Origin of the sequence: Xanthomonas sp. D-109 (assembly GCF_017746095.1) — a bacterium.
Lineage (GTDB): Bacteria > Pseudomonadota > Gammaproteobacteria > Xanthomonadales > Xanthomonadaceae > Xanthomonas_A > Xanthomonas_A sacchari.
On record NZ_JAGHWV010000008.1, the window covers coordinates 1 to 57,671 of the forward strand.

Annotated in this window: 47 protein-coding genes and 1 tRNA gene (1 of these 48 running past the window's edge); 36 read left to right on the plus strand and 12 right to left on the minus strand. The window is 70.1% G+C overall.

All coding sequences use genetic code 11. The features are described 5' to 3' along the window. From J7357_RS08170 to J7357_RS08185, 4 genes are all read left to right on the plus strand, one after another. Window positions 1-652: DNA polymerase III subunit gamma/tau C-terminal domain-containing protein (locus tag J7357_RS08170; protein ID WP_280515345.1), on the plus strand; the 652-nt coding region annotated here is incomplete at its 5' end. A gap of 6 nt (window positions 653-658) precedes the next feature. Next, on the plus strand, window positions 659-979 hold the full coding sequence (locus J7357_RS08175) for a YbaB/EbfC family nucleoid-associated protein (protein ID WP_017909282.1): 321 nt from the start codon (window positions 659-661) through the stop codon (window positions 977-979). 212 nt (window positions 980-1,191) lie between these two features. Continuing rightward, window positions 1,192-1,806, plus strand: a complete 615-nt coding sequence (gene recR / locus J7357_RS08180; protein ID WP_019802203.1) for a recombination mediator RecR — start codon at window positions 1,192-1,194, stop codon at window positions 1,804-1,806. A gap of 75 nt (window positions 1,807-1,881) precedes the next feature. Further along, complete coding sequence (locus J7357_RS08185) at window positions 1,882-2,229, plus strand: histidine triad nucleotide-binding protein (RefSeq protein ID WP_010342491.1); 348 nt, start codon at window positions 1,882-1,884, stop codon at window positions 2,227-2,229. An 84-nt stretch (window positions 2,230-2,313) separates the two neighbouring features. On the opposite strand, the gene J7357_RS08190 is transcribed toward J7357_RS08185, so the two are convergent. Genes J7357_RS08190 through J7357_RS08205 form a run of 4 tightly spaced genes read right to left on the minus strand, consistent with a single transcriptional unit; the run spans window position 2,314 to window position 6,686 of the window. Further along, window positions 2,314-2,832, minus strand: coding sequence for a Slp family lipoprotein (locus J7357_RS08190; RefSeq protein ID WP_150410546.1), 519 nt, complete (start codon window positions 2,830-2,832; stop codon window positions 2,314-2,316). Beyond that, window positions 2,829-4,778: a DUF3488 and transglutaminase-like domain-containing protein gene (locus tag J7357_RS08195; protein ID WP_209245746.1), complete on the minus strand. Its 1,950-nt coding sequence runs from the start codon at window positions 4,776-4,778 to the stop codon at window positions 2,829-2,831. Before J7357_RS08195 ends, J7357_RS08190 begins: the two co-directional genes overlap by 4 nt. Continuing rightward, a complete protein-coding gene (locus J7357_RS08200) occupies window positions 4,771-5,727 on the minus strand; it encodes a DUF58 domain-containing protein (RefSeq protein WP_041499967.1) in 957 nt (318 codons plus the stop codon). The genes J7357_RS08195 and J7357_RS08200 overlap by 8 nt, the downstream gene beginning before the upstream one ends. A gap of 5 nt (window positions 5,728-5,732) precedes the next feature. Next, a complete protein-coding gene (locus tag J7357_RS08205; protein WP_010342485.1) occupies window positions 5,733-6,686 on the minus strand; it encodes a MoxR family ATPase in 954 nt (317 codons plus the stop codon). A 36-nt stretch (window positions 6,687-6,722) separates the two neighbouring features. On the opposite strand from J7357_RS08205, the gene J7357_RS08210 reads away from it, so the two are divergent. Genes J7357_RS08210 through J7357_RS08220 form a run of 3 tightly spaced genes read left to right on the plus strand, consistent with a single transcriptional unit; the run spans window position 6,723 to window position 11,446 of the window. Further along, window positions 6,723-8,567, plus strand: coding sequence for a glycosyltransferase family 39 protein (locus J7357_RS08210; RefSeq protein WP_209245747.1), 1,845 nt, complete (start codon window positions 6,723-6,725; stop codon window positions 8,565-8,567). A gap of 48 nt (window positions 8,568-8,615) precedes the next feature. Next, the gene (locus J7357_RS08215; RefSeq protein WP_209245748.1) at window positions 8,616-9,602 is read left to right on the plus strand and encodes a glycosyltransferase family 2 protein; all 987 of its coding nucleotides are present in this window, start codon (window positions 8,616-8,618) and stop codon (window positions 9,600-9,602) included. Then, window positions 9,599-11,446 (plus strand): glycosyltransferase 87 family protein, encoded by a 1,848-nt coding sequence (locus J7357_RS08220; RefSeq protein WP_209245749.1) that lies wholly within the window; start codon window positions 9,599-9,601, stop codon window positions 11,444-11,446. The genes J7357_RS08215 and J7357_RS08220 overlap by 4 nt, the downstream gene beginning before the upstream one ends. A gap of 1 nt (window position 11,447) precedes the next feature. Here J7357_RS08220 and J7357_RS08225 read toward each other — a convergent pair whose 3' ends face one another. Then, complete coding sequence (locus J7357_RS08225) at window positions 11,448-12,020, minus strand: Maf family nucleotide pyrophosphatase (RefSeq protein ID WP_209245750.1); 573 nt, start codon at window positions 12,018-12,020, stop codon at window positions 11,448-11,450. Between the two features lie 131 nt (window positions 12,021-12,151). Between J7357_RS08225 and J7357_RS08230 the strand changes: the two genes are divergently transcribed. The 15 genes from J7357_RS08230 (at window position 12,152) to J7357_RS08300 (ending at window position 25,405) form a co-directional block, all read left to right on the plus strand. Then, window positions 12,152-12,661 (plus strand): YceD family protein, encoded by a 510-nt coding sequence (locus J7357_RS08230; RefSeq protein WP_010342480.1) that lies wholly within the window; start codon window positions 12,152-12,154, stop codon window positions 12,659-12,661. Window positions 12,662-12,762: 101 nt separating this feature from the next. Further along, window positions 12,763-12,957: a 50S ribosomal protein L32 gene (rpmF, locus tag J7357_RS08235; protein ID WP_010342479.1), complete on the plus strand. Its 195-nt coding sequence runs from the start codon at window positions 12,763-12,765 to the stop codon at window positions 12,955-12,957. A 97-nt stretch (window positions 12,958-13,054) separates the two neighbouring features. Further along, complete coding sequence (locus tag J7357_RS08240) at window positions 13,055-14,038, plus strand: beta-ketoacyl-ACP synthase III (protein WP_209245751.1); 984 nt, start codon at window positions 13,055-13,057, stop codon at window positions 14,036-14,038. A 557-nt stretch (window positions 14,039-14,595) separates the two neighbouring features. After that, window positions 14,596-15,540: an ACP S-malonyltransferase gene (gene fabD, locus J7357_RS08245; protein ID WP_152238462.1), complete on the plus strand. Its 945-nt coding sequence runs from the start codon at window positions 14,596-14,598 to the stop codon at window positions 15,538-15,540. A gap of 91 nt (window positions 15,541-15,631) precedes the next feature. Then, window positions 15,632-16,375: a 3-oxoacyl-ACP reductase FabG gene (fabG, locus tag J7357_RS08250; protein WP_209245752.1), complete on the plus strand. Its 744-nt coding sequence runs from the start codon at window positions 15,632-15,634 to the stop codon at window positions 16,373-16,375. 205 nt (window positions 16,376-16,580) lie between these two features. Next, entirely contained in the window at window positions 16,581-16,820 is a 240-nt protein-coding gene (gene acpP / locus J7357_RS08255; protein ID WP_010342475.1) for an acyl carrier protein, read from the plus strand. 129 nt (window positions 16,821-16,949) lie between these two features. Next, window positions 16,950-18,185, plus strand: coding sequence for a beta-ketoacyl-ACP synthase II (gene fabF, locus J7357_RS08260; protein ID WP_209245753.1), 1,236 nt, complete (start codon window positions 16,950-16,952; stop codon window positions 18,183-18,185). Window positions 18,186-18,368: 183 nt separating this feature from the next. Further along, entirely contained in the window at window positions 18,369-19,718 is a 1,350-nt protein-coding gene (locus J7357_RS08265) for an aminodeoxychorismate synthase component I (RefSeq protein ID WP_209245754.1), read from the plus strand. A gap of 74 nt (window positions 19,719-19,792) precedes the next feature. Beyond that, complete coding sequence (gene mltG, locus J7357_RS08270) at window positions 19,793-20,854, plus strand: endolytic transglycosylase MltG (RefSeq protein WP_209245755.1); 1,062 nt, start codon at window positions 19,793-19,795, stop codon at window positions 20,852-20,854. Next, window positions 20,851-21,522, plus strand: a complete 672-nt coding sequence (gene tmk / locus J7357_RS08275; RefSeq protein ID WP_017917512.1) for a dTMP kinase — start codon at window positions 20,851-20,853, stop codon at window positions 21,520-21,522. The genes mltG and tmk overlap by 4 nt, the downstream gene beginning before the upstream one ends. Next, window positions 21,519-22,481: a DNA polymerase III subunit delta' gene (locus tag J7357_RS08280; protein WP_209245756.1), complete on the plus strand. Its 963-nt coding sequence runs from the start codon at window positions 21,519-21,521 to the stop codon at window positions 22,479-22,481. The genes tmk and J7357_RS08280 overlap by 4 nt, the downstream gene beginning before the upstream one ends. Continuing rightward, window positions 22,478-22,831, plus strand: a complete 354-nt coding sequence (locus J7357_RS08285; RefSeq protein ID WP_010342469.1) for a PilZ domain-containing protein — start codon at window positions 22,478-22,480, stop codon at window positions 22,829-22,831. Before J7357_RS08280 ends, J7357_RS08285 begins: the two co-directional genes overlap by 4 nt. 87 nt (window positions 22,832-22,918) lie before the next feature. After that, a tRNA-Val gene (locus J7357_RS08290) sits at window positions 22,919-22,993 on the plus strand. A gap of 221 nt (window positions 22,994-23,214) precedes the next feature. Beyond that, window positions 23,215-24,342, plus strand: a complete 1,128-nt coding sequence (locus J7357_RS08295; protein WP_209245757.1) for a serine hydrolase domain-containing protein — start codon at window positions 23,215-23,217, stop codon at window positions 24,340-24,342. A gap of 292 nt (window positions 24,343-24,634) precedes the next feature. Further along, window positions 24,635-25,405: a DNA-formamidopyrimidine glycosylase family protein gene (locus J7357_RS08300; RefSeq protein ID WP_209245758.1), complete on the plus strand. Its 771-nt coding sequence runs from the start codon at window positions 24,635-24,637 to the stop codon at window positions 25,403-25,405. A 179-nt stretch (window positions 25,406-25,584) separates the two neighbouring features. Here the strand turns inward: J7357_RS08300 and J7357_RS08305 are convergent, their stop codons facing one another. Beyond that, a complete protein-coding gene (locus J7357_RS08305) occupies window positions 25,585-26,310 on the minus strand; it encodes a helix-turn-helix transcriptional regulator (protein ID WP_209245759.1) in 726 nt (241 codons plus the stop codon). Between the two features lie 121 nt (window positions 26,311-26,431). On the opposite strand from J7357_RS08305, the gene J7357_RS08310 reads away from it, so the two are divergent. Then, window positions 26,432-26,881 carry a nuclear transport factor 2 family protein gene (locus tag J7357_RS08310; RefSeq protein ID WP_209245760.1) on the plus strand — a complete coding sequence of 150 codons (450 nt, stop codon included), beginning with the start codon at window positions 26,432-26,434 and terminating at the stop codon, window positions 26,879-26,881. A 77-nt stretch (window positions 26,882-26,958) separates the two neighbouring features. On the opposite strand, the gene J7357_RS08315 is transcribed toward J7357_RS08310, so the two are convergent. From J7357_RS08315 to J7357_RS08335, 5 genes are all read right to left on the minus strand, one after another. Continuing rightward, entirely contained in the window at window positions 26,959-30,171 is a 3,213-nt protein-coding gene (locus tag J7357_RS08315; protein WP_244667373.1) for an error-prone DNA polymerase, read from the minus strand. Then, window positions 30,168-31,592: a DNA polymerase Y family protein gene (locus tag J7357_RS08320; protein ID WP_209245761.1), complete on the minus strand. Its 1,425-nt coding sequence runs from the start codon at window positions 31,590-31,592 to the stop codon at window positions 30,168-30,170. The genes J7357_RS08315 and J7357_RS08320 overlap by 4 nt, the downstream gene beginning before the upstream one ends. Window positions 31,593-31,602: 10 nt before the next feature. Next, the gene (gene imuA / locus J7357_RS08325; RefSeq protein ID WP_209245762.1) at window positions 31,603-32,223 is read right to left on the minus strand and encodes a translesion DNA synthesis-associated protein ImuA; all 621 of its coding nucleotides are present in this window, start codon (window positions 32,221-32,223) and stop codon (window positions 31,603-31,605) included. Beyond that, entirely contained in the window at window positions 32,223-32,831 is a 609-nt protein-coding gene (gene lexA / locus J7357_RS08330) for a transcriptional repressor LexA (RefSeq protein WP_209245763.1), read from the minus strand. The genes imuA and lexA overlap by 1 nt, the downstream gene beginning before the upstream one ends. 75 nt (window positions 32,832-32,906) lie before the next feature. Then, window positions 32,907-34,148: a citrate synthase family protein gene (locus tag J7357_RS08335; RefSeq protein WP_209245764.1), complete on the minus strand. Its 1,242-nt coding sequence runs from the start codon at window positions 34,146-34,148 to the stop codon at window positions 32,907-32,909. Window positions 34,149-34,267: 119 nt separating this feature from the next. Between J7357_RS08335 and prpB the strand changes: the two genes are divergently transcribed. The 6 genes from prpB to prpF all read left to right on the plus strand — a co-directional run bounded on the left by prpB (window position 34,268) and on the right by prpF (window position 41,590). Continuing rightward, window positions 34,268-35,155 carry a methylisocitrate lyase gene (prpB, locus tag J7357_RS08340; RefSeq protein ID WP_209245765.1) on the plus strand — a complete coding sequence of 296 codons (888 nt, stop codon included), beginning with the start codon at window positions 34,268-34,270 and terminating at the stop codon, window positions 35,153-35,155. Window positions 35,156-35,186: 31 nt separating this feature from the next. Next, window positions 35,187-35,789 carry a DUF1003 domain-containing protein gene (locus tag J7357_RS08345; protein WP_209245766.1) on the plus strand — a complete coding sequence of 201 codons (603 nt, stop codon included), beginning with the start codon at window positions 35,187-35,189 and terminating at the stop codon, window positions 35,787-35,789. A gap of 40 nt (window positions 35,790-35,829) precedes the next feature. Next, a complete protein-coding gene (gene prpC, locus J7357_RS08350; RefSeq protein ID WP_209245767.1) occupies window positions 35,830-36,993 on the plus strand; it encodes a 2-methylcitrate synthase in 1,164 nt (387 codons plus the stop codon). Window positions 36,994-37,208: 215 nt separating this feature from the next. Continuing rightward, a complete protein-coding gene (gene acnD / locus J7357_RS08355) occupies window positions 37,209-39,824 on the plus strand; it encodes a Fe/S-dependent 2-methylisocitrate dehydratase AcnD (RefSeq protein WP_209245768.1) in 2,616 nt (871 codons plus the stop codon). Between the two features lie 30 nt (window positions 39,825-39,854). Next, window positions 39,855-40,358: an SRPBCC family protein gene (locus tag J7357_RS08360; protein ID WP_209245769.1), complete on the plus strand. Its 504-nt coding sequence runs from the start codon at window positions 39,855-39,857 to the stop codon at window positions 40,356-40,358. 38 nt (window positions 40,359-40,396) lie between these two features. Continuing rightward, on the plus strand, window positions 40,397-41,590 hold the full coding sequence (gene prpF, locus J7357_RS08365; RefSeq protein WP_209245770.1) for a 2-methylaconitate cis-trans isomerase PrpF: 1,194 nt from the start codon (window positions 40,397-40,399) through the stop codon (window positions 41,588-41,590). Window positions 41,591-41,648: 58 nt separating this feature from the next. Here the strand turns inward: prpF and J7357_RS08370 are convergent, their stop codons facing one another. Continuing rightward, window positions 41,649-42,170 carry a hypothetical protein gene (locus J7357_RS08370; RefSeq protein ID WP_209245771.1) on the minus strand — a complete coding sequence of 174 codons (522 nt, stop codon included), beginning with the start codon at window positions 42,168-42,170 and terminating at the stop codon, window positions 41,649-41,651. 624 nt (window positions 42,171-42,794) lie between these two features. Here J7357_RS08370 and J7357_RS08375 point away from each other — a divergent pair. The 7 genes from J7357_RS08375 to J7357_RS08405 all read left to right on the plus strand — a co-directional run. Continuing rightward, entirely contained in the window at window positions 42,795-45,014 is a 2,220-nt protein-coding gene (locus J7357_RS08375; RefSeq protein WP_209245772.1) for a TonB-dependent receptor, read from the plus strand. Between the two features lie 76 nt (window positions 45,015-45,090). Next, entirely contained in the window at window positions 45,091-46,080 is a 990-nt protein-coding gene (locus tag J7357_RS08380; protein ID WP_209245951.1) for a nucleoside hydrolase, read from the plus strand. 501 nt (window positions 46,081-46,581) lie between these two features. After that, entirely contained in the window at window positions 46,582-51,471 is a 4,890-nt protein-coding gene (locus J7357_RS08385; RefSeq protein ID WP_209245952.1) for an alpha-2-macroglobulin, read from the plus strand. Between the two features lie 288 nt (window positions 51,472-51,759). Continuing rightward, complete coding sequence (locus tag J7357_RS08390; protein WP_209245773.1) at window positions 51,760-52,416, plus strand: HAD family phosphatase; 657 nt, start codon at window positions 51,760-51,762, stop codon at window positions 52,414-52,416. Window positions 52,417-52,673: 257 nt separating this feature from the next. Then, entirely contained in the window at window positions 52,674-55,592 is a 2,919-nt protein-coding gene (locus tag J7357_RS08395; RefSeq protein ID WP_209245774.1) for a TonB-dependent receptor, read from the plus strand. A gap of 19 nt (window positions 55,593-55,611) precedes the next feature. Next, on the plus strand, window positions 55,612-56,553 hold the full coding sequence (locus tag J7357_RS08400; protein WP_209245775.1) for a glycerophosphodiester phosphodiesterase family protein: 942 nt from the start codon (window positions 55,612-55,614) through the stop codon (window positions 56,551-56,553). A gap of 147 nt (window positions 56,554-56,700) precedes the next feature. After that, a protein-coding gene (locus tag J7357_RS08405; RefSeq protein WP_209245776.1) for an efflux RND transporter periplasmic adaptor subunit crosses the window boundary here: on the plus strand, window positions 56,701-57,671 show its 5' portion. The gene runs 280 nt beyond the window's last position; 971 of the gene's 1,251 nt are visible here — the first part of the coding sequence; it begins with the start codon at window positions 56,701-56,703; its stop codon lies beyond the right edge, outside the window.

Below are 57,671 nucleotides of genomic sequence, written 5' to 3' on the forward strand. Positions count from 1 at the left end.
TCGTCCATCCCGTCGGTCTGCCGTTGCCGCGCCGGCGCCGATTCCCGCTGCGCCCGTGGCGGCTGCGCCCACCGCCGCAGCGGCCCCGCTGGATCCGCCCTGGGATCCGCCAGCAGCACGCCAGGCGCCGTCCGCGCCCGTCGCGACGCCGGCGCCAGCGGTGGTCCCGGTCGCCGCCGCCGAACCGGAAATGGCGATGGTGCCGCCGCTGGCACCGCCGCCACGTACCCACGCCCCTGTGTCCGACACGCCGCGTGCGCTGCACAGTGCCGAGGACTGGCTGGAGCTGGTCGCCGATTGCGGCCTGAACGGCCCGTCGCGGCAGCTCGCCGCCAATGCCGCCTTCGTCAGCCATGCCGAGGGCGTGCTGCGGCTGTCGCTGTCGCCGGGCTTCGAATACCTGCAGTCCGAGCGCTCGCTCGGCGAACTGGCCGCGGCCCTGGCCGATGCGCTGGGCCAGCGGCCGAAGATCGTCATCGAAAGCGGCATCGCGGTCGATGCGGAAACCCTGCATGAGCGCTCGCACCGGCAACGCGGCGAGCGTCAGAACGCGGCCGAGGCCGCGTTCATGAACGACCCGGCGGTGCAGACGCTGATCCAGCAGCAAGGCGCGCGGGTCGTCCCCGATTCCATCCGTCCCTACGATGAGTGAACCACGATGCGCGGCAATATCGCCCAACTGATGCAACAGGCGCAGAAGATGCAGGAAAACCTGCAGCGCGCCCAGGAAGAACTGGCCAAGCTGGAAGTCACCGGCAGCGCCGGCGGCGGCATGGTCAACGTGACCCTGACCGGCGCCAAGGAGTGCCGCAAGGTGCGGATCGATCCGAGCATCCTCGCCGACCAGGAAATGGCCGAGGACCTGATCGCCGCCGCCTTCAACGATGCGTCCAACAAGATCGATGCCGAGTCCAAGGCGCGCATGGGCGCGGCCACCGCCGGCATGCCGATCCCCCCGGGCATGAAGCTGCCGTTCTGAGGGGCCGGGATTCGGGATTGGGGATTCGCGGTTTTTCGCGAGTGCGCTGCCTCTCCTGCTTCGGTGAATTCCTCCGCGTAGGAGCGGCTTCAGCCGCGAGGGGCATTATCGGTAACGCCCCTCGCGGCTGAAGCCGCTCCTACAAGAACATCGCGTGGCAGCGATGTCTCTTTTACGAATCCCCAATCCCCACTCCCGAATCCCCAACCACAATGAGCTCGCCGCTGCTCGAACAACTGATCGATGCGTTCCGCGTGTTGCCTGGCGTCGGCCAGAAGACCGCGCAGCGCATGGCCTACCACGTGCTCGAGCGCGAGCGCGAAGGCGGGCAGCGCCTGGCCGAGCGGTTGCACGAGGCGATCGAGCGCATCGGCCATTGCGCGCAGTGCCGTGATTTCAGCGAAACCGAGGTCTGCGCGATCTGCGCCAGTCCCGCCCGCGACCGCCAGCAGCTGTGTGCGGTGGAATCGCCGGCCGACCGCCTGGCGATCGAGCACGCCACCGGCTACCGCGGGCTGTACTTCATCCTGCAGGGCCGGCTGTCGCCGCTGGACGGCATCGGCCCGCGCGAACTGGGCCTGGACCGGCTGGGCGCGCGGCTGGCGCAGGGCGAGGTGGCCGAGTTGATCATCGCCACCAACTCCACGGTCGAGGGCGAGGCCACCGCGCATTACCTGGCGCAGTTGGCGCGCCAGCACGGCGTGCGGCCGAGCCGGCTGGCGCAGGGCCTGCCGCTCGGCGGCGAGCTGGAGTACGTGGATCGCGGCACGCTGTCGCACGCCTTCGGCAGCCGCAGCGAAGTGCCGCGCGCCGGCGCCGGCGAGTAAGCGCCGCACGCGGCTGCGGCGCGACGCCGAATTGGGCTATAACGGCGGCCCCTTCTTTCGTTCCGGGCGCGCTTCATGGACACCATCTTCGGCAAGATCATCCGTCGCGAAATTCCGGCCAGCATCGTCTACGAGGACGATGCCGTGCTCGGCTTCAAGGACATCGCGCCGCAGGCGCCGGTGCATGTGCTCTTCATCCCCAAGCAGGTGGAGATTCCGACCCTGGACGACCTGGCGCCGGAGCAGGCGACCCTGGTCGGCCGGCTGGTGCTGGCTGCGGCCAGCTATGCGCGCGAACAGGGCCTGGCCCAGGACGGCTACCGGGTGGTGATCAACTGCCGCGAGCACGCCGGGCAGACCGTGTTCCATCTGCACCTGCATCTGCTCGCCGGTGCGCCGCTGGGACGCTTCGGCACGCCCTGAGTCGCGCGGCCGGCGCCAACCGGCAGGTATAAAAAAACGCCGCTGGGATCAGCGGCGTCTTTCGTTGCGGCAGAAACGCAGGGCTTACCACCAGCCCCAGCGCGGGCCCCACGGACCCCACGGGCCGCCCCAGGGGCCGTACGGGTAGGCGGGCACCACTTCGACCTGGCGCACCACCGGCCACAGGTAGACCACGTCCGCGTCCATCTTCGGCAGGCGGTAGTCGTAGTCGCCGATGCGGGTGTTGTCGTAGCCGGACACGTGGCCGATGAAGGTCACCTCGCGGCCGGGCTCGAACACCGCCGGATCGTAGAAGCCGGCGCGGCAGGCGATGAAGCGGCCATCGCTGGCGTCGGCGGCATCGCTGTCCGGGCGGCCGCTGGCATTGAGCGGACGCGACAGCATCTGGAAGCAGGTCTGGCCCTGGCCGGGCGTGGTCTTGATGATCTTGCCGCCCCAGCGCACCGGTGCGCCGGCCTGCTGGCCGGCGACCGAGTCGCGCGGGCTGACGGGCGCGAACTGGCCCTGCAGCGGCTTGGGGGCGGTGGCGCAGGCGCCGAGCGCCAACGCAGCGATCACGGGGAACAGCAGGCGAATCTTCATCGGGATGCTCCAGTGGGCGGACGGTGCCTGCGCAGGTCGCGCAACAATGAAGCGCTGTCCGAATCAGCGCCAGCGTAGCGCGCATCGGCGAAACGCCGGCTGAGCGGAATCAGGCTCGCATCGCCGGTTTCCCGCTCTACGCGCGCTGCCCAGGCCAGTGCCGGTTCGTGCGGGTCGCGGCCCAGCCCGCGCCGGGCGTAGCGTCGGCCCAGCGCCCGCCAGGCCCGTAGCAGCGGATCGCGTACGCGCTCGCCGCGGGCCAGCCACCAGGCCATCGCACCCAGCAGCACCGCGGCGATTCCGGCGAACAGCGCCACCAGTTGCCCGGGTTCCAGGCGGGCGATGCCGAACTGGCTGAGCAGACGCTGCTGGCGGCTGGCATCGAACGACAGCACCAGGTCGTTCCAGCCGCGCCGCGCCCAGTCGGCGAGGTCGCGCCAGCGCCAGTCGCCGGCGCCGCCCTGCGCGCCGGCGCCGCCATCGAGCCGGTCCTCCAGGGTGTCGTAGATGCGCTCCGGCGCCACCGCCGCGGTCGGGTCCACCCGCACCCAGCCGCGTTGCGGCAGCCACACCTCGGCCCAGGCGTGCGCATCCATGCGCCGCACCACCCAGTAGTCGCCGAAGGTGTTGCGGGTGCCGCCGGCATAGCCGGTGACCACGCGCGCGGGAATGCCGGCGCCGCGCATCAGCACCACGAACGCCGAACTGAAGTGCTGGCAGAACCCGGCCTTCTGCTGGAACAGGAACTCGTCCACGCCGTCGCGGCCGGGTGGCGGCGTCTCCAGGGTGTAGGCGAAGTCGCGGCGGATCCATTGCAGGGCGCGGGCGACGATCGCCGCATCGTCGGCACCGGCCTGCTGCCGCCACTGCCGGGCCAGCGCCAGGGTGCGCGGGTTGTAGCCCGGCGGCAGCGCCAGCGCGCGCTGCCGTTGCGCCGGCGCGAGATCGGGCTCGACCCGCTGCGGCAGTGCCGACCGCAGCCGCCAGCGGGTCAGGGCGCTGAGCGGGCGCTCGGTCTGCAGCACGGCGTCGGCCGTCAGCCGAGTGCCGGGCGGCGCCTGCCGCGGCAGGTCCAGGGCGACCAGTTGCCGGCGGTCGGTCGGTTCCACCTCGAGCTGGTAGTCCCAGCCGCCGGGTGCGAGCTGGATCGTCGGTGCCGGCGCGAAGGCGTTGTCGCGCGGCGCACGCCAGGTCTGGCCATCGAAATCCCACAGCACCGGGCCGCGCCAGTAGCGCTGCGCCGGCGCCGGCACCGGGCCGAAGAACTGCACGCGCAACGCCGGGGTGTCGTCGGCCAACAGGTCCAGCCACTGCCCCGGACTCATCGTGTCCGACAGGCCGGGCCGGCCCAGCGCACGTTCCGGCACGCCCCACAGCGGCGAACCCAGGCGCGGGAACAGCCAGAACGCGGCCAGCGCCAGCGGCAGGCCCAGCGCCAGCAGGCGGCCGACGCCGCGCAGTTGCCCGCGCAACGGACGACGCGCGCTGTGCCCTTCCTGGTCGGCCAGGCGCTGCATGCACAGCAACGCCGCGATCGCCGCGGCCAGCCCCAGCGCCATCGTCACCGGCCCCTGGTCGAGCAGGAAGGCGGCGAACGGCGCGAACAGGGCGAAGCCGAGCAGGCTGCGCGCATCGCGCAGGCTCTTCAGTTCCGAGGGCTTGATCGCCAGCATCGCCGCCAGCAACGCGCAGCCGGTATCGCGGCCGAAGCGCAGGCCGACCTGCCAGTACAGCGCTGCGAGCATGACGGCGACCAGGACCAGGCGCAGCAGCGCCGGCAGCGGCCGCCATGCCGAACTGGCGCCGATCAGCAGGGCGGACAGCGCGATCAGCCCGGCCAGGGTGCCGGGCAACTGCAGCAGCAGCGGCAGCAAGGCCAGCAGCGCCGCGCCCAGTGCCCAGGCGCGGCTGGCGGCATGCAGCGTCGGCGAGCGCGGCTCAGCCATGCGGCAGCAGCGCCAGCGCGCGCAGGCACAGATGCCGGTGCTGCGGCCCGCGGCCCGGCCCCAGCGCCGGCTGCCCCGGTAGCAGCAGGCGGTAGCGACGGCCGTCGCGCTCGGCTTCCTCGACCCAGCGCGCCAGCCGCGCGATGCGGCGTTCGTGCGGCAACGCCGGCAGCGTGCGCCAGTCCAGCACCACGTCCACGCCGATCGGGCGTTCGTACTCGCGCACCAGCAGGGTGTCGCGGCGCGCCGAGTGCTTCCAGGCGATCGCCCGCGGCGCGTCGCCGGCCCGGTAGGGACGCAGTTGGTGCAGTTCCTCGCCGAGCGCGTGCAGGCGGGTCTGGGTCGGTGTGCCGGCGCCGGCCGGCAGCGGCGGGCCGTCGGCTTCCGGTTGCGGGTAGACCAGTAGCGGGGTGTCCGGCCAGAACCAGGCCCAGGCGCGCAGCAGGCCCAGCGGTTGGGTGGTGGAGACCTGGATGCGTTGCAGGTCGAGCCAGCCGCGGCGCTCGGTGGGCACCTCCAGGTCGGCCTCGTTGCGATCGTCGCGGTGCAGGTCGAGGTAGGTGTGCGCGGCGCCGTGGCGCACGCGCAGGCCGCGGCGGCGGCGGCCGTCGGCGGTGGCCAATGCCAGCCGCAGGCGCAGCGGTTGCCCGGCCGCGACTGGCTCGGCCGACAGCGCCTCCAGGCGCAGTCCGGACAACTGCAGATGGGCGACGATGGCGCTGGCCATCGCCGCCGCGCCGAGCAGCATCGCCAGCAGCAGCGCGGGATTGTTGTTGTAGTTCAGCGCGCCGAGCAGCATCGCCGCCAGCAGCAGCGCCAGGAAGCCGCCGAACGGCGTGGGCAGGATGTAGATGCGGCGCCGGTCCAGATGCACCGGCAGCGCTTCCGGCGCGCGCGGCGCGGCCAACTGCGCCAGTCGCTGCCGCCAGTCGCGCCGCCCGCCCGGCATCGGTGTCAGTCCACCGCGACGCTGTGCAGGATCGCCTTGGCCAGGGCCTGGCCGGACGCCGATTCCTGCTCGGCCACCAGGCGGTGCTCGGCCACGGCTACGAACAGCGCCTGCACGTCCTCGGGCAGCACATGGCCACGGCCGAGCAGCAGCGCATGCGCCTTGGCCGCGCGCAGCAGCGCGATGCCGGCGCGCGGCGACAGGCCCACGCGTACGCCCGGATGCTGGCGGCTGCGCGCCAGCAGCGCCTGCACGTAGCCGACCAGCGCCTCGCTGGCATGGATCTGCTCCACGCCCTGCCGCAGCGTGGCCATGTCGGCCTCGCCGAGCAGCGGCTGCGCCTGCGCGATCAGGTCGCGGCGGTCGCTGCCGCTGAGCAGCGCGCGTTCGGCCTCGGCGTTGGGATAGCCCAGGGCCAGCCGCAGCAGGAAGCGGTCCAGTTGCGAGTCGGGCAGCGGGAAGGTGCCCGACAGGTCCACCGGGTTCTGGGTGGCGATCACGAAGAACGGCGAGGGCAGCGGATGGGTGGTGCCGTCGAGGGTGACCTGCTGTTCGGCCATCGCTTCCAGCAGCGCGCTCTGCGTGCGCGGCGGCGCGCGATTGATCTCGTCGGCGAGCAGCACGTGGGTGAACACCGGGCCGGGATGGAACTGGAACTGGCGCGACTGCGCGTCGTACACCGACACGCCGAGCACATCGGCCGGCAGCAGATCGGAGGTGAACTGCACGCGCTGGAAGCCCAGCCCCAGGCTCGCGGCCAGCGCATGCGCCAGCGTGGTCTTGCCCAGGCCGGGCAGGTCCTCGATCAACAGATGTCCGCCGGACAGCAGGGCGACAAACGCCATGCGCACCTGTTGCGGCTTGCCCAGGACCAGCGCGTTGACCTGCTGCTGGGCGCGCGTGAGCGCCTCGCGCAACGTATCGGTTAGCATTTCCGGCAAGCGGGGCGGACTAGGCATCGCATTCTCGCAACGGTTTCAGGGAGTTTACGGGCAATGCAAGGGGAACAACGTGCACGCAGCGTCTTCATCGTGCTGTGGACGCTCGTCACTGCCGCCAAACTGCTGGTCGCCGCGCGCCTGCCGTTGTTCGTGGACGAGGCATTCTATTGGCAGGAAGGCCAGCACCTGGCGCTGGCCTACTCTGACCTGCCGGGGCTGACCGCGTGGCTGGCGCGGCTGGGCGTGGCGCTCGGCGGCGACCACCTGCTGGCGCTGCGCGCGCCGTTCCTGCTGCTGGGTGCGGCCGTGCCGTGGCTGATCGCACGCATCGCCACGCGCTGGTTCGGCGCAGTGGCGGGCTGGCGCGCCGGCAGCCTGGCCTTGCTGATGCCGCTGTCCGGCACCCTGGGCATCCTGGCGCTGCCTGACGTGCCGATGGCGCTGGCGACGATCCTGTGCATCGACGCCACCGCGCGGCTGCTGCGCCAGACCGAGGCGCTGAGCGCGGTGGAGCTGGCGCTGGGCCTGGTCATCGGCGCGCTGAGCCATTACCGCTTCGTCGGCGTGATCGGCGTCGGCGCGATCGCGCTGCTGCTGATCCCGCAGGGCCGGCGCATGCTGCGCGATCCGCAGGTATGGGTCGCGCTGGCGCTGGGCATGGTCGCCTGGCTGCCGCTGCTGGCCTGGAACGCGGACAACGGCGAGGCCGGTCTCAAGTTCCAGTTGGTCGACCGCCATCCCTGGAGCTTCCAGCCCGCCGGCATCGCCTTCCTGCTGATCCAGTTGCTGCTGGTCACGCCGCTGCTGGCGGTGGCGATGACCAAGGTGGCGCTGATGGCCACGCGCGGCGGCAGCAGCGGCACGCGCGTGCAGTGGCGGTATTTCGGCCTGCTCGGTGGGGTATCCACGCTGGGCATCTTCCTGCTCGGGTTCTTCACCGACGCCGAGCGGGTCAGCTTCCACTGGCCGCTGCCGGGCTATCTGGCGCTGCTGATCGCCACGCCGGTCATCCTCAACGGCTGGAGCAAGCCGCTGCGCCGCGCCACCTGGCTGCTGGCCGGGCTGGGCCTGGTCGGTGCGTTCGGCTACTACCTGGCGGTGTCGGTGCCGGCGGTGCGCGAACACACCGCCGGCGACAAGTACTACCCGCGCAACTTCGCCGGCTGGCGGCCGCTGGCCGGCGCGGTGCGTCGCGAACTGGCGAGCATGCCGCCCGGCACCAAGGTGCTGGCGGACAACTTCAAGGTCGGTGCCGAACTCGGCTTCGAATTGCGCGATCCGAATATCCAGGTGCTGCCGCATCCGTTGAACGACAAGCACGGACGCAGCGCGCAACTGCAGCAGTGGGGCCTGCTCAGCGACGGCCACCGCGACGGTCCGCGGCTGCTGGTGCTCTCACCCAGCGACATGAAGTACCGGCTGCTGCTGCAGCGCTACCACGCGGTGTGCGACCTGGTCGGTCCGCTGCCGCCGCCGCGGGTGGTGTCCAGCGACCACGGCAGCCAGCGCTTCCTGCTGTTCGCGCTGCCGGCGCAGCGCGCGAGCGGGCCTTGCACCACGCCGGCGATGGCCTGGTTCAATACGCCGGACGTGGACGCCAGCGTCGGGCGCCGCTTCGACGTGTCCGGCTGGGCGTTCAAGGACGGGGTGGGAATCGACCGGATCGAGGTACTGCTCGACGGCAAGGTCGCGGCGCAGGCGCACTACGGCGACTTCTACGACGTCACGAAGTTTTGGAAGATCTCTACCGATCCCAACCATCCGAACATCGGCTTCCGCGCCACCCTCGATGCCAGCGGCCTGGCCCCGGGCACGCACTGGCTGGGCCTGCGCCTGCACGGCCGCGACGGCAGCGTCGAGGATTGGTGGGAACAGCCGATCGTGCTGCGCCCGCACTGAGCTAGGATGGCGCGCCTTTCCGCCGCCGCGCAGGACCGCACGCCGCCCATGTCCAGTTTCCCCTCCGATCGCCCCGCGGCCGCGCCGCGGATCGCGGTGCTGGTGCCGTGCCACAACGAAGCGGCCACCATCGGCCAGGTGGTGGCCGATTTCGCCACGCATCTGCCCGGCGCGCAGGTCCACGTGTTCGACAACAACTCCAGCGACGCCACCATTGCCCGGGCGCGGGCGGCCGGCGCGGTGGTGCGCGAGGTCGCGCTGCAGGGCAAGGGCAACGTGGTGCGGCGCCTGTTCGCCGACATCGAGGCCGACGTCTACGTGCTGGTCGACGGCGATGCGACCTACGATGCGGCGATGGCGCCGGCGCTGGTCGAGCGGCTGCTGCGCGACGGGCTGGACATGGTGGTGGGTGCGCGCCGCAGCGACGCGGCGGCCGCCTACCGCGCCGGCCATCGCACCGGCAACGTGCTGCTGACACGCTGCGTGGGCTTCCTGTTCGGGCGCAGCTTCGACGACATGCTGTCCGGCTACCGGGTGTTCTCGCGGCGCTACGTGAAGTCGTTTCCCGCGCATGCCGCCGGCTTCGAGACCGAGACCGAACTGGCGGTGCACGCGCTGCAACTGCGCATGCCGGTGGCGGAGGTGGACACGGCCTACGGCGCGCGTCCGGAAGGATCGCAGAGCAAGCTGCGCACCTGGCACGACGGCACCCGCATCCTCTTGACCATCCTGCGCCTGTTCAAGGCCGAGCGACCGTTGCTGTTCTTCTCGCTGGGTTTTGGCGCCTGCGTACTGCTGGCGCTGGGGCTGGCGGTGCCGTTGTTGCAGACCTACCTGCAGACCGGCCTTGTCCCGCGTTTCCCCACCGCGATCCTGTGTTCGGCGCTGGTCCTGCTCGGCGTGCTGCTGCTGGCCTGCGGGTTGATCCTGGATACGGTCACGCGCGGCCGCATCGAGGCCAAGCGCCTGGCCTACCTGGCGATCCCGGCCTGGCCGGTGGACGCGCAGGGCGCGCAGCGGAGCGACGCCGCATGAGCACGACCTTTGCTGCGGCGGCAATGCCGCGCCCGACCCGCCGCCAGCGCCTGCTGGCCGCACTGGATCGCCGCTTCGCTTTCCACAGCCGCGGCAACGTGATCGCGGCCGGCGTGGCGGTCGCGGTGCTGGGCGGCCTGCTGTCGCTGTGGCTGGGCCAGGACGCCAACTGGGACCTGCGCAACTACCACCTGTACAACGGCTACGCCGTCCTGCACGGCCGCCTCGGCATCGACCTGGCGCCGGCGCAGATGCAGAGCTACTTCAATCCGCTGCTGGACGTGCTGCATTACGCGCTGTTCGTCGGCTTGCCTGCCCCGCTGGCCGGGTTCGCGATGGGCGTGCTGCACGCGCTGGCGTTCCTGCTGCTGGCCGGCATCGTCTGGCAGGTGCTGGATCCGCGGCTGGACCGTGCGCGGCTGGTGCCGTGGCTGGCGCTGGCCGGGCTGTGCAGCGCCGCGTTCCTGTCCGAGTTCGCCGGCACCATGGGCGACAACACCAGCGCGCTGCCAGTGCTTGGCGCGCTGCTCGCCGCGCTGCACGCGCAACGCCGCCAGCAGGCCGCGGGACAGGGCGTGGCACTGGGCTGGTGGGCGCTGGCCGGCGCCCTGCTCGGGCTGGCGATGGCCTGCAAGCTGACCAATGCGCTGTTCGCGCTGGCCCTGGGCGTGGCCGCGCTGGTCGCCGGCGGGCGCCCGCGGCAGCGGATCGGCGGTGCCGCGGTGCTGACCGCGGTGACGGTGCTCAGCTTCGCACTGCTGGCCGGGCCGTGGCTGCTGCGGGTCTGGCAGACCTTCGGCAATCCGCTGTTCCCGCAATTTAACAGTCACTTCCTGGCGCCGCTGGCGCAGCCGGTGGCGGTCAGCGACACGCGCTGGTTGCCGAAGACGCTGTGGGAGTGGCTGACCTGGCCGCTGCAGTTTTCGTTGGCGCCGAACCGGGTCAGCGAGGTGCGCCTGCGGCAACTGGTGTGGCCGCTGCTGTACCTGCTGGGCCTGGTGGCGCTGCTGCGCTGGGCGCTGCGGCGTCCGCGCGCCTGCGCGCCGGCGGAGGTGGTCGCGCCGGCGTGGCGTGCGGTGCTGGTGTTCGTGGTGGTGGCCTTCCTCGCCTGGCAGGCGGCCTTCAGCATCCAGCGCTACCTGGTGGTGCCGGAGCTGCTGGCGCCGCTGCTGCTGTGGGTGGGGTTGCGGCGGCTGTTGCCGGCGCGCATCGCCGCGCCGGCGGCGCGTTGGACCCTGATCGCCTGTGCGGCCTTTGCGCTGTACGGCTGGGGCGAGTGGGGGCACGAGCGCTGGGCGCGCGAGGCGTTCCGGGTGCAGGCGCCGCCGATGCCGCAGCCGGAGCGCAGCCTGGTGCTGCTGGTCGGCGATGCGCCGGAGTCCTGGCGCATCCCGTTCCTGCCCGCGCAGGCGGCGTACGCGTCGGTCGCCTCCAATTTCCCGGAAACGCCGGCCTACGCCGCGCGGGTGCGCGAGATGCTGGCGGCGCGCGGGCAGGGCTACGCGATGTTGCCGGCGGAAGTGGATCGCAATGTCGAGCGCCTGCAGCGGCTCAATGCGGTGGCCGCGCGCCTGGGCCTGGATCGCGGCCCCGACTGCGCACTGATGCGGCGGCTGGCGCATCGCCCGGTGCGCGCGGGCGTGAACGTCGATGCCGGTCGCTGCCGCTGGGTGCTGCTGCCGGAACGGGCCGTGGATGTCGCCGCCGCGGATCGCCAGACCCAGGCGCTGGCGGCGCAGCAACTGGCGCGCTACGGCCTTGCGCTGCAGCCGGGGTCCTGCCAGCTCTATGCGTCCTGGGTCGGCCAGGCGCGCTTCCCGTACCAGTGGTGCCGGCTGCAATGAGCTAGGGCAGGGTGTAGCCGGCCTCGCGCAGCAACTCGGACAGCGCGATCAACGGCAGGCCGATCAGCGCGGTCGGATCCTGGGTCTGGATCGCGCGGAACAGGCTGATGCCCAGGCCTTCGCACTTGAAGCTGCCGGCGCAGTCCAGCGGCTGTTCGGCAGCGACGTAGCGGGCGATGGCGTCGGCCTGCAGGTCGCGGAACCGGACCTCGGTGAGGTCGCAGGCGTGCAGGGTGCGCGCGCCGCGCTGCAGGCACACTGCGGTATGGAAGCGCACGCTGCGCCCGGACATGGCCGCCAGTTGCGCCTGCGCCGCGGCCACCTCGCCGGGCTTGCCCAGCGGTTGGCCGTCCAGTTCGGCGACCTGGTCCGAGCCGATCACCCAGGCTTCCCCGGCGCTGGCCGCGACCGCCGCGGCCTTGGCCGCCGCCAGCCGCTGCGCCAGCGCCAGCGGCGCTTCGCCGGGTAGTGGGGTCTCGTCGACCTGCGGGCGGGCGCAGTCGAAGGGCAGGCGCAGCCGCTGCAGCAGTTCGCGGCGGTAGGCGGAAGTGGAAGCCAGGATCAGCGGTGGCATCGGCGGTGGGCAGGACGGCGGCGGGCCGGGGCCGGCAGTCTGCGGCGGCCGGCGCAGGCCGGCAAGGCGTCCATGTCGGGGCATGGGGCGGTTTGACAGCGGCGCCGGTAGTCCTTAACATTCTGCGGCTTATGTCCGCGAACGTGCCCGAACTGTTGGATGCCTGGCGGATGGTCGCAGCGCGCAGGGTCTTCGAAGACCGCCTGCCGCTCTCGGCGATGACCCGTCTGCAAGGCAGCCTGGCCGACACCGAAGGCGAATGCCGCTACACGCTGGAATTCGGCCGCGACGCTGTACTGCAAGTGTCCTATGTCGAACTGAAGATCGAAACCGAGCTGCCGCTGATCTGTCAGCGCAGCCTGCAGCGCTTCCTGCTGCCGGTGTCGAGCGTGCAGCGGCTGGGGCTGATCCGCAGCGAGGAAGAAGAAGCCGCGCTGCCGCCGGATCACGAGGCCTTGCTGGTGCCGGAAGACGGCATGCTGCGGCCGGCCGATCTGGTCGAGGACGAGCTGGTGCTGGCGGTGCCGCTGGTGCCGGTGGCGCCCGGAAGCGAGGCGGTCGATCGCGACTGGCCGGCGACCGAGGAAGAAACGAGCAAGGTCAACCCGTTCGCGGCGTTGGCGGCGCTGAAGAAACAGTAGCGGTCGGTCCGCCTGCCGCTGCCTGAGGTTGTTGCCGGACGCGCGCGTCCTGCGCGACGTAATGACGACAGATGTAAACGAACCGAGTTTGGAGCAATCCCATGGCTGTGCAGAAATCCCGTGTCACCCCGTCCCGCCGCGGCCAGCGCCGTTCGCATGACGCCCTCAGCGCCAAGCAGCTGTCGACCGATCCGACCAGCGGCGAGATCCACCTGCGCCACCACGTCACCGCCGACGGTTACTACCGTGGCAAGAAGGTGATCGCCACCAAGACCGCGCAGGTCGAAGAAGATTGATCCGTGCCCGTCCACCGCGCTGCGGCGGACGGAGTCACCCATCTTCACAGGCCGCGCCGCACCGGGGCGGCCTGCGTAACAGGCAACAGGAACCAGCATGAGCAAGCGGATCTATTCCAGGATCGCGGGCACCGGCAGCTATTTGCCTGAAAAAGTGTTGACCAACGACGATCTGTCGCACATGGTCGACACCAGCGACGAATGGATCCGCAGCCGTACCGGCATCCGCGAGCGGCACATCGCCGCCCCCGGCCAGACCGCCGGCGATCTGGGTTACGAGGCCGCGCTGAAGGCGATCGAGGCCGCCGGCATCGATGCCGCCGAACTCGACATGATCGTGGTCGGCACCACCACGCCGGACCTGATCTTTCCGTCCACCGCCTGCCTGATCCAGGCCCGCCTCGGCGTGGTCGGTTGCCCGGCGATGGACGTCAACGCCGCCTGTTCCGGCTTCGTCTACGCGCTCAGCGTGGCCGACAAGTTCATCCGCAGCGGCGACGCCAAGAACGTGCTGGTGATCGGCACCGAAACCCTCAGCCGCATCGTCGACTGGACCGAGCGCACCACTTGCGTGCTGTTTGGCGATGGCGCCGGCGCGGTGGTCCTGCGCGCCGACGAAGACACGGGCATCCTCAGCACCCATCTGCATGCCGACGGCAGCAAGAAGGAACTGCTGTGGAATCCGGTCGGCATCGCCACCGGGCTGGGCGACGGCACCGGCGATCCGGCCGCCGGCGGCATCCAGATGAAGGGCAGCGAGGTGTTCAAGTACGCGGTCAAGGCGCTGGACGCCGTGGTCGACGAGACTCTCGAGGCCAATGGCCTGGACAAGCACGACCTGGACTGGCTGATCCCGCACCAGGCCAACCTGCGCATCATCGAAGCCACCGCCAAGCGCCTGGAACTGCCGATGGAGCAGGTGGTGGTGACGGTGGACATCCACGGCAACACCTCCTCCGCCTCGGTGCCGATGGCGCTGGACGTGGCGGTGCGTTCGGGCCGCGTGCAGCGCGGCCAGTTGCTGCTGCTGGAAGCCTTCGGCGGCGGCTTCACCTGGGGCTCGGCGCTGCTGCGCTACTGAGCCTGTTTCCGCGCCCGGCGCCGTTGGCGGCGTCGCGGCGCGCGATCTCGATCCGATGCCGGGCGCCGTGCGTCGTCTCCACGACGCGCTGTGATGCGCTGGCCGAACCCAATTCTCATGACGCCAGCGCGTCCGGCGCGTGCATCGCGGTGCGTGGTCGCGCGCGGCCTGTGCCGCGATGCGTCCGCGCCTGCCTTCCTTTCGCAAACATCACGCCGCGCGCGAAAAGCGCGATTCGCCCAGCGTGGTCGCCTGTGGGTGCGCGCTTTTTGCGCTGTCGCCTGGGCGTCCAGCCGCGCCCATCGAACATGCCCCTCGTTCCGCCTCTCCGCGGTTGCGCGCTGCCAGCGCCCTTGCCCGCGCGCGCGATCGCAACGCCTTGCGCCCGCGTGCGCCCCGCGCTTCACGTGTGCTGTCGGCCTGACACCGGGCGCCGCCGAGCGAGGCGCGAGCGGCGGCATGCGATGGGCCTGCCGCTATTTCACATACGCCCGGGTACAGACGCCCGGCCGGTTTCGCCCGTATCATCGCCGCTCGATTTTCGCAGGGCCAACCGCGTGACCGATTCCACACTCGCCTTCGTCTTCCCCGGCCAGGGTTCGCAATCGCTGGGCATGCTGGCCGAACTGGCCGAATTGCATCCGCAACTGCGCGACAGCTTCGCCGAAGCCTCCGATGGCGCCGGCGTGGACCTGTGGGCGCTGAGCCAGGGCGGCCCGGAAGAGATGCTCAACCGCACCGAGTACACCCAGCCGGCGCTGCTGGCCGCGAGCGTGGCGCTGTGGCGGCTGTGGCTGGCCGAGGGCGGGGCGCGTCCGGCGCAACTGGCCGGGCACAGCCTGGGCGAATACAGCGCGCTGGTCGCTGCCGGCGCCCTGTCGCTGCACGACGGCGCGCACTTGGTGCGGCTGCGCGGGCAATTGATGCAGGACGCCGCGCCGGCCGGCGTGGGCGCGATGGCCGCCGTGCTCGGCGCCGAGGACGCGCTGGTCGAAGAGGTCTGCGCGCAGGCCGCCGGCAGCCAGGTGGTGGTGCCCGCCAACTACAACTCGCCGGGGCAGGTGGTGATCGGCGGCGATGCCGCGGCGGTCGACCGTGCGCTGGCGCTGCTGGCCGAGCGCGGCGTGCGCAAGGCGGTGAAGCTGGCGGTCAGCGTGCCGTCGCACACCCCGCTGATGCGCGAGGCGGCCAACCGCCTGGCCGAGGCGATGCGCGGGCTGGCCTGGCAGGCGCCGCAACTGCCGGTGGTGCAGAACGCCGATGCGCAGGTGCACGAGGGTGTCGAGGCGATCCGCCAGGCGCTGGTCGAGCAGTTGTACCTGCCGGTGCGCTGGACCGGCTGCGTGCAGGCGCTGGCCGCCGGTGGCGCCACCCGCCTGGCCGAGTGCGGCCCGGGCAAGGTGCTGACCGGGCTGGTCAAGCGCATCGACAAGTCGCTCGACGGCCGTGCCCTGGGCACGCCTGCCGAGTTCGCCGGCGCGCGCGAGGCCTGGGCCTCCTGATCGCCGGCCGCCGCGCGGTGCGTGTCGCGCACGCGCCGGCCTCCTTCTCCTTCCCCGGCGCCATGCGCCGTCCGTCTCCAAGGAAACCCAGATGAGCAAGCCATTGCAGGGCGAGATCGCGCTGGTCACCGGCGCCAGCCGCGGGATCGGCGCGGCCATCGCCGACGAATTGGCCGCACAGGGCGCCACCGTCATCGGCACCGCCACCTCCGACGCCGGCGCGCAGGCGATCGGCGCGCGCCTGGCCGCCCACGGCGGCCACGGCCGTGCGCTGGACGTCACCGACGGCGCCGCGGTCGATGCGCTGATCGAGGCGATCGCCAAGGAATTCGGCCCAGTCTCGATCCTGGTCAACAACGCCGGCATCACCCGCGACAACCTGCTGATGCGGATGAAGGATGACGACTGGCAGGCGATCATCGACACCAACCTGACCAGCGTGTTCCGCACCTCCAAGGCGGTGCTGCGCGGGATGATGAAGGCGCGCAAGGGCCGCATCGTCAACATCGCTTCGGTGGTCGGCGTGACCGGCAATCCGGGCCAGGCCAACTACGCCGCGGCCAAGGCCGGCATCATCGCCTTCTCCAAGTCGATGGCCAAGGAAATCGGCTCGCGCGGCATCACTGTCAACGTGGTCGCGCCGGGCTTCATCGATACCGACATGACCAAGGCGCTGCCGGAAGCGCAACGTACCGCGCTGCTGGAGCAGATCGCGCTCGGTCAGCTCGGCCAGCCCTTCGACATCGCCAACGCGGTGGCGTTCCTGGCCGGGCCCGGCGCCGGCTACATCACCGGCGAAACCCTGCACGTGAACGGCGGGATGTACATGCCGTGAGCCTGCGGCGCAACGGACGCGCCTAAGTGGCTGATCGGCCGGCATTTGTGCAGCGCTGCAAGGGCCAGTCGGTTTCCACTACACTATCCAACGCGGCCATCGCAGCCCGATGGCGTTTTGTGAGTCCCTCACAGGAGCACCGCACATCCGTGTGCGGGGATCCTAAAACTCGAACCACCACTACTCCATCTGGAGCGATATCCCAATGAGCACCATCGAAGAACGCGTCAAGAAAATCGTCGTCGAACAGCTCGGCGTCAAGGAAGAAGAAGTCACCAACAACGCATCGTTCGTCGATGACCTGGGTGCCGACTCGCTGGACACCGTCGAGCTGGTGATGGCCCTGGAAGAAGAGTTCGAGTGCGAGATCCCGGACGAAGAAGCGGAGAAGATCACCTCGGTGCAGCAGGCCATCGACTACGTCAAGGCGCACGTCAAGAGCTGAGGCTGCGTTCGCGATCGCCATCGGCGCCTGCGTGGGCCCGATGCGCGTGACAATCCCATGGGGCCGCGCATGCGGCCCTGTGTTTTTACAGCGTCAAGGCCGCGCATATCGCGGTGAGGAGATTTCGCAATGAGCCGTCGTGTCGTCGTAACCGGCATGGGCCTGGTGTCGCCGTTGGGCAATGACCTGGCCAGCAGTTGGGAAGGGATCGTCAACGGACGCTCCGGCATCGGCCCGATCACCCAGATCGATGCGTCTCAGTTCACCACCAAGATCGCCGGCGAGATCAAGGATTTCGATCCGACCAAGTTCATCTCGTCCAAGGACGCGCGCAAGATGGACTCGTTCATCCATTACGGCGTCGGCGCCTCGTTCATGGCGCTGGACGATTCCGGCCTGGAGATCACCGAGGCCAATGCCGAACGCATCGGCGCGATCCTCGGCTCCGGTATCGGCGGCCTGCTCGGCATCGAGGAGCAGACCATCAAATTCCACGAGGGCGGCGCGCGCAAGATCTCGCCGTTCTACGTGCCCAGCACCATCATCAACATGCTCCCCGGCCAGGTCAGCATGCTCAAGGGGTTGAAGGGACCGACCTTCTCCGCGGTGTCGGCCTGCGCCACTTCCAACCATTCCATCGGCACCGCGATGCGCATGATCCAGTACGGCGACGCCGACGTGATGCTGGCCGGCGGCGCCGAGCGTGGCTCTTCGCCGACTTCGGTGGGCGGCTTCTGCTCGATGAAGGCGATGTCCACCCGCAACGACGACCCCGCCGCCGCCTCGCGGCCGTGGGACAAGGACCGCGACGGCTTCGTGCTCGGCGACGGCGCCGGCGTGCTGGTGCTGGAAGAGTACGAACACGCCAAGGCACGCGGCGCGCGCATCTACGCCGAGCTGGTCGGTTTCGGCGCCAGCTCCGACGCCTACCACATGACCTCGCCCAGCGAGGACGGCGAAGGCGCCGCGCGCAGCATGGTGGCGGCCATGAAGGACGCCAGGCTCAACCCCGAACAGATCGACTATCTCAACGCCCACGGCACCTCCACGCCTCCGGGCGATCTGGCCGAGACCATGGCGATGAAGCGCGCGCTCGGCGAGCATGCCTACAAGCTGATGATCAGCTCGACCAAGTCGATGACCGGCCACCTGCTCGGCGCCGCCGGCGGTGCCGAGGCGATCTTCTCGGTGATGGCGATCCACGCCGGCATCATCCCGCCGACCATCAACCTGCACGAACCGGGCGAAGGCTGCGACCTGGACTACGTGCCGAACGTGGCGCGCGAGAAGAAGATCGATGTGGCGATGTCCAATGGGTTCGGCTTTGGTGGGACCAACGGGACGTTGGTGTTCAAGCGGGTCTGAGGGCCGGGATTCGGGAATAGGGAATCGGGAATCGTCACAGCCGGCGCCTCACTCCCGTCGCGCGCGTCCATCTATCGAGCGGCGCGCGTGAGGTCCGCGCGCGTTGCTGCGGTCTCGCTTGGAGCTTGTCTGGCGATGCCTTCCGTTTCCTGACGTTTCTTTCATTCTTCCAGCGGATCTTCGATGCTGCGTACCGTTCCCTTGCCGGCCGAGGTCGATCTGCTGGCGCTGCATCGCCTGGCGCCGCAGCGGTATCCGGTGTTGCTGGAATCGGCGGCGTCGGGGACGGCGCAGGGCCGCTGGGATCTGCTGCTGGTCGCCGACGGGCAGGGCCTGCGGCTGGATCGCGACGGGGTCACCCGTGCGTTGGATGGCACGGCGGTCGCCGGCGATTTCCTCGATGCGCTGGACGCGCACTGGCAGGCCGAGCGCTGCGAACGCGACGAGCCGCGCTGGCCGTTTCGTGGCGGCTGGGCGTTGCTGCTGGACTACGAACTGGCCGCGCAGGTGGAGCCGGTGCTGCAGTTGCCGCCCTCCGCCGCGGCCACGCCCGCGGCGCTGGCCTTGCGTTGCCCCGCCGCGTTGCTGCGCGATCACGTCACCGGCGACTGCGTGGCGTTGGCCGAGCCCGCGCATGCGGCGTTGCTGGAGGCCGTGCTCGCCGATCTGCAGGCGCTGCCCGCGGCCGCACCGGCGCCGGCGTGGCAGGCGCCGCTGGCGATTGAGGAAGACCCGCCGCAGCGCTTCGTCGACGGCGTGCGCCGCATCCTCGATTACCTGCGCGCCGGCGACGTGTTCCAGGTCAATCTGTCGCGGCGCTGGTCGGCGCGCTTCGCCGCGCCGCTGGCGCCGGCGGCGCTGTACGCGCAGCTGCGTCGTGCCAACCCGGCACCGTTCGCCGGCCTGTTCGTCGGCCACGGCCGCGCTGTGGTCAGTTCCTCGCCGGAACGGCTGGTGTCGGTGCGCGGCGACGTGGTCGAGACCCGGCCGATCGCCGGCACCCGCGCACGCGCGCCGGGCGACGACGAGGCCGCGCGCATCCGCGAACTGGTCGGCCACCCCAAGGAGCGCGCCGAGCACGTGATGCTGATCGACCTGGAGCGCAACGACCTGGGGCGGATCTGCGCGCCGGGCAGCGTCGAGGTCGACGAACTGATGACCGTGGAGAGCTACGCCCACGTGCACCACATCGTCAGCAACGTGCGCGGCCGGCTGCGTGCGGGCACCACGCCGGGCGAGACGATCCGCGCCACCTTCCCGGGCGGCACCATCACCGGCTGCCCCAAGGTGCGCTGCATGCAGATCATCGCCGAGCTGGAGCAGACCCCGCGCGGCGCCTACACCGGCGCGTTCGGCTGGCTCAACCGCGACGGCGACATGGACCTGAATATCCTGATCCGCACCGCCGAGGTGGACGGCGCGCAGGTGCAGTTCCGCACCGGCGCCGGCATCGTGTTCGATTCCGACCCGGAGCGCGAACTCGACGAGACCCGGGCCAAGGCGCGCGGCCTGCTGCGCGCGCTGGAGCCGTGAGCGGAGCCGCGCGATACCGGCCCATGCCGGCCGCGCGGTATCCTGCACGCCATTGAATTCGCTCCGAGGTGGTCGTGGCTTGGGCTAAACGCGGGTGTCTGACCCTGCTGGGAACATTGCTGGTGCTGGCGCTGCTGGTGGCCGCGGCCGGCGCCTGGTGGTGGCACAGCTATCGCGCCTTCGCCGAGCAACCGCTGCAGGCGAGCCAGCCCAGCGTGGAAGTGGCGCGCGGCGCCTCGCTCAACGGCGTGCTGCGCAAGCTGCGCGCCGCCGGCGTGACCCAGGGCAGCGACCTGCAATGGCAGGTACTGGCGCGCGAACTGGGCGTGGCCGGCAAGCTCAAGTTCGGCGAATACGCACTGCAGCCGGCACTGAGCCCGCGCGAACTGCTGCTGCGCATGCGCAAGGGCCAGGTGATCCAGTACCGCTTCACCATCGTCGAAGGCTGGAACGTGCGCCAGTTGCGCAGCGCCTTGAACGCGGCCACGCCGCTGGTGCACACCACCGCCGACCTCAGCGACAGCGAACTGATGGCCAAGCTCGGTCAGCCTGGCCAGCACCCGGAAGGCCGCTTCCTGCCCGAGACCTACCTCTACCAGCGCGGCGACACCGACCTGCAACTGCTGCGCCGCGCGCATGCGGCAATGGACAAGGCACTGGCCGAGGCCTGGAACGCGCGCGCCAAGGACCTGCCGCTGCAGTCGCCGGAGCAGGCGCTGATCCTGGCTTCGATCGTGGAGAAGGAAACCGGCCTGGCCGCCGAGCGCCCGCAGATCGCCGGCGTGTTCGTGCGCCGCCTGCAACTGGGCATGAAACTGCAGACCGACCCGAGCGTGATCTACGGCATCGGCAGTGCCTACGACGGCAACATCCGCAAGCGCGACCTGGAGACCGATACGCCGTACAACACCTACACCCGCACCGGCCTGACCCCGACCCCGATCGCCATGCCCGGTCGCGAGGCGCTGCGTGCCGCCACCAACCCGGCGCCGGGCGATAGCCTGTACTTCGTGGCCATCGGCGACGGCAGCGGCGCGCATGCGTTCTCCGCCAACTACGCCGAACACAACGCGGCGGTGGCGCGCTACCTGCAGCGCCTGCGCCAGGCGCGCAGCGACGCGGCGGTGTCGCCATGAGCGAGGCCGTGCTGCGTCACCATCGCTTCGTCAGCCTGGAAGGTGGCGAGGGCGCCGGCAAGACCACCGCGATCAACGCGATCCGCGATGCGTTGCAGGCGCAGGGCCACGAAGTGGTGCTGACCCGCGAACCGGGCGGCACGCCACTGGCCGAGCGCATCCGCGCGCTGCTGCTGGACAAGACGCCCGGCGAGGTCGCCGAGCCGCTGGCCGCCGAGACCGAACTGCTGCTGGTGTTCGCCGCGCGCGCGCAGCACGTGCGCGAGGTGATCCGCCCGGCGCTGCAGCGCGGCGCCTACGTGGTCAGCGACCGCTTCACCGATTCCAGCTACGCGTACCAGGGCGAAGGCCGCGGCCTGGACCGCGCCTGGATCGCCGACCTGGAACGGCGCGCAGTCGGCCTGCAGCCGGGCCTGACCCTGCTGCTGGACCTGGACGTGCAGATCGGCCGCGCCCGCACCAGCGGCCGCGACCTGTGGCCGGACCGGATCGAGAGCGAGCAGGACGATTTCTTCCAGCGCGTGCGTGCCGGCTTCCGCCAGCGCGCCGCGCAGGACCCGCAGCGCTTCCGCGTCATCGATGCCAGCCAGCCGCCGCAGGCGGTGGCGCAGGCAGTCGCCGCCGCGCTGGCGGCGTGGGTGCAGCAGCAACAGGAGCCGACGCCATGAGCGACGTGCCGTTCGCGCCGTGGCAGCAGCGCGCCTACGACCAGACCGTGGCCGCGCTCGACGCCGGCCGCCTCGGCCATGGCCTGCTGATCTGCGGGCCGGACGGCCTGGGCAAGCGCGCGGTGGCGCTGAAGCTGGCCGCGCACGTGCTGGGCCAGGGCGAACCGGCCGCGAACGTGCGCAGCGCGCAACTGATCGCCGCCGGCACCCATCCGGACCTGCACCTGATCTCGTTCATCCCCAACCGCACCGGCGACAAGCTGCGCACGGAGATCGTCATCGAGCAGGTGCGCGAGATCTCGCAGAAGCTGGCGTTGACCCCGCAGTACGGCGTGGCCCAGGTGGTGGTGGTGGACCCGGCCGACGCGATCAACCGCGCCGCCTGCAACGCCTTGCTGAAGACGTTGGAAGAGCCGCAGCCCGGCCGCTATCTGTGGCTGATCAGCGCGCAGCCGGCGCGCCTGCCGGCGACCATCCGCAGCCGCTGCCAGCGCCTGGAATTCAAGCTACCGCCGGCCGACGAGGCGATCGCCTGGTTGCTGGCGCAGGACTTTCCCGAGAAGACCGCACGCGAAGCGCTGGATGCCGCGCGTGGCCATCCCGGCCTGGCCGCGCAGTGGCTGCGCGAGGACGGATTGAAGCTGCGCCGGCAGGTGGCCACCGACCTGGAGCAGGTCGCTGCCGGCAAGCTCGGCGCGCTGGACGCCGCGCAGCGCTGGAGCGGCGACGCGCTGGCCGAGCAGCGCCTGGGCCATGCCGCCGACCTGGCGCTTGCCCAGGCCTCGCAGGCCGGCTTGACCGACCCGGCGCGATTGCACAAGCTGGCCGCGTGGTTCGACGCCGCCAATCGCACACGCGATCTGCTGCGGACCACCGTGCGCGCCGACCTGGCGATCGCGGAACTGTTGCTGGCCTGGCGCGATGGCGATCGCCCGGCCCGGAGAGGGGCACAACGATGAGCGCGATGAGCGGACGCCAGGGCATCCTGTCGCTGGCGGTGAAGGACAAGGCGGCGCTGTACAACGCCTACATGCCGTTCGTGAAGAACGGCGGCATCTTCGTGCCCACCCCCAAGCGCTACTTCCTCGGCGACGAAGTGTTCCTGCTGCTGACCCTGCCCGATTCCAGCGAGCGCCTGCCGGTGGCCGGCAAGGTGATCTGGGTGACCCCCGTTGGCGCCCAGGGCAACCGCGCCGCCGGCATCGGCGTGCAGCTGCCGGACAACAGCGAAGGCGAGACCATCCGCACCAAGATCGAGACCCAGTTGGCCGGCATCCTCAACGCCGACAAGCCCACCCAGACCATGTAGCGCCGCTGCGGCGACGTGGCGCTATGGACTTCGACGGGACCCATTGACGCCGCGCGCCACAGCCCTATAATGTGCGGCTCGCGACACGGGCGGTTAGCTCAGCGGTAGAGCATTGCCTTCACACGGCAAGGGTCGCAGGTTCGAACCCTGCACCGCCCACCACGAATTTTAGCTTCAACGAAAGCCGGCCTAGTGCCGGCTTTTTCGTATCTGCACGAGAGAAGCAACGGCCAGCACGGGCGCGATCGCCAGGCGGGTTCGCACTACCGGGCCAGCCCGGGTGTTCGCCGCGCGCGTCGGCCATTTCGTCGGCCTTATCCTCGTTTTGTCCGAAGGCACCCGCCCAGGTATTGGTCCGGCTCCATACTCGCTGCCGTTCCATCATGCCGGGGTACATCGTGCGAAACCTCTTCCGTTCCGTTACGTATCGCTTGCTTGTCGGTGTGCTTGTCTTCCTCTGCGCGGCGATGCCGCTGCGGGCGCAGTCGCAGGAGACGCCACTCGAAGACTTCATCGCGACCTATGCCGCGCAACACGGCTTCAGCGGTACTGTCCTGGTCCAGCAGGACGGCAATCGGCGATACCAGCGCAGTTTCGGTCTTTCTAGTGTCCAGTACGGCGTCGCCAACGGCGACCAGACCCGGTACTGGATCGCTTCCATCACCAAACTGTTCACCGCCACCCTGGTGCTGCAACTGCATGAAGAAGGAAAATTGGACCTGCAGGCGAACGTGGCCAGCTACCTGCCCGATTACGCCATCGCCGGTGCCGACCGTATCACTTTGCATCAGCTGCTCAACCACACTTCCGGACTGCGGAACTTCGACCAGGTGAAAAGCTTGGAGCAGGCATTGACCAGCGGCTTGCCGACCTACCAGTCGCCCTATACCAGCGATCAGTTGATAAGAAAATTCTGCAGCGGACCGCTACTGCATGCCCCGGGCACGACTTTCGACTACAACAACGGCGATTACCTGATCCTGGGCAAGGTCATCGAACGCGTCACCGGCAAAACCTACGAGCAGGTGCTGAAGGAACGGATTCTGAAGCCGCTGGGACTGAACCATACCGGCATGCTGCGCCATGAAAGCATCGTCCAAGGCTTGGCCTCCACCTACTCGTATCGCGAAGACCTCAAGTCCCTGTCCAACGACTTCCCGGTCTATCCGGAGAACTGGTACTCCGCCGGCGCGATGTACTCCACGGCCGAAGACGTGCTCAGGTTCTCGGACGCGCTGTTCGGGTCAGGCCTGTTGCGCAAGGAAAGCATCGCCCGGCTGACCACTCCCGGGCTCGACGACTACGGTTATGGCCTGTGGGTCTACGATACGCGGATAGGCGCTGCCAAGCATCGAGTCGCCAAACGTCCAGGCCGGATCATGGGCGCGCAGGCGCAGCTGTATCGTTTCCTCGACCGCGACCTGACCATCGTCATTCTCGCCAATACCGCCAACACCGACCTGGACGAATTCGTTTCGCGGATAGGCGAGGCGGCGGTCGGTTCAAAATAGTGCCTGCGATGACTGTTCGCGCGGCCCGAGCCGACCATGTTCGTGATATCTACGAAGATGATGCGGTCGAAATTTCTTGGAAAGATGCGGCTCATGTCTGCCACTCCGCGGCGGCTGTCATTAACGTATTCGGTCCCGGTCGCTGCAAACCGAGTACGCGTCGTAACTGGAGCGAGCGGCCTCGGCCCGTTGGCATTGATCATCCGATTCCAACGTGTACCCAGCGCAAACCGACTAGCCTGGCTCCCCTTCGGCTCACGAATCGCTCACGGCCGCTATCGATACTTCGGCCATGCCTGAAGGTCCTTCGATCGTTATCCTGAAAGAAGAGGCGGCCGCGTTCGCCGGGCGCAAGGTGTTGCGGGTGTCCGGCAACAGCAAGCTGGACCTGGCGCGGATGCGCAATCGCAAGATCCTGTCGCTGCGCAGTTGGGGCAAGCATTTCCTGATCGAGTTCGATGCGTTCAGTGTGCGCATCCATTTTCTGCTGTTCGGCAGCTATCGGATCAATGCTCGCAAGGACGCGTCGGCGCGTCTGAGCCTGGGCTTCGCCAAGGGCGAGGAGCTGAACTTCTACGCGTGCTCGATCAAGTTCATCGACGGTCCGCTGGATGCGGCCTACGACTGGACCGCGGACGTGATGAATCCCGACTGGGATGCGGCGCAGGCGCGGCGCAAGTTGCGTCTGCGGCCGCGGACGCTCGCCGCCGATGCCTTGCTCGATCAGGACGTGTTCGCCGGTGTCGGCAACATCATCAAGAACGAGGTGCTGCATCGGATCCGCGTGCATCCCGAGAGTGAGATCGGCGCGCTGTCGCCGCGGAAGCTGGGCGAACTGGTGACGCAGGCGCGCGAGTACAGCTTCGATTTCTATCGCTGGAAGAAAGTCTACGAACTGAAGAAGCACTATCAGGTGCACACCAAGACGGTCTGTCCGCGCGATGGCCATTTGCTCACCTATCGCAAGCAGCTCGGCAAGGCGCAACGGCGCGCGTTCTTCTGCGAGCATTGTCAGCGGCGGTACGCGCTGGATGATGGGTTGCAGACCGACATGTTCACGTAATTCCGCTGCCGTCAGCGAAGTGCTGATCGTGTTGCGGCTAAAGAGGCATGTACCTTGGCTGCAGTGTCCGCGTTGGATGAGGCGGCGGAGACCGCGTCGTCGGTGCCGGCGGCCTGCGCGCATGCGTCAGACAGGACAATGGGAGGTCGCCGTCCGCCACGCGCGTTGATCGTTCTTCGTCAGGAGGGCAGCGCCAACGCCTCGTCTTCGCACCGCCGAATGCCCAGTTCGGCAAGCAGGCCGGCCCAGCCGAGATCTGTCACGACGAACGCGCGCGAGCCGTCGACGCGGCGCAGCCAGTGTCGGGCGGAGAGTTGGTCGAGCAGGGCGGCACCCAACGCGCCGGCGAGGTGGTGGCGGCGTTCGGTCCAGTCCAGGCAGCGCCGAGCCAGAGCCCGGCGGCCTTGGGCAAGCTGTGGCAGATCCACGCCCATGCGCGCGAACCATGCCGCGCCTTCGGGAGAGACGGCGTAGCAGGTGACGTCATCGTGCGTGCTCAGCCACGCGCGTTGTTCCAGTGCCTCGGTGATCGCCACGCCGAGACGCCCGGCGAGGTGGTCGTAGCAGCAGCGTGCCAGGCGCAGCGGCTGGGCGTCGCGGTGCGTCGTGCGGCGGCGTGACGTCTGTGGTGGCGCGAGGGTGGCCAGTGTCTCGGGCACGGTGGCGACGTGCGCGTTGGCCAGGCGGTAGTAGCGATGGCGGCCCTGGACCTCGACCGCCAGCAGGCCGCCCTCAAGCAGCTTTACCAGGTGTGCGCTTGCGGTCTGCGGGGTGACGCCGCCGGCGAAGGCCAGTTCGCCGGCCGGCAGTGCGCGCCCATCGACCAGCGCCATCAGCATGGCGGCGCGCGCCGGGTCGGCGATCAGGAACGCGGTCGCTGCCAGATTGGGGTGTTCCAGATGCATCGTCACGCTCCCGATGGACGTGGTCATCATAGGACCGGCCGCGCCGCGACGTTTCGATGCGCGCCGAAACGATGTACCTGGCGGATTCCTAGACTGCGCGGATTCTCACCGGAGCCTGCCGATGCAGACGAACGAAACGCCGCCGAACCCCGCCGAACGCGATGCGCACCTCGTGTTCGAACGCTGGCACCGGCATGTGGTGGCGCGCGATCTGCCGGCGTTGATGGCGCTGTATGCGCCGGATGCGCAGTTGGAATCGCCGTTGGCCTATGTGGCGTCGGCGGCGCGGCAGGACGGGCGGCTGCAGGGCCGCGACGCCATCGCGGCCTTCTTCGCTGCGTCCTTTGCCCAGCCCGAGAACGGCCTGGGGCGCTGGTACCGCAGCGGCCACTGTCATGTCGCGGGGCGGCAGTTGGTCTGGGAGTATCCGCGTGAAACGCCGCAGGGCGACCAGGTCGATCTGGTGGAAGTGATGGACCTGGACGCCGCCGGATTGATCGCCTGCCATCGCGTGTACTGGGGCTGGAAGGGCGTGCAGACGTTGTTGGCTGCGCTGGGCAGGCAGTCCTGAACTTGCATGCTGCACTCGGCAAGTGCGCTGCACGTGCTTAGGCATCGCGTCCATCCGCGCGCCGCCGCGGCGCCGCCTCAATGAAAATCTCGGCTGCGGATATCCAGGCCGAGCAGCAGGGATGTCAGGTCTTCGAGATGGCCGGCGATCAGGTGGCGCACGCCATCGGCGGTTTCCATGCGGCCGCGTACCAGCAGCAGCCGCGATTCGAGCAGGGCCTGGCGCTGGCGGTCGGCCAGACGCCGCCACACCACCACGTTGACCAGGCCGTGCTCGTCCTCGAGGGTGACGAAGGTGACGCCGCTGGCGGTCTGCGGGCGCTGGCGCATGGTCACCAGGCCGGCCACGGCGACGGCGCTGGCATGCGGCAGCGTGCGCAGTTCACCGGAATGGCGGTAGCGGCGCGCGCGCAGTTGCGCGCGCAGCAGGGTCAACGGGTGCTTGCCCAGGGTGGTGCCGAGCGTCGCGTAGTCGGCGCGGATGTCTTCGCCCTGGCTGGGCAGCGGCAGCGCGACCTGTTGCTCGGGCGTCGCTGCGAGCGCTTCGAACAGGGGGCGCTGTGATTCGACGCCGGCCACTGCCCAGCGGGCGCGATGGCGATGGCCGGCCAGCGCTTTCAATGCGCCGGCGTCGGCGAGGGCGGCGCGGGCCTTGTCGTCGAGCGCGGCGCGGTGGCACAGGTCGGCGAGGTCGTGGAACGGGGCCTGCGCGCGCGCCTGCTGCAGGCGCAGCCCGGCGTCCTCGGCCAGGCCGCGGACAAGACGCAGGCCCAGGCGGATCGCCGGCTGCACCTGCGGATCGGGGCTGTACGCTTCCAGGCTGCAGTCCCAATCGCTGTAGCGCATGTCCACCGGCCGCACCTGCAGGCCGTGGCGGCGCGCGTCCTGCAGCAACTGGTCGGGGCTGTAGAACCCCATCGGCCAACTGTTGATCAGGGCGCAGGTGAACGCCGCCGGTTCGTGGCACTTGAGCCAGCAACTGGCGTAGGTGAGCAGGGCGAAGCTGGCGGCGTGGCTCTCGGGAAAGCCATAGCTGCCGAAGCCCTTGATCTGCTCGAAGATGCGTCCGGCGAATTCGGCGCTGTAGCCTCTTTCAAGCATGCCTTCCAGCAACTTGTCGCGATGCGGTTCCAGCCCGCCGTGGCGTTTCCAGGCCGCCATCGAGCGGCGCAATTGGTCGGCCTGGCCGGGCGTGTAGCCGGCGGCGACCACCGCCAGTTGCATCACCTGTTCCTGAAAAAGAGGCACGCCGAGCGTGCGCTTGAAGACCTCGCGTAATTCGTCGGGCAGATCGTCGGTGGCTTCCTCGCCGCTGCGCCGGCGCAGGTACGGATGCACCATGCCGCCCTGGATCGGGCCGGGGCGCACGATCGCCACCTGGATGACCAGATCGTAGAACTCTTTCGGCTGCAGCCGCGGCAGCATCGCCATCTGCGCGCGCGATTCGATCTGGAACACGCCGATGGTGTCGGCGCGCCGGATCATCGCGTAGGTCTGCGGGTCTTCGGCGGGGATGGTGGCGAGCGTGTAGTCGCGGCCGCGGTGTGCGCGCAGCAGGTCCAGGGTGCGCCGCAGCGCGCTGAGCATGCCCAGCGCGAGCACATCGACCTTCATCAGCCCGACCAGTTCCAGGTCGTCCTTGTCCCACTGGATCACTGTGCGCTCGGCCATGGTCGCGTTCTCCACCGGCACCAGGGTGTGTAGCGCATGCTCGGAGATGACGAAGCCGCCGGGATGCTGCGACAGGTGCCGTGGGAAGCCGATCAGTTGGCTGGCGAGCACCAGCAGCCGGCGCATGACCGGCGTGTCCGGGTCGAAGCCGCGTTCGCGCAGCAGCTCCTGCGCCGACTCCACCGGATCGCGCTGACCCAGCGCGGAGGACAGCGCGTCGACGGTGTCGCTGGGCAGGCCCAGTGCGCGCGCTACGTCGCGCACCGCGCTGCGCGTGTGGTAGCTGATCGCCACCGCGGCCAGTGCGGCGCGCTCGCGGCCGTAGTGGCGGAAGATGTACTGGATCACTTCCTCGCGGCGGTCGTGCTCGAAATCGATGTCGATGTCCGGCCGCTCCTTGCGCTCTTCGGAGATGAAGCGCTCGAACAACATGCCGATGCGGTCCGGGTCGATGGCGGTGATCTTTAGCGCGTAACACACTGCCGAGTTCGCCGCCGAGCCGCGGCCCTGGCACAGGATGTCCTTGGAGCGTGCGAAGCGCACCAGGTCGTAGACGGTGAGGAAGTAGGACTCGTACTTCAGCCGCTCGATCACGCCGAGTTCGTGTTCGATCAGGCGCCGCGCCTTGTCCGGCACGCCGTGCGGCCAGCGCTCGGCCGCGCCGCGTTCGGTGAGGATGCGCAGCCATTGCGTGGGCGTGTGTCCGGGCGGTACCAGTTCGTGCGGGTATTCGTACTGCAGTTGGCCGAGGTCGAACGTGCAGCGCTGGGCGATGCGCACGGTTTCGGTCAGCAGTTCCGGCGGATACAGCGTCGCCAGCGTGGCGCGCGGGCGCAGGTGGCGTTCGCCGTTGGGGTACAGGTGGGCGCCGGCTTCGTGCAGCGGCAGGCGCTGGCGGATTGCGGTCAAGGTGTCCTGCAGGGCGCGGCGGCCGCGCGCGTGCATGTGCACGTCGCCGCTGGCCACGGCGGGCAGTTGCAGTGCATGCGCCAACTGCAAGCGCGCCTGCAGCAGCGCGGCATCGTCGGGGCCGCGCAGCAGTTCCACCGCCAGCCATAGCCGCTGCGGGAAGCGCGCCTGCAGCCAGACACCGTCCGCGGCGTCGTCGCCGTCGCCGCGCGGCAGCCACAGGCACAGCAGGCCCGAACCGTCGTCCGCGCTGGCCAGATCCTCGCGCAGCGCACGGTAGTGGCCCTTGTCGGCGCGGCGCCGGGCCAGGGTGATCAGCCGGCACAGCCGCTGGTAGCCGTGCAGGGTCTCGGCCAGCAGCACCAGCTTGGGACCGTGCTCGAACTGGATCTCGCTGCCGACGATGAGGTGCAGGCCCATGTCCCGGGCCGCCTGCCAGGCGCGCACGATGCCGGCCAGGCTGCATTCGTCGGTGATCGCCAGGGCGCGGTAGCCGTGGTGCAGCGCGCGTTCGCACAGTTCCCAGGGATGCGAGGCGCCACGCTGGAAGCTGAAGTTGGACAGGCAATGCAGTTCGGCGTAGTCGGGCAGCGTTGGGTCGGCTGGCGCGGGCGGCGCGCTGGTGGCGGGCGCGCTGGTTTGCGCAGGCGCCGGCGTCGGCAGCAGCCGCAGGCGCGGCGGCATGCGTGGATGCGGCGGGGTGTGGCTCATCCGAACCAGCCGTGCAGCATCAGTGCGTCCGGCGCGTCGGCCGGGGCGAAGGCCCAGGCGCGCTGGCCCTGGCGGGTGCGCACGACGTAGTAGTCGCGGCGCACGTCGCCGTCGTCCCACCAGCCGCTCTCGATGCGTTCCGGCCCGGCCAGGCATTCGGGCGCGCGTTCGCGCAGCGGCACCGGCCGTTGCAGCAGCCAACCGGGGCGTGGCGGCGCGTTGGCGGCGGGTGTGGCTGTGCTGCGCGCCGTGCTGGATTCGGCGCGCCAGGCCAGTTCCGGGCGATGGTCGGCGTGCGCGCGCAGGCCATGCACGGCATCGTCGCCCAGGCGCGCGCGCAGGCGTTCGCGCAGTTGCTCCCACGGCAGCGCCTGTTGCGCGCGCTCGTCGAACAGTTCGCGCGCAGCCGGCACGAACGGCGGCAGTTCGTCGGCGCACAGGCGCAGCGCCTGCACCGGCGCCGGCACGCTGGCCTGCTGCAGGCGCCCACGCGCCAGCTCGAACAGCATCGCCGCATCGCGCTCGGCGGCGAGCAAGCCCACCGGCACCACGCTGGGCTCCAAGTCCTCGTGTTCCAGCAGCAGGCGGAAGCGCTGCACGCCGCCATCGCGCCCGGCCAGGAACGCGGCCAGGTCCTGGGTCAGCCGGCGCAGCGGGAACAGCAGCGCCTGGTTGGATTCGGTGGCATAGCCCAGTTCCACGCGCGCATCGAAGCGATCCGGCGGCAGGTAGTACTGCAGCGGCAGCGGCGCCTGCCCGCGCAACGCGTCCAGGTGCTGCAGCAGGGACGGCGGATAGCGCCGCGCCAGCCCGGTGCGCGGCAGCGCGAACAGCTGCTGCAGGCGGCGCAGGCCCATCCGCGCGAAGCCGTCGGCCAGCGCGGGCGGCAGCCCGGCACGGGCGATCGGCAACTGCCCCAGCGCGCGCTGCAGTGCGGCGTTGTCGAGCAAGGCGATGCCGTCGTGCGCATTGACCAGTGCGCGCGCGGCCAGCGGGTGCGGCGCGACCACGATGCGGTGGCGGAAGCCCAGCGCGGTCAGTTCCTCGCGCAGCCGCGCCTCGAAGCGCGGCCATGGCCCGAACAGGCCGAGGCTGGCTTCGATCTCCAGCAACAACGCGCCGGGGTAGTCGGTGCTGACCAGCGAACTGAAGCGGTACGCCCACGCCGCGAGGAACTGCTGGCTGCGGCGGCTTTCCTCGGCATCGTGCAGGGCGGTGGCGAAGCGGTCGCACAGCGCCTGCGCGGTGACCAGCGATTGCCCGGGGCGCAGGCCGCGGGCGCGCGCGGCGGCGTTGACCGCCTTCAGCGTGCGCCGCTGCGGCGGGCCGTCGAGCAGCGCCAGCGGTTCGTCCGGCGACGGCCAGCGGCGCAGGACGGTGTCCAGCGCCAGTTGCGGCAACAGGATGCAGGCCCAGCGCATGTGTGCGGTCTCACCCGGTCGCCAGGGCAGGCAGCGCGATCGGCTGCGCCGGCGGCAGCCCGCCGCGGCACTTGAGCACGCGCAGTTGCGCCGGCGCGGCGTCGATGGCGATGCGCAGCGCGGCCGGCGACGGATTGGCGGCGGCCTTCAGCGGCCGGTAGGCGAAGCCCAGGGTGCGCCCGGTCTCGGCGGCCACCTGCAGCCGGCGCAGGGTCTTGTCGCCGGCCAGCCCCGGCCAGCACAGCACCGCCGCGCAACTGCCGGCGCGCAGGCACTGTTCGGCGGCCCAGGCCGCGTCCGCACCGGCGCGGACGATCTGCACCTGCGCCAGCGCCACCCCGGCCTGGGCCCAGGCGGTGGGGTAGGGCAGGTACGGTGGATCGACCAGCACGATGCGGCCGCCGCCTTGCGACAGCCGCGCCAGCGTCGGCCACAGCAGCTGCAGTTCGCCGATGCCGTCGGCGGCGTGCAGCAGCTCGGTCAGCGCCATTTCCGGCCAGCCGCGCGCGGGCAGCACCGCGTCCAGCGCGGCGTGCCCGGTGGGCTGGGCGCTGGGCGGCAGCGCCGTCGGCTGGCCGCGCCAGACCCGGCGCTCGGCCAGCAGGCGGTCGAGGGCGACGACGGCGGCCATCAGCCGGGCCGGATCAGGCCGCAGTAATGCCCTTCGATGGCGAAGTCCTGCCCGGGAGCGACCACGATCGGCGCATAGGCGGGATTGCGCGGCAGCAGCGCGATGCCCTCGCCATCGGCCCGGTAGCGCTTGATGGTGAGTTCGCCGTCCAGCCGCGCCACCACGATCTGGCCGTTGCGGGCGTCGGCGGCGCGGCGCACCCCGACCAGGTCGCCGTCGAGGATGCCGTCGTCGATCATCGAATCGCCCTGCACCCGCAGCAGGTAGTCCGGGCGCAGCGCGAACACCGCGCGGTCCAGGCGCAACTGCTGGTCCAGGCCGATGTCGGCGCCGATCGGTACGCCGGCGGCGACCCGGCCCAGCACCGGCAGTTGCAGCAGTTCGCTACGCGTGCCGGCCTGCGCCGGACGCAGGCTGCGCGCCTGCTGCGGCACCTGCTCCAGCAAGCCGGCCTCGACCAGCGCCTGCACGTGCTTGCGCGCGGCATTGCGCGAGGCGAAGCCGAAGCGTTCGGCGATCTCGGCCAGGCTCGGCGGCCGCCCGTCCTGCTCGGCGCAGGCGTGGACGTAGGCAAGGATGGCGGCGCGCTGCGGGGACAGGGTGGTCATGGTGTACATTTGTACACCTAGGGCGTGGCCTTGGCGAGATGGGGGCGCTGAACGGGTTTGGCGTCTCCCGACGTGTCAGCCGCGCCCAGCGCCATCCTCCGGCATCGCCCCGGCGTAGCGGGCGCGGGGCCGGATCAGCTTGCCCAGGGCCTGCTGCTCCAGGGCATGCGCCAGCCAGCCGGCCTGGCGGGCGGCGGCGAACAGCACCAGGGCGTGCGCCGCCGGCAGGTCGTGGACGAAGCAGAGCGCGGCGAGCAGGCAGTCGATGTTCGGGCGCTGGCCGCTGCAGTCCTGGGCGGCGGCGATCACCGCTTCCACGTGCTGCATGCGCGCGCTGCCGCCGCTGCGTTCGCGCAGCAGGCGCAGCACTTCGGCCGCGCGCGGGTCGCCGTCGGGGTACAGGGCGTGGTGGAAGCCGGGCAGGTCGTCACCGCGCTGCCAGCGTTCGGCGATCAGGGCGGCGGCGCTGGGCGCGTCCTGGGCGTCGCGCAACAGGGCGTGGGCGCGCGCGGTGGCGCCGCCGTGGCGCGGGCCGGACAGCGCGGCCAGGCCGGCGCTGACGGTGGCGTGCAGCGGCGCGCCGGTGGAGGCGACCACGCGGGCGGCGAAGGCGGAAACGTTGAGTTCGTGGTCGGCGCACAGCAGCAGGGCGGCGCGCACCAGCTCGGCGAAGTCGGCGTCGCCGGGGCGCCAGTGGTCGGCGATCAGGCGATGCACCAGGCGCGCGTCCGGCGCGGTGCCGACCAGCAGCGCGGCGTTCTGCCGCAGCAGGGTGGCGGCGATTTCGCGGCGTACGCCGGGGGCGGCGTTGAGCGACTGGCGCAGGTCCAGGGCCAGCAGCGGGATGCAGGCCATGGCGCGTTCCAGCGGCGGCAGCGCGGCATGTCCGGCCAGCGGCGCCAGCACCGCCGGCCACGGCGCGACCGGGGCGCTGGCGAACGGGTCTTCGCCGTCCGGGCAGTCCCACAGCAGCCGCGCGACGTCCTCCAGGCTGGCGCCGGCACGGACCATGGCCACCGCCGAGCGTCCGCGGTAGTAGGGGCCGTCGGGGCGGATCAGCGAGATCCGCGTCTCCAGCACCGGCAGGCCGCGGTCCAGGCTCTGCGCGGCACCACGTGCGGCGCCGCGGCCGGCGCGCTTGCGCTGCGCCAGCCGCTCCACTTCGGCGCGCAGGTAGGCGCGGCTGCGATGGTCGGGACCGGCGCGCGAACTGAGCAGGCCACGGCTGACGTAGGCGTACAGGGTGGCGCTGCTGATGCCGAGCAGGGCGCAGGCCTGCGCGGCCGAGATCAGGTTGCGGTCGGGGGCGTCGGACATGAAGGGGCGATAGGTTGATTCATTGAATCAAGATTGATCCGTGCCGGCGAGAGTGCCAGATTGGCGCCCATCGCGGAACGCCCGGCGGGGCGCTGCCGCCTCTTCGTCAGGAGCCGCCCATGTCCCTCGTTTCCCCCGGCGCCGCTTTCCGCGCCGCCCTGGCCGCCGAAGCGCCGTTGCAGGTGATCGGTGCGATCAACGCCAACCATGCGCTGTTGGCGCAGCGCGCCGGCTACAAGGCCATCTACCTGTCCGGCGGTGGCGTCGCCGCCGGTTCGCTGGGCCTGCCGGACCTGGGCATCAACACCCTGGAGGACGTGCTGATCGACGTGCGCCGCATCACCGACGTGTGCCCGCTGCCGCTGCTGGTGGACATCGACACCGGTTTCGGGCCGAGCGCGTTCAACATCGAGCGCACGATCAAGTCGCTGATCAAGGCCGGCGCGGCCGCCTGCCACATCGAGGATCAGGTCGGCGCCAAGCGCTGCGGTCACCGCCCCGGCAAGGAGATCGTCAGCCAGGGCGAGATGGTGGACCGGGTCAAGGCCGCGGCCGACGCCAAGACCGATCCGGATTTCTTCCTGATCGCGCGCACCGACGCGATCCAGACCGAGGGCGTGGACGCGGCGATCGAACGCGCCATCGCCTGCGTGGAGGCCGGCGCCGACGGCATCTTCGCCGAGGCCGCGTACGACCTGGATACCTACCGCCGGTTCGTCGACGCGGTGAAGGTGCCGGTGCTGGCCAACATCACCGAATTCGGCAAGACCCCGCTGTTCACCCGCGACGAACTGGCATCGGCCGGCGTGGCGATCCAGTTGTTCCCGCTGTCGGCGTTCCGCGCCGCCAACAAGGCCGCCGAGGACGTATACACCGCGATCCGCCGCGACGGCCATCAGCAGGGAGTGCTGGAGCGCATGCAGACCCGCGAGGAACTGTACGCGCGCATCGGCTACCACGCCTTCGAGCAGCGCCTGGATGCGCTGTTCGCCGGCAAGGGCGCATGATCGGCGGCGATTTTCCTGCCCGGGCCTGCCCATGAATACCCACGCCAGCGCTGCCTCGTTCCTGCGCAGCCGCATCGACCGCCGCCAGACTGCGCGGCATCTGCTGCAGACCGAACTGGACACGCTGTCCGAGGCCGAGCGCGAGGTGGTGGAGCGCTTCATCGCCAAGCGCCACGTGGCCCGCGACATCGTCACGCAGGCCGACCGCGACCGCTCGCTGGGCGAGCGCGTGGCCGACCGCGTCGCCGCGATCGGCGGCAGTTGGACGTTCATCATCGGCTTCGGCGTGGTGCTGCTGGGCTGGATCGTGCTCAACAGCCTGGTGCTGGCCCGCGCCTTCGATCCGTATCCCTACATCCTGCTCAACCTGTGCCTGTCGTGCCTGGCCGCGATCCAGGCGCCGGTGATCATGATGAGCCAGAACCGCCAGGCGGCGGTGGACCGCCTGCATGCGCAGAACGATTACGAAGTGAACATCAAGGCCGAGCTGGAGATCCTGCAGGTGCACGAGAAGCTCAACCAGCTGCGCGAGCAGGACTGGGCGACGCTGGTGGAACTGCAGAACCGCCAGATCCTCATGCTGCAGCAACTGCTCGAGCGCGCCGGCGTCACGCCGCCGCCGCAGGCCCCCTGATCCATCGCACTCATCCGACCGCAACACCGGGAGATTCGCCATGAACGACACCGCTCCGCAGACCGCCCCCGCCTTCAAGCCGAAGAAATCGGTGGCCCTGTCCGGCACCGCCGCCGGCAACACCGCGCTGTGCACGGTGGGCCGCAGCGGCAACGACCTGCACTACCGCGGCTACGACATCCTGGACCTGGCCCGCACCAGCCAGTTCGAGGAGATCGCCTACCTGCTGGTGCACGGCAAGCTGCCCAGCAACAGCGAACTGCGCGGCTACAAGGCCAAGCTGCGCTCGCTGCGCGGCATCCCGGCCGCGGTCAAGGCCGCGCTGGAACAGTTGCCGCCGTCGGCGCATCCGATGGACGTGATGCGCACCGGCGTGTCGGTGCTGGGCTGCGTGCAGCCGGAGAAGGACGACCACAACCATCCCGGCGCGCGCGACATCGCCGACAAGCTGATGGCCAGCCTCGGCTCGATGCTGCTGTACTGGTACCACTACAGCCACAACGGCCGGCGCATCGAGGTGGAGACCGACGACGATTCGATCGGCGGGCATTTCCTGCGCCTGCTGCACGGCTTCAAGCCGCACGAGGAATGGGTGCAGGCGATGCACACCAGCCTGATCCTGTACGCCGAGCACGAGTTCAACGCCTCCACCTTCGCCTGCCGGGTCATCGCCGGCACCGGCAGCGACATGTACAGCGCCATCGCCGGCGGCATCGGCGCGCTGCGCGGGCCCAAGCACGGCGGCGCCAACGAGGTCGCCTTCGAGGTGCAGAAGCGCTACGACACGCCGGATGAGGCCGAGGCCGACATCCGCGCGCGGGTCGAGCGCAAGGAAGTGATCATCGGCTTCGGCCACCCGGTGTACACGGTGTCGGACCCGCGCAACCAGGTCATCAAGGACGTGGCGCGCGAACTGTCCGAGGCGCAGGGCAGCCGCAAGATGTACGACATCGCCGAGCGGCTGGAGACGGTGATGTGGGACATCAAGAAGATGTTCCCGAACCTGGACTGGTTCAGTGCGGTCAGCTACCACATGATGGGCGTGCCGACGGCGATGTTCACTCCGCTGTTCGTGATCGCCCGCACCGCCGGCTGGAGCGCGCACATCATCGAGCAGCGCATCGACGGCAAGATCATCCGCCCCAGCGCGCACTACGTGGGGCCGGAGGATCAGGCGTTCGTGCCGATCGATCAGCGCAGCTGATCCTCCCCTCTCCCGTCGGGAGAGGGGGCGGGGGTGAGGGTACGGGCGAAGCCTCGTGGCGTTGGGTTGCATTGAGCTTCGCCCGTACCCTCATCCGCCCTCATGAGGAGACTGAGTGCACTAGGCTTCGCCCGTACCCTCATCCGCCCCTTCGGGGCACCTTCTCCCGAAGGGAGAAGGGGTCCTGTCTTCGCTTTTTTCTACTGTAGCCAGCCATGAACAGCCACTACCGTAAATCCCTTCCGGGCACCGCGCTGGACTACTTCGACGCGCGCGCCGCGGTCGATGCGATCAGCCCGGGCGCCTATGCCGGCCTGCCCTACGTGTCGCGCGTGTTCGCCGAGAACCTGGTGCGCCGCTGCGATCCGGACCTGCTGCACGCTGCCTTGCTGCAGCTGATCGAGCGCCGTCGCGACCTGGATTTCCCGTGGTTTCCGGCGCGGGTGGTGTGCCACGACATCCTCGGCCAGACCGCGCTGGTCGACCTGGCCGGGCTGCGCGATGCCATCGCCGAGCAGGGCGGAGACCCAGCCAAGGTCAACCCGGTGGTGCCGGTGCAGTTGATCGTCGACCACTCGCTGGCGGTGGAGTGCGGCGGCGACGATCCACAGGCCTTCGCCAAGAACCGCGCGATCGAGGATCGCCGCAACGAGGACCGCTTCCACTTCATCGACTGGAGCAAGCGCGCGTTCCGCAACGTGGACGTGATCCCGCCGGGCAACGGCATCATGCACCAGATCAATCTGGAGAAGATGTCGCCGGTGATCTACGTGCACGACGGCGTCGCCTTCCCCGATACCTGCGTGGGCACCGACAGCCACACCCCGCACGTGGACGCGCTGGGCGTGATCGCGATCGGCGTCGGCGGGCTGGAAGCGGAAAGCGTGATGCTCGGCCGCGCCTCGTGGATGCGCCTGCCGGACATCGTCGGCGTGGAGCTGAGCGGCCGGCCGCAGCCCGGCATCACCGCCACCGACGTGGTGCTGGCGCTGACCGAGTTCCTGCGCCAGGAGCGCGTGGTCGGCGCCTATCTGGAATTCTTCGGCGAAGGCGCCGCCGCGCTGACCATCGGCGACCGCGCCACCATCTCCAACATGTGCCCGGAATACGGCGCCACCGCGGCGATGTTCTACATCGACCAGCAGACCCTGGACTACCTGCGCCTGACCGGGCGCGAGGAAGCGCAGGTGGCGCTGGTGGAGCAGTACGCGCGTACCACCGGGCTGTGGGCCGATGCGCTGGCCACCGCGCAGTACGAGCGCGTGCTGCGCTTCGACCTGTCGCAGGTGGTGCGCAACATGGCCGGCCCCAGCAATCCGCACAAGCGCGTGGCGACCACCGAACTGGCCGCGCGCGGCATCGCCGACGCGGCCAAGCTGGCCGCCGGCCAGGCCGAGCAGGCGCAGGGGCGCATGCCCGACGGCGCGGTGATCATCGCCGCCATCACCAGTTGCACCAACACCTCCAATCCGCGCAACGTCATCGCCGCCGGCCTGCTGGCGCGCAATGCGCGCGCGCGCGGCCTGGCCCGCAAGCCATGGGTGAAGACCTCGCTGGCGCCCGGTTCCAAGGCGGTGCAGCTGTACCTGGAAGAGGCCGGCCTGCTGCCGGACCTGGAGGCGCTGGGATTCGGCATCGTCGCCTTCGCCTGCACCACCTGCAACGGCATGAGCGGCGCGCTGGATCCGCGCATCCAGCAGGAGATCGTGGAGCGCGACCTGTACGCCACCGCGGTGCTGTCGGGCAACCGCAACTTCGACGGGCGCATCCATCCCTACGCCAAGCAGGCGTTCCTGGCCTCGCCGCCGCTGGTGATCGCCTACGCCATCGCCGGCACGGTGCGCTTCGACATCGAGAAGGACGTGCTGGGCACCGACGCCGACGGCCACGAGGTGCGGCTGAAGGACATCTGGCCCAGCGACGCCGAGATCGATGCGGCGGTGCGCGCCGCGGTGAAGCCGGAGCAGTTCCGCCGTGTCTATGCGCCGATGTTCAACGTGCGCGTGGAGCAGGGCGCGCCGGTGGCGCCGCTGTACGCCTGGCGCCCGCGCAGCACCTACATCCGTCGCCCGCCGTACTGGGAGGGCGCATTGGCCGGCGAACGCACGCTGCGCGGCATGCGCGCGCTGGCGGTGCTCGGCGACAACATCACCACCGACCACCTGTCGCCGTCCAATGCGATCCTGGCCGACAGCGCCGCCGGCGAATACCTGGCGCACATGGGCGTGCCGGAGGAGGACTTCAATTCCTACGCCACCCATCGCGGCGACCACCTCACCGCGCAGCGCGCCACCTTCGCCAACCCGAAGCTCATCAACGAAATGGCGGTGGTCGATGGCAAGGTGAAGCAGGGCTCGCTGACCCGGCTGGAGCCGGACGGGCAGGTGCTGCGCATGTGGGAGGCGATCGAGACCTACATGGCGCGCAAGCAGCCGCTGATCGTGATCGCCGGCGCCGACTACGGCCAGGGTTCCTCGCGCGACTGGGCGGCAAAGGGCGTGCGCCTGGCCGGGGTCGAGGCGATCGTCGCCGAAGGCTTCGAGCGGATCCACCGCACCAACCTGATCGGCATGGGCGTGCTGCCGCTGCAGTTCCTGCCCGGCACCACGCGCACGACCCTGGGCATCGACGGCAGCGAGACCTTCGACGTGGTCGGCGCGCGCACCCCGGGCGCCACGCTGACCCTGCGCATCGTGCGCAAGGACGGCGCCGCGGTGGAGGTGCCGGTGCTGTGCCGTCTGGACAGCAACGAGGAAGTGTCCATCTACGAGGCCGGCGGTGTGCTGCAGCGCTTCGCCCAGGATTTCCTCGAGGACGCCCGCAGCGCCTGAGCCGGCTGCCGCTGTCATCGGGCGCGTGCCATGCTGGCCGCGCCCGCCACCGCCGAGGAGACCGCCATGACCACGTCCGCCGCCACCACCGGGACCGTCCACTTGCATCGCGTGCTGCGCGCGCCGGCCGAGCGCGTCTATCGCGCCTTCCTGGAGCCGGCGGCGCTGGCCAAATGGCTGCCGCCGCATGGCTTCGTCGCCACCGTGCATGCGCTGGACGCGCGGGTGGGCGGCAGCTTCCGGATGAGTTTCACCAACCTCGGCACCGGCACCAGCAGTTCCTTCGGCGGCACCTACCTGGAACTGGTGCCCGGCCAGCTGATCCGCCACACCGACCGCTTCGACAACCCGGACCTGCCCGGCGAGATGATCGTGACCGTGCGGCTGCGGCCGGTGGCCTGCGGTACCGCGCTGGAGATCGTGCAGGAGGGCATCCCGCCGCAGATCCCGGTGGAGTTCTGCCACCTCGGCTGGCAGGAGTCGCTGACCCTGCTGACGCAACTGGTCGAACCCGAGATTCCCGATTCGCCCTGATCCGCCGTCTCTTCTTTTCGTACGCACCCGGAACCGCCATGGCCCACGCTCCGCAACTCCGCATCCCCGCCACCTACATGCGCGGCGGCACCTCCAAGGGCGTGTTCTTCCGCCTGCAGGACCTGCCTGCGGCGGCGCAGACGCCGGGCCCGGCGCGCGATGCGCTGCTGCAGCGGGTGATCGGCAGCCCCGATCCCTACGCCAAGCAGATCGACGGCATGGGCGGGGCCACCTCCAGCACCAGCAAGACCGTGATCGTGGCGCCGAGCACGCGCCCGGACCACGACGTGGACTATCTGTTCGGCCAGGTGGCGATCGAGCGCGCGTTCGTGGACTGGAGCGGCAACTGCGGCAACCTGTCGGCGGCGGTGGGGCCGTTCACGATCGCCGCCGGGCTGGTCGATCCGGCGCGGATTCCGCGCGATGGCGTGGCCACGGTGCGGATCTGGCAGGCCAACATCGGCAAGACCATCGTCGCGCAGGTGCCGATGAGCGACGGCGCGGTGCAGGAGACCGGCGATTTCGAGCTGGATGGGGTGACCTTCCCGGCGGCGGAGATCGCGCTGGAATTCCTCGACCCGGCCGCCGACGAGGACGGCGCCGGCGGCGCCATGTTCCCCACCGGCCACCTGGTCGACACGCTGGAGGTGCCGGGCGTCGGCAGCTTCCAGGCGACCCTGATCAACGCCGGCATTCCCACCATCTTCCTCGAGGCGCAGGCGCTGGGTTACCAGGGCACCGAACTGCAGGATGCGATCAACGGCGATGCGCAGGCGCTGCAGCGCTTCGAAACCATCCGCGCATACGGCGCGCTGCGCATGGGCCTGATCGCCACGCTTGAAGACGCGGCGACGCGCCAGCACACGCCCAAGGTCGCCTTCGTCGCGCCGCCGGCCGACTACACCGCCTCCAGCGGCAAGCCGGTGGCGGCCGCCGACATCGACCTGCTGGTGCGGGCGATGTCGATGGGCAAGCTGCACCACGCGATGATGGGCACCGCGGCGGTGGCGATCGGCACCGCCGCGGCGATCCCCGGCACCCTGGTCAACCGCGCCGCTGGCGGCGGCGAACGCACCGCGGTGCGCTTCGGCCACCCCTCGGGCACCTTGCGGGTCGGCGCCGAGGCGCGCCAGGTGGACGGCCAGTGGACCGTCACCAAGGCCTTGATGAGCCGCAGCGCGCGCGTGCTGATGGAAGGCTGGGTACGGGTGCCGGAGACGCCGGCGGGCTGAGCCGGCAGGCCGTGCGCAGGCGCAGCTCCGCACGGCGCTGCCAACGCTGATGGTCCGCTCAACTGCAATCCGCGTTGAGCGACGGGTAGGCCGTGTTGAGCAGCCACTTGCCGTTCGTGGTCCTCGAATTGGCGTACCAGAAGCAGACCTTGACCGGAGTGAACTCGGTCCACGCGGTGCAAATGCCGTTCTTGCCGGCTGCGGTGCATTTCCAGCCCGCAGTGATGCCGACGCTGGCGGCATCGACGATGTCCTTCGGGCCGCCACCGGTGCCGCAGTCGACGTGCTTGCCGGTCGTGGCCGCTGCCCAGTTGTTGAAGGCGCCCTGGAACGTCGCCCAGTTGGCGAACGCCGATTTCCCGAGCTGACTCTGCGCGCCGCTGGGCGGCAGCGGCGTGGTGGCGTTCTGCATGTGCAGGCCGACATGCCCGCCAGTGCCGCCGGCGGCGCGATTGGCGGTGTCCGACGCGGTGCTGGCCACGATGTTGTCGACCGCGGTGCAGGTCTTGGCCTGGGCGGAACAGGTGAGCAGCGTCGTGCAGAGCACGGCGACGAGGGACAGGGATCGGGGTGTGAACATCGGGGTCTCTCCAGGGCAGCGCGGATGCGCGCTCTTCAGACGTCGGCAGCGGTCGCTGTGTGAAGCGGCGCGCGGTGCGATGCCATTCCGTGCGGCCCGGGTGGGCTTGCGGCAGCGGGATGGACTTTTTGCGCTGCTGGCCTTTCGGCCGCGGGCGCAGGATGTGCGGTTTGGCATGGGCGTTTGGAAGGGCGGCGTGGCATGGGTAGAGCATCGTCGGGGGTGTTGCTGCCACCGGTACTCCAAGCCGGCCTGGAGCCTGAGGACTTCGCGCGTCGGGACTGAAGTCCCTCCCACAGGGCATTTCGGCGGTTCCGTGCTCTGCCGCCAGCGCCACTGCCCCGGCCACCGGCGACCGCGCGCTGTGCCTGTCCTTGTGGGAGGGACTTCAGTCCCGACGCGACCAAAAGCGGCTACCGCAATCCGAGAAGGGAAGCCGGCCCGGGCCGACAGGCGAGCCGCCGCCATCAGCCCCGCTTTTGCCAATCCCGACTCCCCAATCCCAAATCCCCACCCCAGCAGATGACGCCAGCCGCCACAGCTTGTATATTTTGTGTTAATTATGCTGCGGCGCGGCAAGGACTCGGCGCGCTCCCGATCACGTCCACCCATCCCGGAGTTCCCATGTCTGCCAGTTGGTCGCTGCGCGCCAGTGCGCTTGCCGTTGCCGTCGTTTCCGCGCTTTCGTTCCCCGCCGCCGCCCAGCAGGCGGACAGCACCGACGGGGTCGCCCGTCTGGACACGATCAAGGTCACCGCCGAGCGCCGCGCCGAGGACTCCAAGGACGTGCCGGTGTCGGCCAGCGTGCTGCGCCCGGAATACCTGGACGCCATCGCCACCAGCGGCTCGGACGTGCGCGTGCTGGCCGGCAAGGCGCCCAGCCTCAACGTCGAGTCGTCCAACGGCCGCGTGTTCCCGCGCTTCTACATCCGCGGCTACGGCAACACCGACTTCAACACCTACGCCTCGCAGCCGGTGTCGCTGATCTATGACGACGTGGTCGCCGAGAACGCGTTCCTGAAGGGCTTCCCGATCTTCGACCTGCAGAGCCTGGAAGTGCTGCGCGGTCCGCAGGGCACGCTGTTCGGCCGCAACACCCCCGCCGGCGTGGTCAAGTTCAATTCGGTCAAGCCGACCATCGGCGCCAACGACGGCTACGCCAGCCTGTCCTACGGCACCTACGGCACCATGACCATGGAAACCGGCCTGAGCGTGGCCATGGGCGACAAGTGGGCCGCGCGCCTGTCGGCGCTGGGCCAGCGCCGCGGCGACTGGGTCGACAACACCATCGACAACCGCTCCTTCGAAGGCTACATGGATTCGGCGGTGCGCCTGCAGGTGCTGTTCCAGCCGGGCGAGGACTTCAGCGCGCTGTTCAACGCGCACGCGCGCCACCTCGACGGCACCGCGCGGCTGTTCCGCGCCAACATCTTCCAGCCGGGCACCAACCAGTTGGTCGCCGGCTTCGACCCGGACAAGGTGTCCATCGACGGCAAGAACACCCAGGAACTGCAGACCTACGGCGGCAGCGCCAACCTGACCTGGGACCTGGGCGACATCGTGCTGCACTCGATCACCGGCTACGAGGGCATCGGCAAGTACTACAGCCGCGGCGACATCGACGGCGGCTACGGCGCGGTGTTCGCGCCGCCGTCCGGCCCCGGGGTGATCCCGTTCCCGGTGGAGACCGCCGGCGGCATCAAGAACCTGGACCAGTATTCGCAGGAACTGCGTGCCGAGTCGCAGTACGCCGGGCCGCTGAACTGGCAGGCCGGCCTGTACTACTTCAACGATTCGGTGGAAGGCGAGAACTACACCTACAACACCCTGGCCGGCGGCACACTGGCCAGCTACCAGCTGACCCGCCAGCGCAACACCTCGTGGGCGGCGTTCGGCTCGCTGAACTACGCGGCCACCGAGCGCCTGAACCTGCGCGCCGGCATCCGCTACACCTACGACAAGAAGACCTTCGACGTGCTCGCGCTGGACCGCGTGACCCTGCAGCAGCCCTCCAGCGGCAGCACCGACAATTCCAAGGTCACCGGCGACCTCAGCGCCACCTACACCATCAACGACAACGTCAACGTCTACGGACGCGCCGCCCGCGGTTTCCGCGGCGCCAGCTTCGGCGTGCCGTCGGCCACCGCGCCGCTGACCGTGGCCGCGCCGGAGACCGTGGACTCCTACGAGATCGGCATCAAGTCCGACCTGTTCGACAAGCGTGCGCGCCTGAGCTTCGACGTCTACGACTTCAAGGTGAAGAACCAGCAGCTGACCGCGGTCGGCGGCGCCTCCAACGACGTGCGCCTGCTCAACGCCAAGGCCTCCAAGGCGCGCGGCGCCGAGTTCGACTTCGAGGCGCTGCTGACCCAGAACCTGCGCATGACCCTGGGCGGCGCCTACAACTGGACCCGCATCGAGGACCCGACCCTGTCGGTGGGCGTGTGCCGCACCTGCACCGTGACCGATCCGATCAACGCCTCCGGCCGCGCGCTGATCGACGGCAACGTGCTGCCGCAGGCGGCCAAGTGGATGGGCAACGCGACCCTGCGCTACGGCATCCCGGTCGGCGACGACGCCGAGTTCTTCTTCTTCACCGACTGGTCCTACCGCAGCGAGATCAACTTCTTCCTGTACGACTCGCGCGAGTTCGTCGGCCAGCCGCTGCTCGAGGGCGGTGCCAAGATCGGCTACAACTGGGGCGCCGGTGCGTACGAGGTCTCGGTGTTCTGCCGCAACTGCACCAACCAGATCCGCGCCACCGGTGCGATCGACTTCAACAACCTCACCGGCTTCATCAACGATCCGCGCATCGTCGGCGCACAGTTCCGCGCCAACTTCTGATCCGCGGTCTCGCCGTTGCAACACCGACCGCCGGCTATCATGCCGGCGGTTCTTTTTTGGGGAGACGCGCATGCGCGTGCTGAAGCAATGGGCGGCGTCGGCGCTGCTGATCGCGGCGACCTGGGCGGCCGATGCGGTGGCGGCGCCAGCGCCAACGACGAGCGCACCGGTGCAGAAGGTGGTGGTGTCCACCGACGTCGGCGACGACATCGACGATGCGTTCGCGCTGGCACTGCTATTGCGCAGCCAGGAGCTGCAGGTGCTGGGCATCGCCTCGGCCTGGGGCGACACCGGCCTGCGCGCGCAACTGCTGCAGCGGCTGCTGCAGCAGGCCGGTCGCAGCGACATCCCGCTGGCGATCGGCCAGCGCACCGACAGCACGATTCCCTTCAGCCAGGCGCGCTGGGCGGCGAAGGGTACGCTGCCGCGCAAGGCGCCGGATGCGGCCGCTTTCATCTTGGCGCAGGCGCGGCGCTATCCCGGCCAGGTCACCCTGCTGGTGCTCGGCCCGCTGACCGACGCGGCGCGCGCGCAGCAGCGCGACCCGGCCGGTTTCGCGCAACTCAAGCAGGTGGTGCTGATGGGCGGCTCGGTGCGCGTGGGCTACGGCAAGTCGCGCTACCGCCCGCTGAATCCGCCGGCGGCCGAGTACAACATCGCCGCCGACATCCCCGCTGCGCAGCGCGTGTTCGGCGCCGGCGTGCCGATCGTGATGCTGCCGCTGGACGCCACCCAGGTGACCCTGGAGGAGCCGGAGCGGGTGGCGCTGTTCGCCCATGGCGAACCGCTGACCGACGCGTTGGCGCAGCTCTACTACCAGTGGCGCGACACCGACCAGCCCTGGGCCAGCGCCACCCCGACCCTGTTCGACGTGGTGCCGGTGGCGCAGTTGCTCGACCCGGGCCTGTGCCCCACCGTGCCGCTGCGCATCGTGGTCGACGACAAGGGCTATACCCGCGAGACGCCGACGGCGGACGCACCGGGCGCCGCGGCCAATGCGCAGGTCTGCCTGGCGCTGGATCGGCCGCGGCTGATCGCGCTGTACATGCAGCGGATGCTGCACTGACGTGTCGTCGCGACGAGCGGGGCAGTTGGCTGCTTCGTTGTTTTGCAGTCGGGACTGAAGTCCCTCCCACAGGGGAGCCAATCCGATGGCCAATGCCGACGGCACCCACGGCGCAAGCCTTATGTGGGAGGGACTTCAGTCCCGACGAGTGGAGCCATCGGTGCACTCAGTGCCGTCGCGGTGGGACCGAAGCCCCCAACCTGGTCTCAAGGTGAGGGCCTACGGCGACTCAGGGGTAGGAGCGGCTTCAGCCGCGACCCGCGTTCCCGGTAAGGCCCGTCGCGGCTGAAGCCGCTCCCACAGGGGCTCCATGGCGATCGGTGGTGCCTTGGCGGGAGGGACGTCCGCACCGACGGCGGCCTGCTGCGCACATGCCGACGGATGGTGCACCTTCGCCCCTCCTGACCGTCGCGCCGGCGCTTTATACTCGCGCCACATTCACGGAGCGAACGCATGCACACGGATTCGAAGCGGCGCTGGGCGGGCCTGCGCGCGGGGTTGATGGGGACGTTCTTGCTGCTGGGCCTGGCGCTGGCGCTGGGCGGCTGCAAGCGCAACGAATCCGGGCAGTTGCCCGAGGCCAGCGGCGAGCCGGTGAAGGGGCAGAAGGAGGCGATGAAGGGCTTCGGCCTGGTCCGCGCCTATCCCGACCAGAAGGGCGACGGGCTGTCGCTGGCGCTGGAGTTCTCGCGGCCGCTGGTCGGCACCCAGGATTTCGACAAGCTGCTGCGCTTCGAGGAGAAGGTCGGCACCGACGAGAGCGCCTGGTCGCTGTCCGACGACGGCAAGACCCTGCGCTATCCCTACGTGGAGGCGGCCAAGGACTACACCGTGGTGATCTCGGCCGACCTGCTGGCCGCCGACGGCAGCCGGCTGGGCAAGCCGCTCAAGCAGAAGGTCTACACCGGCGAACTGACCCCGGCGGTCGGCTTCGCCTCGCAGGGCAGCGTGCTGCCGGCGCGCGAGAGCCGCGGCCTGCCGGTGGTCTCGCTCAACGTGCCGGAAGTGGACGTGGAGTTCATGCGGGTCAAGGACAGCGCGCTGCCGGCGTTCTTCGCCCAGTACCAGCGCGGCGGCCGCCGCGGCACCTGGGAGCTGGACAGCGACTACGGCGACCATACCCCGATCTCGCAACTGGCCGACTCGGTCTATACCAACCGCTTCGTGCTCGGCGGCGACAAGAACGAGCGCGCGCTGACCTACCTGCCGATCCAGGAAATCAAGGAACTGCAGGCGCCGGGCCTGTACTTCGCGGTGCTGCGCCGCCCCGGCAAGTTCGACAACGAGTACGACACCGCCTTCTTCACCGTCAGCGACATCGGCCTGCACGCGCGCGCCTACAAGGACAAGCTGTTCGTCCACACCGCCTCGCTGCAGAGCGGCGAGCCGCTGAAGAAGGTGGAACTGCGCGTGCTCAACGCCGACGGCGAGCTGTTCCTCAAGGGCCAGACCGACGACAACGGCAACGCGCTGCTGAACTACACGCTCGACGCCGGCCAGGTGCTGGTGGCGCGCAGCGGCACCGACCTGTCGATGCTGCCGTTCAACCAGCCGGCGCTGGACCTGAGCGAGTTCGCGGTGGCCGGGCGCGAGAACGCCTGGTTCGACGTGTTCGCCTGGTCCGGCCGCGACCTGTACCGCCCCGGCGAGACCGTGCGGGTGTCGGCGCTGCTGCGCGACAACGACGGCAAGCCGGTGCCGACCACCGGCAAGGGCGCGCAGCCGGTGTTCCTGCGGCTCAAGCAGCCCGACGGCAAGATCTTCCGCGAGACCCGGCTGCAGCCGGGCGAGCAGGGCTATTTCAGCTTCGAGCAACTGATCCCCGCCGATGCGCCGACCGGGCGCTGGCAGGTGGAGTTCCGCACCGACCCGACCAGCAAGGAAGCGGTGCAGGGCATGACCCTGCGCATCGAGGAGTTCCTGCCCGAGCGCATGAAGCTGGACCTGGACAGCGCGCAGAAGACGCTCAAGCCGGGCGAGCCGTTCAAGCTGCAGGCCACTGCCGCCTACCTGTACGGCGCGCCGGCCGCGGGCAACCGCTTCACCGCCAAGCTGGCGGTGGCGGTCGAGCAGCATCCGGTGGAGGCGCTGCCGGGCTACTTCTTCGGCGACCCGACCCTGCAGTTGCCGCGCGAGGCCAAGGACGTGGTCGATACCGAGTTCGGCGCCGACGGCAAGCTCAGCGAGGACCTGGCGCTGCCCGACGAGGCCAAGCCGACCAGCACCATCGCCGCGCTGGTCTCGGCCAGCGTGTACGAGACCGGTGGCCGCACCGTCACCCGCACGCTCAAGCGCGTGCTGTGGCCGGCGCCGGCGCTGGTCGGCGTGCGCCCGCTGTTCGACGACAAGGACGGCGCCGACGCCAACGCCAATGCGCGCTTCGAACTGATGCGGGTGGATGCGCAGGGCAAGCCGCAGCCGGCCAAGGGCCTGAAGGTGACCCTGGTGCGCGAGCTGCGCGACTACCACTGGGCGTTCACCGACAACCGTTGGGACTATGACTTCACCCGTCGCTTCGAGAACAAGCAGACGCTCACCGTCGATGCCGGCGCCAGCGCCGCCAAGGTCGATTTCCCGGTGGAGTGGGGCGAGTACCGGGTGGACGTGTTCGACCCGGCCACCGGCCTGACCACGCGTTATCCGTTCCACGCCGGCTGGAGCTGGAACGACGACAACCGCGGCCTCGACGCGCGCCCGGACAAGGTCAAGCTGGCGCTGGACAAGACCGGCTACAAGGCCGGCGACACGCTCAAGGTCACCCTGACCCCGCCGCACGCCGGCCCCGGCCTGCTGATGGTCGAGAGCGACCGCATGCTGTACGTGCAGGACATCGACGTGAAGCCGGGCAGCACGTTTGAGATCCCCGTGACCAAGGACTGGGAGCGCCACGACGTCTACGTCACCGCGCTGGTGTTCCGCGGCGGCTCGGCACCGAGCAAGATCACCCCGGCGCGTGCGGTCGGCGTGGCCCACGTGCCGATGGACCGCAAGGCCCGACGCGTGGCGGTGGGCCTGGTCGCGCCCAAGCAGATGCGCCCGGAGCAGCCGCTGCCGGTGACGGTGAGCGTGCCGGAACTGGCCGGCAAGCAGGCGCACGTGACCATCTCCGCGGTGGACGTGGGCATCCTCAACATCACCCGCTTCCCGGTGCCCGACGCCAACGCGCAGTTCTTCGCGCAGCGGCGCCTGGGCGTGGATGCGTACGACATCTACGGCCGGGTGATCGAGAGCTTCGAGGGCGGCACCGGCAAGCTGCGCTTCGGTGGCGACATGGCGCTGGCGGCATTGCCGCAGGCCAAGCGCCCGACCGCGCGGGTGCAGACCGTGGACCTGTTCTCCGGCCCGGTGCAGCTCGATGCCAAGGGCAACGCCCGCGTGCAGTTGCCGGTGCCGGACTTCAACGGCACCCTGCGCGTGTCGGCGCTGGTCTATTCGGACGAGCGCTACGGCAACCGCGACGTGGAGACCCTGGTGCGCGCGCCGATCGTGGCCGAGGCCAGCATGCCGCGGGTGATGGCGCCGGGCGACCGCAGCACGGTGACCCTGGACGTGCAGAACTTCACCGGCCAGCCGGGCGAGTTCAAGGTGCGCGTGGATGGCGAAGGCCCGCTGGCGATCGCCGACAACGCACGCAGCGCCAAGCTGGGCAAGGACGGCAAGGCCACGCTGAGCTTCCCGCTGGTGGCGCAGGAGGGCTACACGGTGGCCAAGGTGCGGGTGCGGGTGGAAGGCAATGGCTATGCCGCCGACCGCCGCTACGACCTGCCGGTGCGTGCGGCGTGGCCGTCGGTGCTGCGCACGCAGACCCGCGTGCTGGACACGCTGGCGCCGGTGACGCTGGGCGCCAGCGATGCCGAAGGCCTGATGGCCGGCTCGGTCAACGCGCGCATGCTGGTCAGCGCATTGCCGCCGATTCCGTTCGCCAGCGCGCTGCAGGGCGCGCTGGAATACCCCTACGGATGCGCCGAGCAGACCACCAGCAAGGGCTACGCGGCGTTGCTGCTCGACGACGCCACCGCGCGCCTGCTCGGGGTCAAGGGCCTGGATGCGGCCACGCGCCGCGCGCGCATGGAAGGCGCGTTCGGGCGGCTGGCCTCGATGCAGGTGTCCAGCGGCCACTTCTCGATGTGGGGCGACGACGGCTACGTCAATCCGGGGCTGACGCCGTACATCGCCGAGTTCCTGCTCGACGCCAAGGACGCCGGCTTCGCGGTGCCCGACAACGTGCTGCAGAAGGCGTTGAACCGGCTCAGCGAGGACCTGCTGTCCGGCGGCAACAACTTCTACGGCCAGGACCGCCGCGAGAACCTGAAGTTCGCCAACCAGGCCTGGTCCGGCTACGTGCTGGCGCGGGTCAACCGCGCGCCGCTGGGCACGCTGCGCGCGCTGTACGACAACGACCGCGGCAAGGCGCTGACCGGCCTGTCGCTGGTGCACCTGGGCGTGGCGCTGTCGCTGCAGGGCGACAAGAAGCGCGGCGAAGCGGCGATCGCCGCCGGTTTCGCCAAGGACAGCGCCGACCGGCCGCGCTACTTCGGCGACTACGGCAGCGTGGTCCGCGACGACGCGCTGATGATCGCGCTGCTGCACGAGCGTGGCCTGGCCAAGCCCGAGTACGACGCGCGGGTGATGGCGCTGGGCCGCGAGCTGGACGCGCGCCGCCGCGGTGGCTGGCTGTGGCTGAGCACGCAGGAGCAGGTGGCGCTGGCGCGCATGGGCAAGGCATTGCTCAACAGCCAGACCGCGCAGGTGTCCGGGCAGTTGAGCATAGGCGACAGCAGCGAGGCGATCGCCCCGGCCAAGGCCTTCGGCCGCCAGTTCGGCGAGGCCGAGCTGGCGCGCGGCGTGCACTTCGTGCCGCAGGGCCAGCCGCCGCTGTACGCCAGCCTGGAAATCGCCGGCGTGCCGCGCACTCCGCCGGCGGCCGACGACAGCACGCTGAAGGTGGAGCGCAGCTTCTACGGCACCGACGGCAAGCCGTGGACGCCGCAGCCGCTGAAGGAGGGCGAGGCGCTGATCGTGCGCGTCACCATCACCTCCGACACCAGCATGCCCGACGCGCTGCTGACCGACCTGCTGCCGGCCGGCCTGGAGATCGAGAACTTCAACCTGGGCGACGCCAAGCAGTGGGCCGACGTGGTGGTGGACGGCATCGAGATCAGCGACCGCTCCAACGCCGCCGACGTCAAGCACGAGGAGTTCCGCGACGACCGCTACGTGGCCGCGCTGAGCCTGTCGGCGGGCAGCAAGGCGCAGGTGTTCTACCTGGTGCGCGCGGTGACCCCGGGCACCTACACGGTGCCGCCGTCGCTGGTCGAGGACATGTACCGCCCCGACCTGCGCGGCGTGGGGCGCAGCAACCCCGGCACGATCAACGTCGTGCAGCCCTGATGAAAGCCCCCTCTCCCCCAGGGAGAGGGGCCGGGGGTGAGGGTCCGACCACCAGGGACGCCGCTTGACTCCCCTCTCCCTGCGGGAGAGGGGCCGGGGGTGAGGGTACGACCGCCAGGGAGCCCCACCAGCAACACCGCACCAACCCCCGAGGGGCCGGGGATGAAGGGATCCCGGCCAGCACTGTCAGCCAGACGCGACAGCTACCATGACCGCCGCACCCAGCGCGCCGCCGCCGGCGCACCCCTGGTCCGCCGCTGCGTCCCCCTCTCGTTCCTGGAGCCTGTCATGCCCCCCGCATCCTCCCCGCCTGCCGCACCCCACCTGGACACCGTGGTGTTCGATCTCGGCGGGGTCCTGATCGACTGGAACCCACGTCATCTGTACCGCCGCCTGTTCGACGACGAGGCGGCGATGGAAACCTTCCTGCGCGAGGTGTGCAGCCCGCAGTGGAACGAGCGCCAGGATGCCGGACGTCCATGGCACGACGCGGTGGCCGAACTCAGCGCGCTGCATCCGACGCATGCGCCGATGATCGCCGCCTACCACGCACGTTGGCCGGAGATGCTCGGCGGCGCGCTGGACGCCACGGTGGCGGTGCTGGAGGAACTGCGCGGGCAGGGCGTGCGGCTGTACGCGTTGACCAACTGGTCGCACGAGACCTTCCCGATCGCGCGCGAACGCTACCCGTTCCTGCAATGGTTCGAGGGCGTGCTGGTGTCGGGCGAGGAGCGCCTGGTCAAACCGGACCCGGCGATCTTCGCGCTGCTGTGCGAACGCTATGCGATCGAGCCGGCGCGTGCGGTGTTCATCGACGACGCGCCGCGCAACGTGCACGCCGCCGCGGCCACCGGCATGCACGCGTTGCAGTTCCGCGACGCCGCCACCTTGCGCGAGGACCTGGTCGCGCTGAGCCTGCTGTCGCCGCGCGCGCCAGCGCCCTGATCCGCGCCACGCCGCGCCGTCGCCAGCGCAGCGTCCTGGCGATCAAGGTGCCGGCGCCGTTGCGCCGGCAGCGATGCCATGGGCCGCTCCACGCCCTGCGAGCGGTCTGCCGTTCGCCGATGCCGTAAGAAACGCCGTTGCCATCGCCGGGCGTGCGCTGTCGCCATGCTTTCCGATGGCCGCCATCGCTCCGTCATATCCCTGGGATTAAATAACGAACTTTAAGTTACTTAATTCGGTCACCAGGGGACATCGCCATGCAACCACTCACCCATCGGCGCCGCGCGCTGATCGTCTGCGCGCTCGCCGCCAGCTGCCAGGCCGCGCTGGCGCAGGACGCCGCATCCACCACGGCGACGCTCGCCGCCGACGCCAGCGCCGCCGTCGCTGCGCCCGCCGTCGGCGACGCCACGCCAACCTCCACGCCCGACACCGCGCCCAGCGCCGCCGCCAGCGACGACGGCACCACCACGCTGTCCAGCGTGATGGTCACCGGCGTGCGCAAGGCCAATGCCGCCGCGATCGAGAGCAAGCGCGCGGCCACCAACATCACCGACGTGGTCAGCTCCACCGACGTGCGTGCACTGCCGGACACCACCATCGTCGAGGCGCTGCGCCGCATCCCCGGCCTGTCGGTGCTGCCGGCCACCGACAACGAACATCCGCGCGACGAGGCCGCCACCCCGGTGCTGCGCGGTCTCGGCCCGTCCTACAACAACGTCACCATCGACGGCCTGACCGTGGCCTCGCCGGGCACGCCCAACGGCACGCTCGGCTCGATCACCCGCGGCGTGCGCCTGGACATCCTGCCGGCCTCGATGGTCAGCGAACTGCAGGTCATCAAGACCTTCACTCCGGACCTGGACCCGAACGCCACCGGCGGCGCGATCAACCTCAAGACCCGCAGCGCGTTCGAGAACGGCGGCAAGCCGTTCTTCACCGCCGAGGCCTCGCTGGGCCACGCCAACGACGTCGGCAAGCCGCGCGACCAGGACGACCCGGGCTACCGCCTGCTGGCCACCGGCAGCCGTACCTTCGGCAGCGAAGGGCAGTACGGCCTGACCCTGTCCGGCAACTACCAGACGCTGAGCAGCTACACCGAAACCCACATGACCACCGACACGGTGCACTACGGGTTCTACGACAACAGCGGCGTACTGCAGAGCGGCAACAACCTGGGCAACGGCTGGGCCGTGCCGCAGCAGGACAAGTACTGGTACGTGATGGACAAGCGCGACCGCTACGGCCTCACCGGCAAGTTCGAGGCGCGGTTGAGCGAATCCCTCCAGGCCTACGCCATGGCCGGCTACTACTACTTCCGCGACAACATGGAGCGCAACGAGATCATCCTCGATCCGCGCAACCGCAACCGCGTCTACAACCAGACCGCCACCAGCGGCACGTATCCGGTCGGCGACGTGGAAGTGGGCTACTCCAACCAGATCACCACCACCCGCACCAAGCTCGGCCAGACCGGCTTCGAATGGCGCCCGGACGACCGGCAGGTGCTGTCGGCGCGCGCGTCCTGGTCCGATGCCACCTATGCCGAACCGATCAAGATGATCAAGTACGTCACCGGCGCGCAGCGCCCGGCGGCGGTGCCCACCGGGCAGACCGGCGCCGGCGTCACCGTGGTGCCGACGGCGGCCTATGGCTTCAACTACGACACCTCTGCGCTCAACCAACGCTTCCCGATGTCGGCGCAGTCGTACTACAACTACGACAACTACAGCCTGCTGTACTGGCGCCCGGACTACCAGCGCAATGCGCGCGACAAGGTGCTCACCGGCCGCCTGGACTACGCCTTCAACCGCGGCGAGATGGACCGCGGCGTCGGCTTCGGCGGCGGCCTGAGCTACACCCGCGACGAACCCGGCTTCGACATCTACCGCGTCGAATACCAGCCCAACCGCAGCGCGCCGCCGCTGAAGATCGCCGACGTGCTGGCGCCGTCCAACGCGCCGATGCGCTACCTGGGCCTGAACCTGATCGCGATCGATCCGGACAAGGCCAACCAGATCCTCAGCGCCACGCCGCTGAGCGCGTTCAACCGCACCGACCAGAGCGCCTTCAGCAACCAGGACAACTTCAGCCATCGCGAAGAAATCTTCGGTGCCTACGGCCTGGTCGGCTATCGCGCCGACGATTTCGATGTGGAAGCCGGCCTGCACTACGACCATACCGACCAGTCCACGGTCGGCCGCCAGCGGCAACTGGACGCGGCCACCGGCAGCTACGTCTACGTCGATGCGCCCACCGAGTCGCGCTACGCCAAGGTGTTGCCGTCGGCGGTGATGACCTACCACGTCAACGACCGCCTCGACCTGCGCGCCGGCGCCAGCCGCACGCTCGGCCGCCCGCCCTACGACGCCTATGCCGCGCGCACCTCGATCGGCTTCGTCAACAGCAGCGACATGGGCAATCCCAACGCGCAGGGCGTGACCGTCACCATCGGCAACCCCGACATCAAGCCGCGCGTGTCCACCAACCTGGACCTGTCGCTGGAATGGCGCCTGCCCGACGACTTCGACGGCATGCTCGCCGCGGCGCTGTTCGACAAGCGCATCCAGGACGAGATCTTCACCCTCTCGCGCACCGACCAGTTCAGCTTCAACGGCACCACTTATTCCAACGTGCTGATCAGCACCCCGGCCAACGCGGCCAAGGCGCACGTGCGCGGCCTGGAACTGAGCGCGGTGTTCAACACCTTGTTCCCGGGCGTGCCGGCGCTGTCCGGCCTGGGCGCCAGCGCCAACCTGGCGCTGCTCGATGGCGGCATGGACGTGCCGTTCACCAGCGGCAGCGCGCCCAACCTGGTGCAGAGCCAGCGCACCGTCGATCGCCTGGTCGGGCAGCCGGGCTACACCGCCAATGCCTCGCTGTTCTACACGGTCGGCGGGGTGGAACTGCGCGCGGCCTACAACCGCCAGGGCAAGGCGCTGCGCGCCATCGTCAGCAACATCGCCTGGCAGGACCTGTACTGGGCGCCGCGCTCGCAGTTGGACCTGTCGGCGACCTGGGCGGTGAGCAAGCAGCTCAGCGTGGTCGGCCAGATCAGCAATGTCACCCACAGCCGCCTCACCAGCTTCACCGGCCCCGGCGAGAACCTGCTGAAGGACAGTTATTCGATGCCGACCACCTACTGGCTCGGCCTGCGCTTCACCCCGTCGCTGTGACCGTTGCCGGAGACCTTCCATGAATCTGCTTTTCTCGCGCGGCGCCGTCATCGCCGCGCTGCTGACCGCCACGGCCCCGGCCGTGGCCGCCATCGCCCCGATCCAGGCGCGCCTGGCCAATCCCGACGGCGGCATCTTCGTCGTCGCCCACCGCGGCTGCCACAATCCCGCGCCGGCGCATGGCTTCGCCGGGCACGCGCCGGAGAACTCGCTGCTGGGCCTGGAGCGCTGCGTGGCGCTGGGCGTGGACATGCTGGAAACCGACATCCGCCGCGCCGGCGACGGCACCCTGGTGATGTTCCATGACGCGACCGTCGACCGCACCACCGACGGCACCGGCAAGGTCGCCGAACTGACCTGGCCGCAACTGGCGCGGCTGCGCCTGCGCGACGACGAGGGCGGCGCCGACGCGCCGCTCACCGACCAGCATCCGTTGACCCTGCAGCAGATGCTGGCCGCGGCCAAGGGCCGGATCATGCTCAACCTCGACGTCAAGGCGCCGATCTACGCCGAGGTGGTCGATGCGGTGCGTCGCGCCGGCATGGAGCGCCAGGTGGTGGTCAAGACCGAAGTCGGCGTCGCCAGCCAGGATCTGGCGTCGATGCCGCCGTTCGACCGGATCAACTTCACCCCGGTGCTGCTCAACCCGCCGGGCACCGACGACCTGGTGCAGACCGTGCGCACCCAGACCGACGGCAAGGTGCGGCCGGTGGCGATCGAACTGCCGCGGATGCGCCTGGCCCAGTTGCCGGCGGTGGCGGCGCTGGCCAAGCAGCGGCACGTGCGGCTGCTGGTCAATACGCTGTGGGAAGGCTTCGTCGCCGATGTCGGCGGCGATGCCGATGCGGTGCGCGATCCGGAGGCGGTGTGGGGGCGGCTGTACCGCGCCGGCATCGGCGCCTTCCAGACCGACGAACCGGAAGCGCTGCTGCGCTATCGCGCCTCGCTGGAAAAGCCGTGATCCGCGCCTGACCGCGCCACTGTCCGGAATCGGTCGGTGCGCGACCGCTTGTGGACGTGGCGATTGCGCGCGTCGCCAGCGCAGCGTAGGTAATTCAACGCGTTAGCGTGGTGCGACGCTTGGCACGCAGCCTGCTGCACAGCAGGCATGGATATCGCGAAATCCCCGAACCGTTCGTTCTGGCGCCAGCGTCGCCGCTGGCTGGTGGGGGCCGCCATCGGCGTGGTCCTGTTGGGCGTGGCGCTGCTCGGCAGTGGCCGCGCCGCGCCGCGGGTGGCGCGCAGCGACGTGTGGATCGATGCGGCCACGCGCGGCGAGATGCGTCGCGAGGTCCGCGCCAACGGGGTGCTGGTGCCGCGGCAGATCCGCTGGATCACCGCCGGCGCGCCGGCCACCGTGCAGCAGCAACTGGTCGAGGCCGGCGCGCGCGTGCAGGCCGAGACGCCGCTGCTGCAACTGGCCAATCCCGAACTGGAAGCCGGCCTGGACCGCGCCCGCGCCGCGCTGTCCGGCGCCGATGCCGACCTGGCCGCGCTGCACGCGGCACTGGCCTCGCAGCTGCTGGACCAGCAGGCGCTGCAGGCGCAGGCCGAGTCCGAGTTGCAGATCGCGCAGATCAAGGCCAAGGCCTACCAACGCGGCCATGCGGGCGGTGCGATCTCGGCGATCGACCTGACCCAGAGCCAGATCGTCGAGGCGCAGCAGCGCGGCCGTGCCGACATCGAACGCAAGCGCGTCGCCGCGTTCCGGCAGAACATGGCCGCGCAACTGCGCGCGGCACAGGCACGGCGCGAGCAGGCCGCCAGTGCGCTGGCCATCGCCACGCAACAGGCCGACTCGCTGCGGGTGCGCGCCGGCAGCGACGGCATCCTGCAGCAGGTGGACGTGGAGCCGGGCCAGCGCGTCGAGGCCGGCGCCAAGCTGGCGCGGGTGGCGCGCCCGGACGACCTGCTGGCACGCCTGCAGGTGCCCGAACTCCTGGCCAAGGACGTGATCGAAGGCCTGCCGGTGGCGGTGGACACGCACAACGGCGTGGTCGGCGGGCAGGTGGCGCGGATCGATCCGGCAGTGCGCAGCGGCAGTGTGGCGGTCGACGTGCGGCTGGCGCCGCCGCTGCC

Excerpts from the sequence above, each read along its gene's own strand:
- J7357_RS08385 (WP_209245952.1), top strand. The coding sequence starts at position 46,582 with ATGGGGACGTTCTTGCTGCTGGGCCTGGCGCTGGCGCTGGGCGGCTGC.
- imuA (WP_209245762.1), bottom strand. The coding sequence starts at position 32,223 with ATGGCCGCCGTCGTCGCCCTCGACCGCCTGCTGGCCGAGCGCCGGGTC.
- prpF (WP_209245770.1), top strand. The coding sequence starts at position 40,397 with ATGGCCCACGCTCCGCAACTCCGCATCCCCGCCACCTACATGCGCGGC.
- J7357_RS08175 (WP_017909282.1), top strand. The coding sequence starts at position 659 with ATGCGCGGCAATATCGCCCAACTGATGCAACAGGCGCAGAAGATGCAG.
- rpmF (WP_010342479.1), top strand. The coding sequence starts at position 12,763 with ATGGCTGTGCAGAAATCCCGTGTCACCCCGTCCCGCCGCGGCCAGCGC.
- J7357_RS08195 (WP_209245746.1), bottom strand. The coding sequence starts at position 4,778 with ATGGCTGAGCCGCGCTCGCCGACGCTGCATGCCGCCAGCCGCGCCTGG.
- J7357_RS08185 (WP_010342491.1), top strand. The coding sequence starts at position 1,882 with ATGGACACCATCTTCGGCAAGATCATCCGTCGCGAAATTCCGGCCAGC.
- J7357_RS08215 (WP_209245748.1), top strand. The coding sequence starts at position 8,616 with ATGTCCAGTTTCCCCTCCGATCGCCCCGCGGCCGCGCCGCGGATCGCG.
- J7357_RS08265 (WP_209245754.1), top strand. The coding sequence starts at position 18,369 with ATGCTGCGTACCGTTCCCTTGCCGGCCGAGGTCGATCTGCTGGCGCTG.
- J7357_RS08305 (WP_209245759.1), bottom strand. The coding sequence starts at position 26,310 with ATGCATCTGGAACACCCCAATCTGGCAGCGACCGCGTTCCTGATCGCC.
- prpC (WP_209245767.1), top strand. The coding sequence starts at position 35,830 with ATGAACGACACCGCTCCGCAGACCGCCCCCGCCTTCAAGCCGAAGAAA.
- J7357_RS08315 (WP_244667373.1), bottom strand. The coding sequence starts at position 30,171 with ATGAGCCACACCCCGCCGCATCCACGCATGCCGCCGCGCCTGCGGCTG.
- J7357_RS08360 (WP_209245769.1), top strand. The coding sequence starts at position 39,855 with ATGCTGGCCGCGCCCGCCACCGCCGAGGAGACCGCCATGACCACGTCC.
- J7357_RS08320 (WP_209245761.1), bottom strand. The coding sequence starts at position 31,592 with ATGCGCTGGGCCTGCATCCTGTTGCCGCAACTGGCGCTGGACACCGTC.
- J7357_RS08190 (WP_150410546.1), bottom strand. The coding sequence starts at position 2,832 with ATGAAGATTCGCCTGCTGTTCCCCGTGATCGCTGCGTTGGCGCTCGGC.
- J7357_RS08240 (WP_209245751.1), top strand. The coding sequence starts at position 13,055 with ATGAGCAAGCGGATCTATTCCAGGATCGCGGGCACCGGCAGCTATTTG.
- J7357_RS08285 (WP_010342469.1), top strand. The coding sequence starts at position 22,478 with ATGAGCGCGATGAGCGGACGCCAGGGCATCCTGTCGCTGGCGGTGAAG.
- J7357_RS08310 (WP_209245760.1), top strand. The coding sequence starts at position 26,432 with ATGCAGACGAACGAAACGCCGCCGAACCCCGCCGAACGCGATGCGCAC.
- recR (WP_019802203.1), top strand. The coding sequence starts at position 1,192 with ATGAGCTCGCCGCTGCTCGAACAACTGATCGATGCGTTCCGCGTGTTG.
- fabG (WP_209245752.1), top strand. The coding sequence starts at position 15,632 with ATGAGCAAGCCATTGCAGGGCGAGATCGCGCTGGTCACCGGCGCCAGC.
- J7357_RS08300 (WP_209245758.1), top strand. The coding sequence starts at position 24,635 with ATGCCTGAAGGTCCTTCGATCGTTATCCTGAAAGAAGAGGCGGCCGCG.
- J7357_RS08220 (WP_209245749.1), top strand. The coding sequence starts at position 9,599 with ATGAGCACGACCTTTGCTGCGGCGGCAATGCCGCGCCCGACCCGCCGC.
- tmk (WP_017917512.1), top strand. The coding sequence starts at position 20,851 with ATGAGCGAGGCCGTGCTGCGTCACCATCGCTTCGTCAGCCTGGAAGGT.
- J7357_RS08225 (WP_209245750.1), bottom strand. The coding sequence starts at position 12,020 with ATGCCACCGCTGATCCTGGCTTCCACTTCCGCCTACCGCCGCGAACTG.
- prpB (WP_209245765.1), top strand. The coding sequence starts at position 34,268 with ATGTCCCTCGTTTCCCCCGGCGCCGCTTTCCGCGCCGCCCTGGCCGCC.
- acpP (WP_010342475.1), top strand. The coding sequence starts at position 16,581 with ATGAGCACCATCGAAGAACGCGTCAAGAAAATCGTCGTCGAACAGCTC.
- acnD (WP_209245768.1), top strand. The coding sequence starts at position 37,209 with ATGAACAGCCACTACCGTAAATCCCTTCCGGGCACCGCGCTGGACTAC.
- J7357_RS08395 (WP_209245774.1), top strand. The coding sequence starts at position 52,674 with ATGCAACCACTCACCCATCGGCGCCGCGCGCTGATCGTCTGCGCGCTC.
- J7357_RS08400 (WP_209245775.1), top strand. The coding sequence starts at position 55,612 with ATGAATCTGCTTTTCTCGCGCGGCGCCGTCATCGCCGCGCTGCTGACC.
- J7357_RS08280 (WP_209245756.1), top strand. The coding sequence starts at position 21,519 with ATGAGCGACGTGCCGTTCGCGCCGTGGCAGCAGCGCGCCTACGACCAG.
- J7357_RS08210 (WP_209245747.1), top strand. The coding sequence starts at position 6,723 with ATGCAAGGGGAACAACGTGCACGCAGCGTCTTCATCGTGCTGTGGACG.
- J7357_RS08390 (WP_209245773.1), top strand. The coding sequence starts at position 51,760 with ATGCCCCCCGCATCCTCCCCGCCTGCCGCACCCCACCTGGACACCGTG.
- J7357_RS08200 (WP_041499967.1), bottom strand. The coding sequence starts at position 5,727 with ATGCCGGGCGGGCGGCGCGACTGGCGGCAGCGACTGGCGCAGTTGGCC.
- J7357_RS08375 (WP_209245772.1), top strand. The coding sequence starts at position 42,795 with ATGTCTGCCAGTTGGTCGCTGCGCGCCAGTGCGCTTGCCGTTGCCGTC.
- J7357_RS08345 (WP_209245766.1), top strand. The coding sequence starts at position 35,187 with ATGAATACCCACGCCAGCGCTGCCTCGTTCCTGCGCAGCCGCATCGAC.
- fabF (WP_209245753.1), top strand. The coding sequence starts at position 16,950 with ATGAGCCGTCGTGTCGTCGTAACCGGCATGGGCCTGGTGTCGCCGTTG.
- J7357_RS08230 (WP_010342480.1), top strand. The coding sequence starts at position 12,152 with ATGTCCGCGAACGTGCCCGAACTGTTGGATGCCTGGCGGATGGTCGCA.
- lexA (WP_209245763.1), bottom strand. The coding sequence starts at position 32,831 with ATGACCACCCTGTCCCCGCAGCGCGCCGCCATCCTTGCCTACGTCCAC.
- J7357_RS08370 (WP_209245771.1), bottom strand. The coding sequence starts at position 42,170 with ATGTTCACACCCCGATCCCTGTCCCTCGTCGCCGTGCTCTGCACGACG.
- J7357_RS08335 (WP_209245764.1), bottom strand. The coding sequence starts at position 34,148 with ATGTCCGACGCCCCCGACCGCAACCTGATCTCGGCCGCGCAGGCCTGC.
- J7357_RS08205 (WP_010342485.1), bottom strand. The coding sequence starts at position 6,686 with ATGCCTAGTCCGCCCCGCTTGCCGGAAATGCTAACCGATACGTTGCGC.
- J7357_RS08295 (WP_209245757.1), top strand. The coding sequence starts at position 23,215 with ATGCCGGGGTACATCGTGCGAAACCTCTTCCGTTCCGTTACGTATCGC.